Below are 42,388 nucleotides of genomic sequence, written 5' to 3'. Positions count from 1 at the left end.
CGACCCACGTAACGGTCGCCGATGGCTGACCTCTCATTACGTCAGCATTGCTTACTTATCTTGATCATCGGAGTCAAGTTTGACTCCAGCATGGGCGTGATTTTCCTCACGGCCTGCTTGCCTGCGGCACCGGCAGGTGAAACAAAAAGAGGCGGCGTTTCAAAAGCGCCGCCTCTTTCTATACAGTGAAGGTTCTGCCGCGAGATCTCGCGAAAGCCTTCTGGTCAATTTCTAGATCATGCAGCGTCGAGTGGGATATTGCTAAAGTACTGTGCGAAATCCGGCGCTGCTGTAAGCGCCTTGCCATTGGCATCCTTCAGTATTTTCGACTTGAAGAGATAGTCGCCGATCGCCGTCATCTTGGCCGGATCGATGCGGCCGGTGATGCCATCCGGTGTGCGGAAGTAGTGTCCGTCGATCAGCGCCTTCAACGAGGCCTTGACCAACGCGGGATTGGTCAGTGCGTCGCTATTGGCCGCGATCATGAGCTCGACCGCGTCGTCGGGATGATCCACCGCGAACTCGAAGCCCTTGCGCGTCGCCCCCAGGAAGACGCGGGCGAGGTCCGGCTTCTCGTCCAGAAATGCCTGGCTGGAGGCAAGTAGCGTCGTGTGCTCGTCCGGAACGCCATAATCGGAGTAGCGAAAGGCGCGTTGCTTCATCCCCTCGAGTTCCGCCTGCACGCCCTCCCAGGTGTAAACCTCAAGCGTGAAATCGACGCTGCCGTTGGCGAGCGCCTGATAGGCGGAGGTGCCGAGCGTCACGGTCTCGAATTCGCCCTTGCCGCCGTCATGGCGGATGAGCGAGCCGATCAGCGCGTTCTCCCAGGCGCTGCCGAAGCCGCCATAGGTCTTGCCGTCGAGATCTTTGGGGCTGCGAATGTCGTCGCGATCGGCATTGAAGACGAGACGTCCGGTCTCTGTCTGGACGACGGCGTAGGTCGCCACCAGATCGGCGTCTGCCGTGCGCTGGGCCATGAGGCCGATGGTGCCGACAATTCCGAAATCAGCGACATGGTTGGCGACGAGCGTACCTGCCGAAGTGTCCGTGTAGGGTAGGATCTCCACGTCGAGGCCCGCATCGCGGTAAAATCCCTTGTCGCGGGCCACGAAGAGGCCGATGTGGTTGGTATTCGGTGTCCAGTCCAGGGCGACCTTGACAGGGCGCTTCTCCTCGCTGCGGGCCGGCTTCGACAGAAGCGGCGATATTGGCAGCGTCAGAGCAAGCCCTGCGGCCGAAGCCAAGGCTGCGCGGCGGGTCAGCATCGCGTTTTTCATCGTGGTTCCTCCAAGTTGGTCCTTGTGGCGTCGTTCGGGGCATTGAAGAGCGTGTTGAGAATGTCGGCCTCGATCTCGGTCGCGCGCGCACGCGTCGCGCCGTCCAGTATGCGCGGGCGTGGGAGATCGACGGTGATCTCGCGGATAACGCAGGCCGGGCGGGGCGAAAAGATATAGATGCGGTCGGAGAGATAGACCGCTTCGCGCACATCATGGGTGACGAGCATCGCGGTCCAGTCATGCTGCGACCACATCTCTTCCAGCCAGCGCTGCATGCCCGCGCGTGTCAATGCGTCGAGCGCGCCGAATGGTTCGTCGAGCAACAGCATCGGCTTGTCCTGGACCACGGTGCGCAGCAGTGCCGCGCGCTGCCGCATGCCGCCGGACAACTCCGCCGGATAATGCTGCTCGAAGCCGTCGAGGCCGAACTCGGAAAACAGCGGCAGCACCCGCCGGCGCGCCTCGGCGCGGTGCATGCCTTTAACCTCGAGACCGAGCGTGGTGTTGTCGACTATGCGTCGCCACGGCATCAGAGCGTCGCGCTGTGGCATGAAGGCAAAGGGGCGGATTGTTCCGTTTAGCATATGGCCGTCGAAGCGCATGCTGCCGCCATCGGGTTTGCGAGCGCCGGTGAGCAGTTTGAACAGCGTGGATTTTCCAGAGCCCGAGGGCCCGAGAATGGAGACGAATTCGCCGGGTTTGACTGTCAGAGAGATGTCCGACAGCACTGGGGTTTCGTCGTAGCGGCAGGTGATGTGATCGAGTTCCAAGCGCAGCACGGTCATCGGCCGCTTCCCTTTCCGCGTCTCGCCCATGGCATGGCTAGGTGTTCGGCGATGACGGTGAGGGAAAACAGCGTGAGGGTCAGCGCGGCGCTGACGAACACTGCGGCCAGTACTAGGTCGGGTCGGAAATTGTTCTTGGCGTTCAGCATGTAGATGCCGAGCCCTTTGGCAGCACCCGCGTATTCCGCGAAGATCGCGCCGACGACGGCGTAGGTGATGGATATACGCAGCCCAGCGAAGAAAAAGGGCAGGGCGGACGGCAGGCGGGTAAGCAGGAACTGCTTCCAGCGCGGCGCGCCCATCGAGGCAACCAGTTGCTGCAGCTCGTCCTCGGTCGATTGATAGCCCTGGCAAAGCGCCACCAGAATCGGGAAGAAGGTAACGAGCGCGACCAGCAGGATCTTCGGCATCAGGCCGAAGCCGAACCACAGAACGATCAACGGCGCGATGGCGACCAGCGGCAGCGTCTGGCTGATGATGAAGAGCGGAAACAGTGCGCGACGCAGGGACTTGCAGAAGTCGATCAGCACCGACAGGGTGAAGGCGCCCGCAAGCGAGCAGCCGAAACCGGCAAGCGTGGCCCTCAATGTCGGGAGCGTATTGTCGAACAGGGCCTGCCGGGACTGGAAGGTCTGCGCAAGCACGCGGGACGGCGCGGGCAAGGTCGTGGGCGAGATGCCTGACAGGCGGACATAGGCCTCCCAAGCTGCCACCAAAAGGCAGACGGCCGCGATTGCCGGCAGGGCCCGGCTCAGAGCGGAGCGGATGTTGTGTTGCAGGCCGTGAAAGACCTGCCGTGAAGGCGGGCGTGATATCGACATGGAGCAACCGTTTGGGCGAGCCTGGGTCGGCGCTTAGCGCTTGGACGGGCTGTTTGCCGAGACGGTAAGGTCGATCGTCACATGGCCCGCCGGCGGGCCAAAGCGCACCAGCGCCTCATGCACGGTCGCGAAAACCGCGCCGGTGTCGCCGCGCAGCTTCGTGCAGAAGTTCTTCGATTTCTCGAAGACACCGGAATTCTTCAGGAAGTCGATGCAGCCGTAAATCTCGTCCATGTGGCCGTCGATCCCGAGCGTATAGAGCGAAAACTGCGCGGCCGTTTCCTGGCCGATAACAGGCGCGTCCTTGACCGCCTGGTGTGCGCGGGCCTTGCGCTCATCAAGCGGCGCCATGGGGCCGGTCAGTTCGGGCGTCTGGCAGATCGGATCGTCAGGCTCGCCGGGGCAGCCGCGCGAAATGGTCGCGTGCAGGACGCAATGCTTGCCGCTGCTGGCGGCTGCCGCAAACAGATCGCGCATGGCGGCGAAGACGACGTCGGGCGTGCCGATGATCAGCGTCGAAATGTCGTCCGTCTCGATCCGCAGTCTGTCACGATGGGGATCGAGCGCAGAAAGCGCATGGGTGATGACACCGACGAAATCGTCGGTCATGGGATATAGTGAAATCTGCGCGCCGGAAAACATCGCTCTACCTCGCTCCGCTGGCATTATCCAGATCAGCTTGAGGGTCCACGATCATGCGACCGTATCTCAGCCCCGGCATTACGGAGCACCCCTGTGATGCCGGGGTGATACGCCAAAGCCTGACCGAGCGCAAGGGCTATGTATTGGGCCGTTGAGCCATGCCCCCCCGCCGATCGTCATGCGGCAGGCTCAAGTGCCCGATACTCGAAAAGCGTTTTATTGGCAGAGGCTTAGGAAAACGTCGCGAGAAGGGCGGAACGTCGATGAAGTAAAACCGACGCGAAATATGGCGAAAAAAGGACAGAATTTCTAAGCCGGTCCGCAACCGGGGGCGGTGGTTCCTCGCGATCAGGACGCCTTGCGATTAGTTTCACCGCACAGCAAAACACCGGAGCGATAGATGAAACGCCTTCTCATTCTCGGCACAGCGCTTGCCGCCCTCTTTTCCGTTCAGGTCCGTGCCGAAGAGCCTACGAAGCTTCTGAACGCATCCTATGACGTCTCGCGCGAGCTTTTCGCCTCCGAGAACGAAGCCTTCATCAAGCAGCATCCCGGTGTGACCATCGATCAATCGCATGCCGGCACTTCCAAGCAGGCGCGCTCGATCATTGAAGGGCTGGAAGCCGACGTCGTCACCTTCAACCAGTCGACGGACATCGATTTCCTGGCAAAGAACGGTTTCGTCTCCAAGGATTGGACCAAGGCTTTCCCGAACAACGCTTCGCCATTCTACTCCTTTCCATCCTTTCTGGTGCGCGCCGGCAACCCGAAGAACATCAAGGACTGGGACGATCTAGCGCGTGACGACGTGCATGCGGTCTTCCCGAACCCCAAGACATCGGGCAATGCGCGCTACACCTATCTCGCCGCCTATGCCTGGGCCAAGGAAGCCTACAAGGGCGACGAAGGTAAGATCGAAGCCTACATCACCAAGATCTTCGACAACGTGCCGGTCTTCGACACCGGCGGCCGCGCCTCCACGACGACCTTCGTCGAGCGCGAGACCGGCGATGTCTTGATCACCTTCGAAGCGGAGACGCGCGGCATCGAGAAGCAGTACGGTTCCGACAAGGTTCAGGGCGTGATCCCGTCCGTCAGCCTGCTTGCCGAGTTTCCTGTCGCTGTGGTCGACAAGGTCGCCGCCAAGCATGGCACCGAGACGCTTGCGAAGTCCTATCTCGACTTCCTCTACACCGAGGAAGGCCAGCGGATTGCCGCGCAGTTCGGCCATCGCGTTCGCGATGAGAAGGTGATCGGCGAGTTCAAAGATCAGTTTCCAGCGATCCGTCTAGTAAATGTCGACGATACGTTCGGCGGCTGGGAAAAGATCCAGAAGGAACACTTCGCCTCCGGCGGAATTCTCGACAAGCTTTATGGCAGCCGGTAAGCACTAACTGGATATCACATCGCTTGGCCCGGCTGGCCTTTGCCTGCCGGGCCACTTTCGTCATCGTGCTTATAGAGCAGGACTTATGAAACAGGGAATGACCGCTTGAGACGCAATGTCCTGCCCGGATTACGCCTGTCGCTGGGTGTGACCCTTCTCTATGTCGGCCTTATCGTCGTCTTGCCTCTGGCTGCCCTGGTGTTCAAGGCCGCAAGCCTTGGGCCAGAGGACTACTGGCGCATCGTGTCATCCTCGCGCGCGCTGGCCAGCTACCGGGTGACGGTGTTTTCCGCGCTCGGCGCCACGATCTTCAACTTGTTTTTCGGCTTCGCGCTTGCCTGGGTGCTGACGCGCTATCGCTTTCCCGGCTGGCGGCTTGTCGATGCGATGGTCGATCTGCCATTCGCACTGCCGACCGCAGTGGCCGGTATCGCGTTGACAACGCTGTTTGCGGCGAACGGCTGGTTCGGATCCGTGCTTGAAGGCATCGGCATCAAGGTTGCCTATACGCCGATCGGCATCATGGTCGCCATGTGCTTTACCAGCCTTCCTTTCATCGTCCGTACCGTGCAGCCGGTTCTGGAAGATCTCGACCCCGCTTACGAAGAGGCTGCGCAGTCGCTGGGTGGTTCGGACTGGACGATCTTCCGCAAGGTCATGCTGCCGCTGTTGACGCCGGCGCTGCTCGCCGGAGTGTCCTTGTCCTTCGCCCGCTCGCTCGGCGAATTTGGCGCCATCATCTTCATCGCCGGCAACCAGCCGATGTCCACGGAGATCACCGCACTTCTCGTCTTCATCCGGCTCGAGGAGTACGACTATCAGGCGGCCGCGGCGATCGCCTCCGTCCTGTTGCTGACGGCCTTCGTCATGCTGGCGCTGACCAACTGGATGCAGGCGCGGGCGCTGCGATATACGGTGAGGAACTGATCATGAGCATTCCCACCCGCCGCAAACCGCCGCGCGTCGGCGATCAGCCGATCGTCAGGCGCACCTTGATCAGCCTTGTGCTGATCATCGGCGCGTTCCTCATCCTGGCGCCGCTCGTCATCATCGGCGTCGAAGCCTTCGCCAAGGGCTGGCAGGTCTACAGCGCCACAATCAGTCATCCCGATACGCTGCATGCGATCATGCTGACGGTGCTGACCGCGCTGATCGCGGTGCCCATCAACACGGCGTTCGGCGTCGCGGCCGCATGGTCGATCACCAAATTCGATTTCTGGGGCAAGCGCTTCCTGCTCGTGCTGATCGAGGTGCCGTTCTCCGTATCGCCCATCGTCGCCGGCGTTGCCTATCTCTTCGTCTACGGGCTGCAGGGCATCTTCGGGCCGACGCTTGAGGCCTATGACATCAAGATCCTGTTCGCGATCCCAGGCATCGTGCTCGCCTCGATGTTCGTGACCGCGCCATTCGTCGCGCGCGAACTCATACCGCTGATGCAGGCGCAAGGGCGCGATCTCGAAGAAGCGGCGACGTCACTCGGTGCGTCCGGTTGGCGCACGTTCTTCTCGGTCACGCTGCCGAATATCAAATGGGCGATGCTCTACGGTGTGGTGCTTTGCAATGCGCGCGTGATGGGCGAGTTCGGCGCCGTCTCGGTGGTCTCGGGCAATATCCGCGGCCAGACGAATACGCTGCCGCTGCACATTGAGCTGCTTTATCACGATTATCAGGCAACCGGCGCCTTCGCCGCCGCCTCGATCCTGGCGGTTATCGCCATCTTCACCATCATCGCCAAGGTGGCGCTCGAGCGCCAGGGAGCCGGCCGCCGCTCCAGCAGCGCCAAGCCCGCCGCGCGTCCTGTCCTCGTTGCCCAGCCAGCAGAGAAAAACTCATGAAGATCCGCCTCGACCACGTCGTCAAAACCTTCGACACGTTCCGCGCCGTGCGCGACGTCTCGCTGGATATTCGCAGCGGCGAACTTCTCGCGTTGCTGGGGCCATCGGGTTCCGGCAAGACCACGATCCTGCGCATGGTCGCCGGCCTCGAATATTCGGATGGCGGCCAGATATTCTTCGGCGATCAGGATGCGACCGACATTCCGGTGCGCGATCGCGGCGTCGGCTTCGTCTTCCAGCACTATGCGCTTTTCCCGCACATGACGGTCGCCGAAAACATTGCCTTCGGCATGAAGGTGTCGAAGGTCAAGCGCGACAAGGCCGCGATCGTAGCGCGCGTCACCGAACTGCTCCGCCTCGTGCGGCTTGAGGGGCTGGGCGACCGGTTCCCGGCGCAGATATCGGGCGGTCAACGCCAGCGCGTGGCGCTGGCCCGTGCGCTCTCGGTCGATCCGAAAGTGCTGCTTCTGGACGAGCCGTTCGGTGCGCTTGACGCCAATGTGCGTCACGACCTGCGCCGCTGGCTGCGCGAGATCCACCACGAGCTCGGCATCACCACCATCTTCGTGACCCACGACCAGGAAGAGGCGCTCGATCTTGCAGACCGCGTCGTCATCCTGAAGGACGGCAAGATCGTTCAGGAGGGCACGCCCGAGCAGGTCTGCCGTGATCCGCAATCGGCCTTCGTGATGAAGTTTCTGGGTGATGCCAACGTGTTGCCGGCCGAAATCCGCTCCGGCGTCGCCTATACCGGTGGCGCTTCGGTCGCGGCACCCGGTATTGCCGATGGCACCGGCGAGATCTATGCGCGCCCGGCCGATCTCGATTGGTCAGGGGACGGTCCCGGCATCGGCGCCAGCGTCGACCGTGTGCTCGACCGGCCGGATGGTCGCCGCATTCTGGCGAGCACTGAAAGTGGCGCTCAGCTCGAATTCAATGTCGAGCCCGAGCGTGCCGTCAAGGCGGGTGACCGCGGTTTCGTCACCGTCCGTCGCGCCAAGGTCTTTGGCGCAGCGAAGGCTGCAGTCTAGACAGAGCTAACCGATCAGATCGCGCCGTCGACGATGACCAGTGGCGTTCCCTGCGAGCAGTGTTCGATCCGAGCGTCGATCTTGTAGATATCGCGCAGCATGGTCTTGGTGATCACGTCGCTGGTCTTGCCGCTCGCCGCCATCTTGCCGTTGCTGATGACGACGGTGTTCTCGCAATAGCGCAGCGCGTGATTTAGATCGTGAAGCGCGATGAGGATGATCATGCCATCGCGCTTGGCGGTGGCGGAGATGAAGTCCAGAACCTCTACCTGCCGGTGGAGATCGAGCGCCGAGGTCGGCTCGTCCATGAGCAGGACTTCCGGATTGCGAATGAGCGCCTGGGCAAGCGAGACCAGCTGGCGCTGGCCGCCGGAAAGTTCGCCAAGCCCACGAAACGCGAGTTCGTCGATGCGCAGCGCCTTCAATAGCCGGTCGATTGCCGCCAGCTCCTCGTCGGCAACCCTCCAACCGCTGCCCTGCTTTGCCGACAGCAAGACCGACTCGTAGACTGTCAGAACCGCATTGGCGCCGGTGTCCTGCGGCATGTAACAGATCGTTCGCGGACCGGCCTCGGTATCGGAAAGCTCGACCAGCCCCGGCCCCTTGATCAGCGAGGCGATGCGCTTGAAGAGCGTGGACTTGCCGGCCGCGTTGGGCCCGATGATCGCGGTCACGCTGCCGCCGCGAAGATCGTCGATCCCGACATCCTGGAGAACCTTGACCCGACCATAGGTCGCGCCGACACCTTTTAGCGCGAGCGCTACCATGCGCGTCTCCTGTTGCTAAAAATGAGGACGAAGAAGAACGGCACGCCCACCAGCGCCGTGATCACGCCGATCGGCAGGATGGCGCCTGGAATGAGCATTTTGCTCACTACCGATGTTACGGACAGAAGAAGCGCGCCGCAGATAACGGCCCCCGGCAAGAAGAAGCGCTGATCCTCGCCGACGACCATGCGCGCGATATGCGGACCGACCAGCCCAACGAAGCCGATCGTGCCGACAAAAGAAACGGGGATGGCGGCGAGCAGGCTGACAATCATCATTGTCTGCAGCCGCAGGCGCCGCACATTGACGCCCATGCTGGCCGCCTTGTCGTCGCCGAGCCGTAGTGCGGTCAGTGCCCAGGCATCCTTCATGAACAAGGGGACGGTCACTACGAGGATGCTCGCCGTGAACCAGACCTTCGGCCATGTCGCCTTGGTCAGACTGCCCATGGTCCAGAACACCACCGCTGCGAGCGCCTGCTCGGAGGCCAGATACTCGAGCAGCGACAAGGCTGCGTTGAAGGTGAAGACCAGCGCGATGCCGAGCAGCACGATGGTCTCGACGCTCACACCTCGCATTGTCGAGGCGAAATGAATGAAGAGCGCCGCGGCCATCGCCATCAGGAAGGCGTTGAGCGGCACCATGTACTGGATGGCGCCGGGAAACAGCGAGACGCCGCCGACCAGCGCGAGCGCCGCGCCGAAACTCGCTGCGGCCGAGATTCCCAACGTGAACGGGCTTGCGAGCGGGTTTGAGAGGATGGTCTGCATCTGCGCGCCGGCAACCGACAGCGATGCGCCGACCGTGACCGCCATCAGGGCGATCGGCATGCGGATATCCCAGATGATCACCCGAAGTTGCGCGGCCACCGCACTCGGATTAGCAAGTGCTGCAAGCACGTCCGATAGCGAATAGTTGGCCGGACCGAGCGCCATATCGAGCGCGATGCTGACACATAGCGCGATAGTGAGCGCAAGCAGGATCAGGATGCGGCGCAAAGCAAGGGCGCGATATTGCACGCGCCCCGTTGCCGATGTCTCGATGGCACTCACAGCCATTCTCACATCTCCTTCAGAGAGACGAAGTAACCCTGCTTGTAATCCAGCGGCAGGAAGCGGGCGTGAAGTTCCTTGAAAGTCGCTTCAGGATCGAGGTCTGTGAAGAGATCGGGATGCAGCCACTTCGCCATCTCCTGTATCGCGACGAACTGGTAGGGGTTGTTGTAGAACTGATGCCAGATGGCATGCACATTGCCGTCGGCAACGGCCTTGACGCCGGTGAAGGCCGGACGCTTTGTCAGAGCCTCAAGCTTGCGGCGGGCTTCCTTGAGATCCGCGCCGTAACCGACACCAACCCAGGCGCCGCCCGGGACGTATTTATCCCAATTGCCGCCGGTCACGATGATCTGATCCGGGTTGGAGGCGATGACCTGCTCGGGATTGACCGTTCCGAATGTGCCGGGGATGATATCCTTCGCCATGTTGATGCCGCCGGCGATTTCGACCATCTTGCCGAAGTTCTCGTTGCCGAAAGACATGCAGCAATCATCAGAATAGCCGCCGGCACGTTCCACGAAGACCACAGGCTTCTTCGGATTGTTCTTCTCGATCACATCTGTCACGCGCTTGATGCTGTCGGCGCGGAACTTGATGAAATCTTCGGCGACCGCCTCCTTGCCCATCAACTGGCCCATGACGCGCATGCTTGGCTCGGTGTTTTCCATCGGCTTCTCGCGGAAATCCACGTAGACGAGGGGAATGCCGACCTTGCCGAGCTTTTCGATATAGCCTGCTTCTTCCGTCGCAGTCTTGGCGTCGATGTTCATCAAGATGACGTCGGGCTTCAGCGCCACGGCCTGCTCGATATCGAAAGTGCCATCCTTCATGCCACCGAATGTCGGCAGCTTGGCGATTTCGGGATACTTGGCTAGATAGGCGTCATAGGATTCTGGATCCGCCTTCGGTAGATCGTCGCGCCAACCGACGACGTGTTCGAAAGGGTTCTCCTTGTCGAGCGCGGCGAGGAAGTAGATCTGCCGGCCTTCGCCGAGAATCATGTGCTTTACGGGCGTGTTCACCTCGACGCTTCGCCCTGTCACATCCTTGATGGTGACGGTATCGGCCAGGGCCGGCAAGGCGGTCGACATGAAGAGGGCTGCTGCTAGTGCGTGGATTTTGCCAGCGAGGCGCATTTTTGGGTCACTCCCTTGGAATTGACCCCGTTTATTATTTTATGAGTTTATTAGTCAAGTTACATCTCGCGGCTAGCCTGAAATTGAGCGTCCTCCGGTGTCAATCTCTGCAACCATCTTCGAAGGCGCTTGATCAGCAGGCCTCACGTTGCAGGTCCAGCTTCTGCTGATTGCCATTCTGGTTCGCCATTTCACGTGCCGCGAGTGTCGATCCGACGGCGATCAGCACCGGCTGATCGTAACCGATGATGGCAATGCCCTCGCGGAGTTCCTCAAGCGGACCGCGCCAGTCACGCTGCGTGACCCGGCTGACATCGCTCATGACGATAACCGGCGTCGAAGGCGAAAGCCCTTCTGCGATAAGCCGCTCGGCAATCAACGTCGCCGTCCTGCCGCCCATGTAAAACACGGTGGTGGTACGCGGATCGGCGACGCTTGCCCAACTCACATCCTCCGGCAGGCCGCCATGGCGGGAGTGGCCGGTGATGAAGCGCACGGATTGGGCGTGATCGCGGTGGGTGAGCGAAATGCCGAGACGGGACGCCATCGCGCTTGCCGACGTGATGCCGGGGACGACATCGACGGGGATACCCTCTCGGTCCAGATGCGCGATCTCCTCGCCGGCGCGGCCGAAGATCATCGGATCGCCGGATTTCAGACGGACGACGCGCTTGCCCGCCTTGGCGAGCTTGACCATCATGTCGTTGATATCTTCCTGGCTGCAGCTTGTGCGGCCGCCGCGCTTGCCGACGAGCATGCGCTTTGCCTCCCGGCGGGCAAGCTCCAGCACCTCAGTGGAGACCAGATCATCGAACAGGATCACATCGGCTGCCTGCAAGGCCCGCACCGCCTTCAGTGTCAGCAGTTCTGCGTCTCCGGGACCGGCGCCGACAAGCGTAACCCGGCCTTGAAATGTGAGGGCGGGCGCTCCGCGAAGCCTCTCGGCTTCCTTAAGAAGCAGCCCGCCGACGACCTCCTCCGGCGTATCCGAACTCGAGAAGGCGCGATCGACGAATTTCTCCCAGAACGCGCGGCGCAAGGGCCCCGGCGCCAGCCGTTCGTTAATCTGATCTCGCAACGCCTGCGCCAATCCCGCCCAACCCTTCAGCGCCTGCGGTAGCAAGGTTTCGATCCGGCGACGGATCGCCTGGGCGAGGATCGGGGCTGCGCCATCCGTCGAAATGGCGACGACGACCGGCGAGCGGTTTACGATCGAGCCGAACTGAAACTGGCAGTAATCCGGCTTGTCGATGACGTTGACGGGGACCCCCGTCGCGCGCGCGGCGTCGAAGAAGCGCTGGGCTTCGTCGCCATCTTCGCAATCGCCGATCGCCAGAGCGGCGTGTTCGAGGTCCGCTTCCCGCCATTCGCGCTGGTGGTGGTAGACGCTTGCGGATGGATGCTCCGGCTTGTGTGCGGCGAGAGCGGCGCATGCGTCACTGAGGTCTGAGGCGAATATCTCGACACAAGCCCCGCAGGCTGCCAGCAACTCGGCCTTCCATGCTGCCGCATCCGTGCCGCCCGCCACCACGACGCGCCTGCCTTCCAGCGCCCAGAAGACCGGAAGTTTGGAGAGCGGCTCCATGCGGGCCGGGCTGTCATTCCGCCGCTGCTGCAAGACATCCATCGATGATCCCCCTGATTTCCGCGCGGCAGGAGCCGCAATTGGTTCCGGCCTTGGTTTGCGCGCCGACCGCCTCGACGCTATGGCAACCGCCGCCCACAGCGGCGATGATCTGGTTGACGCCGACGCCGAGGCAAGAGCAAACGGTGGCGCCGGGATCCGGCATGTCGGCGCCAGGGCGACCGGCGACCAGCGCGAAGCGCTTGCGCGGTTGGTCGTGCGACGCGACGAGTTGCGCGATTGCCCAGTTGCGCGCGACGGCAACCGGTTGCCGGGCGATGAAGAGGGCGGCGAGAAGCCGGTCGCCTTCAAAGAAGGCAAGTCTGACGTCCCCGGATTGCCGATCCACGTAGCCAAGCGGCTCTATCTCCTCGGCAATGGCAAATGTTCGGCGACACCAGAGCGACCAATCATCCACCTGTTGATCGACAGCCAATTCGAGCCGCCAGCCGCCGTCGGCCTTCGCCAGCGCCCAATATCGGGTATCAAGTCCCTCAGGCTTGGCTGCCGAAACGGCGAAGCCATAGGATACAACGGTGAAAGGCCCTGCCGTGACCGCAACGTTCTTCGAGGCCGGCTGGCCGGATACCGGATCGGTGATCGGCGCGACGACGGCATCGATCCGGGCTTTGGCAGCGAACTGATCGTTCCAGTGCATGGGCGCGAAGATGCTGCCGCGAGCCTGCCGCTCGGTGATCAGCGCTCGCACGATTGCCTTGCCGTGAGGGCTTTCGATCTCGACCAGCGTGGCATTGCCGACGCCGATCTCGATCGCGTCGCGCGGATGCAGTTCGGCGAAGGGCTCGGCGATGTGCGACGAAAGCCGGGCGCTTTTGCCCGTCCGCGTCATCGTGTGCCACTGGTCGCGAATGCGGCCGGTGTTGAGCGTGAAGGGAAATTCGGGATTGGTTCGATCGCAGATGGTGGGCTCGACGGGGATAAAACGCGCGCGTCCATCAGGATGGTAGAAGTGTCCATCGGCGAAGAAGCGCTTGCTGCTACCGATTATGGGGGCAATTCCCCGCTTGGCAGGCCATTGGAATGGCGACATCAGGCGGTAACTTTGCTCATCGATCCCCGCATAGGATCCGATGTCGAAATCCCGGCTGCCGTCATTTTCGAACGCGGAGAGGGCCGCGTGCTCGGCAAAGATGTCCGCCGGCGAGCCGTAGCCAAAGCCGTCAAAGCCCATGCGGCGTCCGACGTCGGTCAACTGCCACCAGTCGGCGCGGGCCTCGCCAGGCGTGTCGAGGAAATCGCGCTGGCGCGAGATGCGGCGTTCGGAGTTAGTGACCGTGCCGTTTTTCTCGCCCCAGCCGAGGGAGGGCAAGAGGACATGGGCATGGCGCGTGGTGTCGGTGTCGCGCAGGATATCGGAGACGACGACGAAGGGGCAGGCTTTGATCGCTCTTTCGACGGCATCGGCGTCGGGCATGGAGACCACTGGGTTGGTCGCCATGATCCAAAGCGCCTTGATGCGCCCGTCCGCGACAGCACTGAACATGTCGACCGCTTTCAGGCCGGGCTTTTGCGCGATGACAGATGACTGCCAGAAGCGCTGGACCCGATCGCGGTCATCGGCGTTTTCGATCGCCATATGGGCGGCAAGCATATTGGCGAGGCCGCCGACCTCGCGACCGCCCATGGCGTTCGGCTGACCGGTGAGAGAGAAGGGTCCCATGCCAGGCCGGCCAATGCGGCCGGTGGCAAGATGACAGTTTATGATTGCATTGACCTTGTCGGTGCCGGATGAGGATTGGTTGACACCCTGGCTGTAGCATGTGACGACTTTCTCGGTCGCCGTAAACAGGCGGTAGAATTCGCGCAGCTGCATGGCCGGCAGGCCGGTCTGCTCCAATACATCGCTGGACGAAAGCATCGAGGCCTTTGCGAAGGCTTCGTTGAAGCCGCTGGTATGCTCCGCCACATAGTTTTCATCGATTGCGCCGGCCGAAATGACGTGCGCGAAAAGGCCCGTGAACAGCGCAACGTCGCTATCGGGACGAATGGCCAGATGCAGGTCGGCGATGTCAGATGTCATTGTTCGGCGCGGGTCGATGACCACGACCTTCATGCCCGGGCGCACTGCCTTGGCTGCCGCAATACGTTGATAGATGACAGGATGACACCAGGCAAGATTGGAGCCGGTGAGGATGACGAGGTCGGCCAGTTCGAGATCTTCGTAGACGCCGGGAACCGTATCGGCGCCGAAAGCGCGTCGATGGCCGGCTACGGAGGACGACATGCAAAGGCGGGAGTTGGTGTCGATATTGCCGGAGCCGATGAAGCCCTTCATCAGCTTGTTGGCGACGTAATAGTCTTCTGTGAGCAGCTGGCCGGAAACGTAAAGTGCCACGGAATCCGGCCCGTGTTCGGCAATCGTTTTTGAGAAGCGGTCGGCGACGAGATCAAGGGCGGTGTCCCAATCCGTTCGTTGGTCGGCGATTTCGGGATAGAGCAGGCGTCCGTCTAGATCGATGGTTTCGGCGAGCGCGGACCCCTTGGAGCACAGGCGTCCGAAGTTCGCCGGATGGTCGGGATCGCCTTTGACGGAGACTGCGCCATCATCGCCGACCGTTGCGATGACACCGCAGCCGACGCCGCAATAGGGACAGGTGGTTTTGGTTTCACTGGGCATGGGGGTGCCCTCTCCGGGTGTCGAGGGGGGTGCCATTTCCACCATGAGCCAATCACTCCGCCGCCATCATCAAGCTCTCGAACGCGATAGACAGCGTCCCATTCTCGTTCCTCACGGGAATGGTCCGCACCTCACCCTCATCCGCCCCCAGAGCCTTGCCGGTTTCCAGCGAGATCACCCAATTGTGCAAGGGGCAGGTGACCGCCTTGGCATGCACGATCCCCTGCGACAGCGGCCCGCCCTTGTGCGGGCAGTGGTCTTCGATCGCGAAGACTTCGTTCTCCGCCGTGCGGAAAACGGCGATCTTGCCCTGAGGGGTTTTCACGCAGCGCGCGCCACGCAGCGGAATGTCGGAGATGTCGCCAATCGAGATCCAGTTCATATCCATCGCCTCACTCCGCTGCCTGGGGGAAGCCGATCGTCGCCATCGGCTTGAATTCGTGCTTGTCTTTGCCGGAGACGCGCTCCGACCAGGGATCGACCTGAGCGAATGTCTGCGAGAAGACGAAGCGGTCGTAATAGGCCTTGCGCTTGTCGGCATCGCCGATGATCTGGCGGCGGATTTCCTCCAGCCCGACGCGCTTTGCCCATTTGTAGATGCGCTCGAGATAGCGGGCCTGCTCGCGGTACATCTGCGTCAGCGCCACGATGTGCTCCAGCGCCTCGTCCTCGGTCTTCACCAGGCCGAGAACCTCGGTGCCCTTGATGTCGAGACCGGCAGCGCCCGCGAAGTGGATCTCGAAGCCACTATCCACGCAGATGACGCCGATATCTTTGCATGTCGCTTCCGCGCAGTTGCGCGGGCAGCCGGAAACGGCGAGCTTAAGCTTGGCCGGCGTCCAGGAGCCCCACATGAACTTCTCGATGCGGATGCCGAGGCCGGTGGAATCCTGCGTGCCGAAGCGGCACCAATCTGACCCGACACAGGTCTTCACCGTTCGCAGGCCCTTCGCATAGGCCTGTCCGGAAACGAATCCGGCCTTGCCGAGATCGGCCCAGACCGCCGGCAGGTCTTCCTTCTCGATCCCAAGCAGGTCGATGCGCTGGCCGCCGGTGACCTTCACCATTGGGATCTCGAACTTGTCGACGACATCGGCGATGGCGCGCAATTCGTTTGCGTTCGTCACGCCGCCCCACATGCGCGGGACCACCGAATATGTGCCGTCCTTTTGAATGTTGGCGTGGACGCGCTCGTTGATGTAGCGCGACTGGTAGTCATCGGCGTATTCGTCCGGCCAATCGCAGACGAGGTAGTAATTAAGCGCCGGGCGACACTTGGCGCAGCCGCAGGAGGTCTTCCATTCGAGCTCCTGCATGACGGCGGGGATCGTTTTCAAACCCTTGGCCTTGATCAGGCGGCGCACGTCGTCATGGCCGAGTTCGGTGCAGGTACACATCGGCGTCACGGCGGCCGGGTTGTAGCTGTCGCCGAGCGTCAGCGACATCAGCTGTTCGACCAGCCCGGTGCAGGAACCGCAGGAGGCGGACGCCTTGGTGTGGGCGCGGACGTCGTCGAGCGACGTCAGCCCCTTGGCCGATATGGTCGAGGTGATTTTCCCCTTGCATACGCCGTTGCAGCCGCAGATTTCCGCATCATCCGGCAAGGCTGCAACGGCCGCCATAGGGTCCAGCGGCGATCCTCCCTGGTAAGCCTGTCCGAAGATCAGCGTGTCGCGCATCTCGGTGATGTCGGTCTGCTTCTTCTTCAGATCGTTGAACCATGCGCCATCGGCCGTCTCGCCGTAAAGAACAGTGCCGATGATACGGTTGTCCTTCAGCACCAGGCGCTTGTAGACGCCGGCGGTGGCATCGCGCAGCACGATCTCCTCGCGGTCGTCGCCGTCGGCGAAGTCGCCAAGCGAATAGAGATCGATGCCGGTGACTTTCAGTTTTGTGGGCGTGTCCGAGTGGACGAAGGCCGGCGAGGTATCGCCCGCGAGGTGCGAGGCGGCGATGCGGGCCATCTCATAGAGCGGCGCGACGAGGCCATAAACCATGCCGCCGACCTCGGCGCATTCGCCGAGCGAGAGAATATCGCCATCCGACGTGCGCATGCCGTCATCGACGACGATGCCGCGATTGACCGCAAGGCCGGCCTCTTTCGCCAAGCCAACATTCGGGCGGATGCCGACGGCCATGACGATAAGGCTTGCCGGAATGATGCGACCATCGTCGAGCTCTATCCCCTCGACCTTGCCGTTGCCGATAATCGCCTTGGTGTTGGCCTTCGTGATGACCTTGATGCCGCGTTCCTCGACGGCCTTCTGCAGTAGATAGCCGGCGGCGGGGTCGAGCTGGCGCTCCATCAGCGTTGGCATCACATGCAGCACGGTCACATCCATACCGCGCTGCGCGAGACCAGCAGCCGCCTCCAGACCAAGCAGGCCGCCGCCGATAACGATCGCTTTCTCGCGTGATTGCGCCGCCAGAAGCATGGCCTGCACGTCGTCGAGATCGCGATAGGTGATGACCCCTGGCAGGTCCTTGCCGGGGACGGGGATGATGAAGGGTACGGAGCCGGTGGCGATCACCAGCTTGTCATAACTCTCCGTCACGCCGTGGTCCGAGGTCACCGTCTTTGCATCGCGATCGATGGCGACGATCTTGTGGCCCTTGTAGAGCGTTATGCCGTGATCGATGTACCAGCCGTCGCCATGGATGACGATCTGCTCGTAGCTCTTTTCACCAGATAGAACCGGCGACAGCATAATGCGGTCATAATTGACGCGCGGCTCGGCGTTGAAGATCGTGACCTGATATTGGCCCGGCGCCTTTTCGAATAAGTGCTCGAGCATGCGCCCGGGCGCCATGCCGTTGCCGATGATCACGAGTTTTTCGATGCGCGTTTCTGACATGGGGTTACTCCGCGGCTTCGACAAAGCGGTGGCGTTCGTAGAGGAACTTCAGCACGGCTTCGCGGCATTTGAGGTAGGTTCGGTCGGAGGCAAGCTCGATGCGGTTGCGCGGGCGCGCGATCGGCACGTCGAGGACTTCGCCGATCTTGGCTGCCGGACCGTTGGTCATCATCACGATGCGGTCCGAAAGCAGAACGGCCTCGTCAACGTCGTGGGTGATCATCACCATCGTGTTGCCAAGGCGAGCATGGATCTCCATGACTGCATCCTGCAGATGGGCGCGCGTCAGCGCGTCGAGCGCGCCGAATGGCTCGTCGAGCAGCAGGATTTTAGGCTCCATGGAGAGCGCCCGGGCGATGCCGACACGCTGCTTCATGCCGCCGGATATCTCGGAGGGACGCTTGTCCTTGGCGTGGGCCATCTGCACGAGATCGAGGTTTGTCATCACCCAGTCGTGGCGCTCGGCCTTGCTCTTGGAGTTGCTGAATACCTTGGAGACGGCGAGATTGACGTTTTCGTAGACGGTGAGCCAGGGAAGCAGGCTGTGGTTTTGGAAGACGACGGCGCGCTCGGGGCCGGGAGCATTCACCTCGCGGTTTTCGAGCAGCACGGCACCTGAGGACACGGGCGTCAAGCCGGCGATGAGGTTAAGCAGGGTGGACTTGCCGCAGCCGGAATGGCCGATGATCGAGACGAACTCACGTTTGGAGATGGTCAGGTTGATGCCCTTGAGCACCTCGGCGCGCACGCCGGCCCGGTCGAAATGCTTGTCGATATGGTCGAGCTTGAGATAGGCGGTCATGGTCGTTCCCTTCAATTGGCCGAAGCGCCGCGGGTGATCAGCTTGCCGACTGCCGCCACCAGCTTGTCGAGCGCGAAGCCGACGACGCCGATGTAGGCAAGCGCGACGATGATGTCGGGCAGGCGGGACGAGTTCCACGCATCCCAGATGAAGAACCCGATGCCGACGCCGCCGGTGAGCATTTCGGCAGCGACGATCGCTAGCCAGGAGAGGCCGACACCGATGCGAAGGCCGGTGAAGATGTATGGGGCGGCCGAAGGCAGCATGATCTTGAAGAAGAACTCGATCTGGTTCAGCCGCAGCACCTGAGCGACGTTGCGGTAGTCCTGCGGGATGTTGCGCACACCGACGGCGGTGTTGATGATGACGGGCCAGATCGAGGTGATGAAGATCACGAAGATCGCCGAAGGGTTGGCGTTCTGGAAAGCGGCGAGAGAGAGCGGCAGCCAGGCAAGGGGTGGCACCGTGCGCAGCACCTGAAAGATCGGATCTAGGCCGCGCATCGCCCAGACCGACTGGCCGATGACGGCGCCGACAATCACGCCGACGACTGCGGCCAAGCCGAAGCCGTAAGCCACGCGCTGCAGCGAGATCAGCACGCGCCAGCCAAGCCCGATATCCTGCGAGCCATAGTTGAAGAAGGGGTAAGCGATCAGGTCGAAGCTCTCCTGCCACACCTGATGTGGGGAGGGCAGCGAGGCCGTTGGCGACGAACAGAGCACCTGCCACACGCCAAGCAGGATGGCGAGCACGACGAGCGGCGGCAGGACGTTACGGGCAAGCACGGCCGCGATTTTCGTGATGTTGATCTTTGCCGCCGGGCGCCTTGCGAGCGGCAGGATAGTTGCGGTGTTCGTTGCGGTTGCCGATGTCGCGATTGTTTGTTTCTTGGCCAAAGCGGGCATTCTACGCTCCTCTGCGGGATGGAAGAGCCGGCGCGGTCCACGCCGGCGGCACGGATCAGGACGCGACCTTGATCGTCAGGCTGTCGAGATAGGCGGAGGGGTTTTCGGGATCGAAGACCTTGCCGTCGAAGAAGGTTTCCTTGCCGCGCGAGGACGATGCCGGGATGTCGGCGGCGGCGACGCCGAGGTCCTTGGCAGCGGCGCGCCAGATGTCCTCGCGGTTTACCTCGTCAACCAGCTTCTTGATGTCGGTATCCGGCGCGAACTTGCCCCAGCGAATATTCTCGGCGAGGAACCAGGTGTCATGGCTCTTGAAGGGATAGGAAACGCCGCCGGCCCAGAACTTCATGTAGAGATCGGTGCCGGTGGCGACGCGGCCGTTGCCGTAGTTGATGTCGCCCTTGAGGCGGCCGAGCACGTCCTTCGGCGGCACGTTGAACCACTGGCGCTTGCCGAGCAGCGCCGACATCTCTTCCTTATTTTCCATGCTGTCGCACCATTGCTGGGCTTCCATCACGGCCATCAGCAGCGCCTTGGCGGCATTCGGGTTCTTCTCGACCCAATCCGACCGCATGCCGAGCGCCTTTTCCGGGTGCCCCTTCCAGAGTTCCCCGGTCGTTGCCGCCGTGAAGCCGATACCCTGGTTGACCAACTGTTCGTTCCAGGGCTCGCCGACACAGAAGACGTCCATGTTGCCGACCTTCATGTTCGCCACCATCTGCGGCGGCGGTACCACGATCGTGGATACATCCTTGTCCGGATCGATGCCGCCGGCGGCGAGCCAGTAACGGATCCACAGGTCGTGCGTGCCGCCGGGGAAGGTCATGGCCGCCTTAACCTCCTTGCCCTCGGCCTTCTTCTTGTCGAAAGCGGCCTTCAGCTTTGAGGCGTCCAGCTGCACGCCTGTATCGGCATATTCCTTGGCGACCGAGATGCCCTGGCTGTCGTAGTTGAGCCGCGCGAGAATGGTCATCGGCACCGGCAGATTGTTCTGCGTCACCTTGCCGGTGTGCATGAGATAGGGGAGCGGCGAGAGGATGTGCGCGCCGTCGATGCCGTTGGCGGCTCCGCCGAGAACAAGGTTGTCACGCGTGGCACCCCAGGACGCCTGCTTGGCGACCTCGACATCGGGCATGCCATGCTTGGCGAACAGGCCTTTCTCCTGCGCGACAACGAGCGGCGCGGCATCGGTGAGCGCGATGAAGCCGAGCTTGGCGCCCGTCACCTCGGGGCCTGCACCGGCGGCGAAGGCGCCTGACGGGAAGGCGCTACGCACCGCCGTGATCAGGGCTGCGGTTGCCGCGGTCTTCAATATGCCGCGACGTGTGATGCCGGTCGTGATTATCTTGCTCATTGCGCAGGTTCCCTCTGCTTGGTGCTGGCCGGAGTTTGGGGAATAAAAAAACGCCGCTCGGCAGATGCGTCATCGGGAGGGAAGATCCCGGACTACAAAGGCCTTGCGACGTCGATGTCTTTTGCGAGCGCTTATCGCGCGCTCATCTCGCCCCGATCGCCGTTGACCGGTGCGGTTTTAGCAAAGCAAACGGTGTGCCAGTTCTAAAGTGCGATTTTATGCAATTGAAAATAAAGCATAAAATCGGCAGATGCTTATCTGCTCAATTTTTCGTCTCGATTTTCTGATGGCAATGTTTTGTGCGAATGCCATCGTGACGGCATTCCGGTGTGCAAGCTATTTGTGCACAGCAACAAACAATCAGTGGTCGTCCGGGCCCTTCGGTGGCGATTGAACGCTACGGACCGCGAAGCCCGAAACGTAGTCGGCGAACCGCGACGGATCGAAGACGTGACCGTCCATAAACCGGTCTCCGTCTATGCCTCCCTCGATGCGGATGTCGGCATCGGCAGGGGCGCTATCCGGGCCGAGTGCCGCCCGGTAGAGATCGGGACGAAACGCGGAGGCCGCTGCCCTGGCATTGTTCAGCGACATCTCGGCCTGCCCCCAGCGCACCATCTGGCTGTAGATCCAGAGCGCCTGGCTGGGGCGGGGATAGTTGGCAAAGCGGCCGTGAAAAAGGAAGTAATCGTCGATCACGCGACGATTGCCCTTGGCGTCAAGGCTGAACTCGCCGGCCAGCACATGGCGGATTATCTCGACCGGGGCGGCTATGTAGCGCGGATCGGCGAGCGCCTGCGCCAGCGCATCGTGGTTTTCGACGCGGTCGCACCAGTGGGCGGCGGCATCAAGCGCAACGATTAGCCTGGAAACGGTGTCGCGATGGGCCTCCGCCCAGTCCGGACGCATGCCGATCACCTTTTCCGGCGCTGACGGCCAGATATCCTGCTTGGCGGCGACAATTCGCCCAACGCCGCGCTCGGAGGCGATCATGTTCCATGGCGCACCGACGCAGAAGCCATCGATGGCGCCGGCAGCAAGCGCGTCCGAAGTCAGCGGTGGCGGGACCACGACCAGCCGCACGTCATTGTCGGGATCGATGCCGCCGGCCGCGAGCCAATAGCGGAATTCGTAATTGTGCGAGGAAAAGGGATAGGTCATGCCCAGCGTCGGCATCGGCTCGCCGTCCGCATTCATCTCGCGCACGACCATTGCCAGCGCCTGCGCGCTTTCGAGCGCGGTCGGTGTTTCGGAAAGCCCCGCCGCCTGCTGCATCCGCTCGAAGAGCGCCGTCGACAAGGTTATCGCATTGCCTCCGCGCCCGAGCGAGAAGGGTGTGATCGTCGGCGACGGGTTGGAGCCGAGCGCCAGCGCCGAGGCGACCGGCATGGGCGACAGCATATGGGCGATATCGAATTGGCGAAACGCCAGGCGGTCGCGGACGTTGGCCCAGGAAACGTCCTTGACGAGGTCGAGCGTCAACCCCTCCTTGGCGGCAAAGCCAAATTCCGCGGCTGCGATCAGGACCGAGGCATCGACAAGTGGGATGAAGCCGGCGCGCAGCGTTCTCGAGCCTTCGGTCGCCGTGCTTGTCGGTGCGGCAAGGCTGCCGCTGCTGGCATTGTCGGTCATGATCTTGTCCATCCCGGTTTCCTCCGGACATCAAGCATATGATAGGCGCCAACACTCACATCAATAGCCCGGCGGCCGTGATGACGCTTTGGGCGATATCGGCAATCTTCTTCTTCTCGTTCATGGCGGTCTGGCGCAGAAGCACGAAGGCCTCGTCTTCCGACAGGCCGCGCATCTTCATCAGGATGCCCTTAGCGCGATCGATAACCTTGCGCTCCTCAAGCGCCGACTTCGCGTCCGCCAGCTCGCGCTGCAGGCGGTTGAAGGCGTTGAAACGGCTGACGGCCATCTCGAGGATCGGCTTCACCCGCTCCTTTTTCAGGCCGTCAACGATATAGGCGGACACACCGGCATCAACTGCGGCAATGATGGAATCCTCATCGGACTTGTCGACGAACATGGCGATTGGACGTGCCACGGCCCGGGAAATCTGAAAGATGCTCTCAAGCATGTCGCGATTAGGGTTTTCGATATCGATGACGATGACATCGGGATTAACCTCCTCGATGCGCCGCGCCAGACCATTCATGTCGTCGACGACCGTCACCCGCTGATATCCGGCCTCGCGCAGCCCCAGTTCGATGATGGAGGCCCGAATGCTGTTCTCATCGATAACCAGCACATTGAGGCTGGGCTTGGCAGGTTGAGGCGTTGCCACTGGCAGTCAGCATTCCGTTCACGAGGGTGTCAATCTTGCTGGTCTGGAATGCGTGAGATCGGCCGAAAAATCAAGCAAATATTGAATTGCGCAAAATATAGGCATTCAGTCTCGAGGCTGGGGCCATCAAGCACTGCCCCAGTGTTGCGCATTGCCGCAGTCGTCATGCGCCACAGCCAGGTCCCGTCCCGTGTCACGCCGGGGCGTTACCGTAAAAAGATGAAATCTTTAAAGCTTTCGTAAGCTAAAGGGACGACAAATTTGCATCGGCAGTCTGGGAGGAGCTATTCGCCATGAGGGTGGGAGTTTCGCTGCCATGATCCTTCGTCTAACGGCAAATGCTTATGTCACGCCTCGGCTGCGGTATCGCGGCTTTGTGCGCTTCGATGACAGACGGCGATGCCGGCGTCCCCTCAGGCCTCCCAATGAGTCTTCTCCAAAACACTAGAATTCGCACGAAAATTGTCGCCGTGATTGCCTTGATGGGTGTCACCGCCATCGCCGGACTTGCCTATGTCAGCATGCAGTTCAAAAATGCCGACAGCCGCTACGCGAGCTTCCTGTCGCACGAGAGCATGGCTGCGACCCTCAATGCCCGAGCTACTGGTGGACTGTTGCAGCTTGGCTTCCAGCTAGGGCTGATGATGATCAACGATCCCGCGTCGCCGGAATTCGCATCATCGATCAAGATCTATAATGACAATCTCGTCTTGATGAAGGAGCGCGTCGCAACGACCGGTCGTCTGGTGGAATCGCGCGCAGAGCCTGCCGCGAAGATGTTGACCGCGATCTCTGCATTCGATGAACTCGCACAGCAAGCCATCACTCTGGTCAAAGCGGGAAAACGCGACGAAGCCGTTGTGGTCATGCGCGAAGCCGGCACTCGGTTGACGGCTATTCTCCCATTGTTTGCCGGTGGCAATGACCAGCTGATCAAGATGATGGAAGAGGGCACGGCTGATCTCCAGGCGACGACAAACCACACGATCGTAACCGGTCTGTCGGCACTGGGTGTCGCGCTGGTCGCGATCGTCTTTCTCGGCCTCTTCGTTGCCGCGCGCGGCATAACAGTGCCGATCGATCACCTGCGGGAACGCATGAAGGCACTGGCAGCTGGTGACACGGCAAGCGAGACGCCCGGGCTGGATCGCAAGGACGAGGTTGGCCAGATGGCTGCTGCGGTTGCCGTATTCCGCGACAATGCACTGGAGCGCTCGCGCCTTGAACGCGAGGCAGATGAAGGACGTTCGCTTTCGGAACAGGAGCGTCGTGCACGTGAGGCCGCCAAGGAGCAGGATGCAGCCAACACCAGGCAGGCCGTCGAAGCACTTGCACTTGGTCTGAGCCGCCTTGCCAACGGTGACGTCTCGTACCGCATTTCCGAGCCGTTCGTGGATCACCTTGATGCGCTTCGCAACAGCTACAACGTGTCGCTCGACAAGTTGCAGGCAGCACTTCAGGAGGTGGGCAAGAACGCGGGCGTGATCAACTCCGGTGCCGCCGAAATTCGCTCCGCCGCCGACGATCTCGCTCGCCGCACCGAACAGCAGGCCGCGTCACTGGAAGAGACCGCTGCGGCACTGGAACAGATCACCACGACCGTGCGCGATTCCACCAAGCGGGCGGAAGAGGCAAGCGTGCTTGTCGAGCGCACACGCTCTGGCGCCGAGAAGTCGGGCGGCATCGTTCGCAATGCCGTTGCCGCCATGAACGAGATCGCCAAGTCGTCGAGCGAAATCAGCAACATTATCGGCGTAATCGATGATATCGCGTTCCAGACCAACCTGCTTGCGCTGAACGCAGGGGTTGAAGCGGCGCGCGCGGGCGAAGCCGGCAAGGGTTTCGCAGTCGTCGCCCAGGAGGTTCGTGAACTTGCGCAGCGATCTGCCAAGGCCGCCAAGGAGATCAAACTCCTGATCACGACCTCCGAGAACCAGGTCAACACCGGCGTCAATCTCGTTGGTGAAACCGGTACGGCGCTCGTGCAGATCGAAGCAGAGGTGACCGAGATCACCAGGCACGTCAGGGCCATCGTCGAAGCGGCGCGCGAGCAGTCAACAGGCATTCAGGAGATCAACACCGCGGTCAACACCATGGACCAGGGCACGCAGCAGAACGCAGCCATGGTTGAAGAGACGAATGCGGCCAGCCACAGCCTGGCGAAGGAGGCCAGTGCGCTGAACACATTGCTCGGTCAGTTCACACTTGATCAGCACAGCCGCCGACCCATACAGGCGTCGCTTGGTTCCGTGACCGAAGCTTCGCGGCCCGTGGCGTCGCCGGCGCGGGTTTTGACCCAGCGCTTGACGTCCAGCTTCAGGAGCGGGAACGCCTCTGTCGCCGCAGCGCAAAATGACTGGGAAGAATTCTGATCACGCTGTCGCCCTAATGCAGCAAGACGTCGCGAAAAACTTGGATCGGCCAGCGAAGTGGCCGATCCAACAATCGTGTGCTGGCCGGAAAAGGCGCTGAGTAACCACGCCGAAATGACGGTCTTGCGTGGTCGGCAATCAGGCGCGCTTCGGTTCAGCTTGCGGTGCTTGCTGCTGTGGTACCAGCAGGCATGCCGGCACGATCAGGATGGCAATAAGCATCATCACCATGAAAGTCGCGTGCAGCGCCTGTTGCAATGCCAGGCGGATCTCATCGCCGCCGCCAAGCACCGTGCCGGAACCGTTTAGCAAAGCCCGCAATTGCTCAGGCGTGATCGCCTGCCCATTGTTGGCGTGCGCCAGGCCATAGGTCAAAACCGCACCTAGGACCGCGGCGCCAAGCGTGCTGCCGAGATTGCGCGAAAACACGTTGGAAGCAGTAGCGCTACCGCGATCGGACGCGCCGACGCTCTCCTGCGTGAGGATGAGGGCGCCAATGTTCATCAAGCCCATTCCAAAGCCCATGATCAGGGAGCCGGCAGCAGCAAGCACCGGGGAACTCGACGGCGCCAATAGCACGAGCAAGCAGGTTCCGACTGGTATGAACAGGCTCCCGACGATCATGATCGGTCGCAGACCGAAGCGGGAGAACTGACGTGATGCGATCGTTGCGCCACAGGGCCAGCCAAGAAGCAACATGGTCAAGGCGAAGCCGGCGACAAGCGGCGAGCGGTCGAGCACCGTTTGCACGTACATCGGCAGAAAAGTTGTGAGACCCATGATCGACATGCTGGCGAAGAAAACTGCCAAGTTGGCGAAGGCGATCGGGCGTCTCAGCCATAAATCGGGGGCGACCATCGGCGCTTCTGCGCGGCGCTCCTGCCAGATGAAGGCTACCAGGGCGAACAGAAAGATGACGAAGGCTCCAATGGTATAGCTGGAGAGGCCGTTCTCCACCTCGGTGAGCGCGATCATCAGCGCGGAAATCGACACTGCGAAAAGCGCGGCACCGACAACGTCAATGGAGACGACACGCGGACGCTTTTCTTCATGCAGGAACAAAATGAAGCACAGCGCCGCCAGAAGACCCACGGGTATGTTGATCCAGAAGATCCAGGCCCATGGTAGGTTGTGAATGATGATACTTCCAAGAAGCGGCCCGACGACGGCAGACAGCGCCCAGACGCTTGCCAGATATCCCTGTACCTTGCCACGCTGATTGCCCGGGAAAAGATCGGCCACCACGGTCATTGCGACTGGTTGAAGGGCGCCGGCACCGATCCCCTGCAGCAGGCGAAACGCGATCATCGAAGGCATCGACCACGCGAAACCGGCGAGTATGGATGCCAGCATAAACAGCGCGATGCCGACCAGCAGCATCGGCTTGCGGCCGTAGATATCGGCGAGCTTGCCGAAGATCACGGTCGTCGCGGTCTGTGTCAGAAGGAAGGACGAAAAGACCCAGGAGTAGAGATTGATTTGGCCGAGCTGGGCTGCGATCTGCGGCATTGCCGTCGAGACGATCGTCGCTTCGATGGCGATCATCGCCATGCTTGCCATGATCGCGACAACGACCAGTCCGCGGTGCGAAGTTCTTTGTGTCATAGGAGGCTTTCGAGGCAAACGTCGGCGTAGGCGAAGAAGCGCGCGGCGCCGACGGTTATTGGGTAGTGCCCTTACTATTCCTCGCAGCCGCCGCGTCAAGGGGATTTGGCTGTGAACTTGTCGTGAGTGGTTAGATGAACGGGAGAGGGGAGCGCGTTGTCGTAGCGCTCCCCTCCATCGTCTTTCGCGTCCGGATGACTGACTAAGACCTGGAGCTTACCTCAAAGCCGCGTGTGCGGCGGCTTCGATCACGGCCGCGACCTTGTCTGGCTGAGAGGCGAAGACCGCGTGGCTTGCCTTGATCTCCGTCACCGTACTTCCCGCGCGCTTTGCCATGTCACGCTCGAGTTCGGGATTGATCGAGCGGTCGTCTGTCGCAACAACGGACCAGCTCTTCTTCGACTTCCAGGCCGGATCATCGCCGATCTTCGCGGCAAAGGCCTGCTTTGCTGCGAAGACCTGTGATTTTGCCAGGAACGCAGCTTCGCTTTTCGGCAAGTCGGCGGCGAAGTCGTTGGCGAAGGCAGTGGGGTCAAGGTAGAGATATTGCCCGTCCTTCGTCTCGCGGATGTTCATGCCGCCAGCCGGCTTGGAGCTTGCCAGCGACAGCAGGCTTTCGCCCTTGTCCGGCTGGAAGGCCGCCACATAGACGAGGCCCGCGACATGTGCGTTGCGACCGGCCTCGGTGATGACCATGCCGCCATAGCTGTGGCCGACGAGCAGCGTCGGGCCGTCCTGGAGGTCGAGCACGCGGTTGGTCGCGGCAACGTCATCGGCAAGCGAGGTGATCGGCTCCTGCACGATCGTGACGTTGAAGCCGCGATTCTCCAGGATATCGGTTGCCTTGCGCCATCCGGAACCATCGGCAAGCGCGCCGTGGACGATGACGATGTTCTTCACCTCGGCGGCCTCGGCCGCGTAGGCGACAACGCTGGTGGCGAATGCAAGGGCGAGGGTGGCGATAATACGGCGGTTCATGAGTTAGTCTCCTTTGGATCGATATTTAAGATCGGGTAGGGGTAGGTTCAGCCGAAGGTGAAGGCGTAGGCTTCGACGCCGGGATCGAGAAAGCGGATCTGGAAGTTGTGCGCCTCGACGTCGCCCGCCTGGCGGACGAGTTGATAGAGCCTGGTTGACGTCACCGTGCCGTTGCCATCGGCGTCGGTATCCGCCCCGTGGTCGACACCAGGCGCCTTTCCGTCGATCGTCACCTGGAAGCGCACAGGCTTTCCCGATGCATCCGGACCGAGGACAAGGTGGAGATCACGGGCACTGAACCGGTAGGCAATGCCGCCATCCGACTGCTCGAGCGTTGCCTGCTCGCGGCCGATCGTCCATGCGCCCGACAGCCCCCATTCGTTGAGGCTAAGATCGCCGACCGAGTAGGTTCTGTTGGCGTCTTCGTGCAGACCCTCCGGCGAGGCGAAGTTGGTGGCCTGCTCGTAGCCGATGTAGGTCTCGCCGGAACGAATATCCTTGAGATCAGGGCTTGCTTCCGCGCCCTTGGCATTCGGAGTTACCGTGCTCGCGGCCTCTTTCGCGCTGCCGGTTTCGTGGATCAAGTCCTGGATCGCTTGCTCAGTCTGGCGATAATTGCCTTCGCCGAAGTGGTGGTATCGGATCTGGCCCTTGGCATCGATCAGGTAGTGGGCGGGCCAATAGTTGTTCTCGAAGGCGCGCCAGATCTTGTAGTCGTTGTCGATCGCGACGGGGTAGGTGATCTTGGCGTCGGCGACGGCCTTGCGGACGTTGTCGATCTTCTTCTCGAAGGCGAACTCCGGGGCGTGCACGCCGATCACGACGAGGCCCTGATCCTTGTACTTCTCGGCCCAGGCGCGAACGAACGGCGTGGTGCGGATGCAGTTGATGCACGAGTAGGTCCAGAAATCGACAAGAACGACCTTGCCGCGGAGCTGTTCGGCGCTCAGCGGTGGCGAGTTCAGCCACTCCACGGCACCGTCAAGCGATGGCGCAATACCTTCGACCGGCAGGTTGGCCTGAAACGCCAGATTGCCGGCGGCGGCGGTCATTGCACCGTTGCTGGCGACCTCGGTGGGGGCGGGCAGATCGCGCTTTGCGTTGAAGCGGTCGAGGACTGCCTGTTCGAAGGAGGTGGTGCTGGCGTAGGAGAGCCGTGCAAGTAGTCCGGTATCGGCACCGAGCGCGATTGCGGCGACGCCAGCAAGAACGGCTGCGCCGAGAATTTGGCGAACGCGCTCGCTGACACCGAGCGACTGCTTCATGCCGGCAAACACCTTGCCTCCGATAAGCAATGCAACGGCAAGCGAGGTCGCGGCACCGGCTGCGTAAGCGATGAGCAGCAAGGTCGTTTCGAGATTTGCGCCCTGAAGTGCTGCACCCGTCAGAACGAGCCCGAGGATCGGACCTGCGCAAGGTGCCCACAAGAGACCGGTCGCGATACCAAGGATCAGCGAGCTCAATGCCGTCGGCGCTGCGCCCGGCTTGCCCGAGGCCTTCACCAGCCGGTTGCCGAAATCCACGACCGGCTGCGTGATCGTGCTTGCGACACGCGGCGAGAGCAGGCTAACGCCGAAGACGGCGAGCAGAGTGAGTGCCGTGAGCCGACCGTATTCATTGGCGTGGATCGCCCAGCTGCCACCCACAGCCGCAAGCGACGCCACAACCGCGAAGGTGGCGGCCATGCCGATCAGCATCGGCAATGTGCTGCGGACAAACGGCTGGCCGGCGCGAGCGAAGACGAAGGGGAGAATGGGCAGGATGCAGGGGCTGAGAATGGTCAGCGCCCCTCCGAGATAGGCAATGATAAGAAGCGTCATCGTCGTTTCCTTTGAAACCAGGTGCGATGCTGAACGGACACTGGTTCGATCAGCAGTGACAGCAATCTGTTGTGACGACGTATCCGGGATGTGTCTGGCCTCTAGGAGAAGTGTGTCTAACTGTAGCGATCGCGGGCCGAGCTACAGAGCGAAACAATCGGCGGCGGAAGGGCTTGGCGATTGTATCTTAATGTATCCAGACGGGCCGCCGCTACAGTCGCATTCAATAACGGTCCGCTGGCGACACATCGGGGATACACGGCGCCGGCTTTATCGTGAGCATAGTCAGCACGGACAGGAGAGAGATCCATGACCAATTTAATCAACCTCGATCGCCGCCGCTTCTTCGGCATCGCCGCAATGACCGTCGCCGCCGTCGAATTCGGCGCCACAACGCTGGCAAACGCGCAGACCGCGGCCACCTCGTCCGCAAAGAAGGTTGGTGGGCACCAGTCGTTCGAAGCGCTGAAGCAGATCAACGCAGGTGTGCTTGATATCGGCTACGCCGAGGCCGGCCCGGCAAACGGTCCGGCCGTTCTGCTCCTGCATGGCTGGCCTTACGATATCTACAGCTATGTCGACGTCGCGCCGATCCTCGCCAAGGCTGGATACCGCGTCATCGTCCTTTACCTTCGCGGCTACGGCACCACCACATTCCTCTCCAAGGATACGCCACGTAACGGCCAGCAGTCCGCGCTTGCAGCAGACATGATCGCGCTGATGGATGCGCTCAAGATCGAGAGCGCGATTGTGGCAGGCTACGATTGGGGGGCGCGTACCGCCGACATCATGGCAGTCCTCTGGCCGGAGCGTTGCAAGGCGCTGGTTTCGGTGAGCGGCTATCTGATCGGCAGTCAGGAGATCAACAAAAAGCCGCTCGCGCCCAAGGCCGAACTTGCCTGGTGGTATCAGTTTTATTTCGCCACCGAGCGTGGCCGCGCCGGCTATGCGGCCAATACCCGCGATTTCGCGCGGCTGATCTGGCAAACTGCGTCCCCCACCTGGAAGTTCGACGACGCGACCTTCGACCGTTCGGCTCCCGCATTCGACAATCCCGACCACGTCGACATTACCATCCATAACTATCGCTGGCGTCTCGGCATCGTCGAAGGCGAAGCGAAGTATGATGCCTATGAAAAGAAGCTGGCCATGGGGCCCGTCATCACCGTGCCTGCTATCACCATGGAAGGTGACGCCAATGGCGCGCCTCATCCCGACCCGTCCGCCTATAAGGCCAAGTTCTCCGGCCATTACGAGCATCGCAACGTAACCGGTGGCATCGGGCACAATCTGCCGCAGGAAGCACCCGAGGCGTTTGCCAAGGCTGTGATCGACGTGGCCTCGTTCTAAAGCGATCGGCCACCTGCGAGAAATCTCCTTTACTCGCGGTGGCCGACGCGAAACTAATAGCTGACTTTAAGGCCGCGAATCGTGTGAAAGACGAGACATGGAGCACATCGACCATATTTTGATCGTGGATGACGATCGTGAGATTCGCGAGCTCGTATCGAGCTACCTGAAGAAGAATGGCTTGCGCACGACCGTCGCAGCCGATGGCCGCCAGATGCGCAGCTTTCTGGAAGGCAACTCCGTCGATCTGATCGTGCTCGACGTGATGATGCCGGGTGACGACGGTTTGGTGCTGTGTCGCGAACTCAGGGCCGGAAAGCACAAGGCCATACCCGTTTTGATGCTAACGGCGCGCGACGACGAAATGGACCGGATTATCGGCCTTGAGATGGGCGCAGACGACTATCTGCCGAAGCCCTTCGCAGCACGTGAGCTTCTGGCGCGCATCAAGGCGGTGTTGCGCCGGACGCGCATGCTGCCGCCCAATCTCCAAATCACCGAGGCCGGTCAGCTCTTGTCCTTTGGCGACTGGCGTCTCGATACCGTCGGCCGCCATCTGCTCGACAAGGAGGGGACAGAGATCGCCTTGAGCGGCGCCGAATACCGGCTGCTCCGGGTCTTCATCGATCACCCTCAACGCGTCCTCAACCGCGACCAGCTGCTCAATCTCACGCAGGGCCGCGATGCGGAGCTGTTCGACCGCTCGATCGATCTTCTGGTGAGCCGCGTGCGCCAGCGGCTGGGCGACGATGCGCGCGAGCCGACTTATATCAAGACGGTGCGCGCCGAAGGCTATGTCTTCTCCGTTCCGGTTGAAATATCGGAGCCGAGGACATGAGCGAGGCGCGCGCTCGCATCGGCTGGTGGCCGGGCTCGTTGCGCTCCCGGCTCTTTCTCATCCTGTTTGCCGGTCTGGCAATCGCCTATGGCCTGTCGTTCAGCATCCTGTTTGCCGAACGCTATATGTCGGCCAAGGCCGTCATGCTGGGCACGCTGGAAAGCGATCTCGCGACCTCGATCGCCGTTATCGACCGTCTGCCTGCCAATGAGCGGGCCGATTGGGTCGATCGCCTTAGCCGCGGCAATTATCGCCTCGTTCTTGGTCCCGGCTTGCCTGGCGTTTCCGACATGTCCGGCCGGGGCGCCGAGATCGCGGAACGGGTAGAGGAAGCGGCGGGTCGCAAGTTTCCCCTCAAGGTCGAATCCATCCCAGGTGACGGCAAGAGACTCCAGGCCCATCTGACGTTGTCTGATGGTGCGCCGCTGACGATTGACGTCACGCCGCGTGGCGTCATGCCGCTGGCCGAATGGCTTCCCTATGTCTTCGCCGCGCAGATGGCGCTTCTCGTCATATGCACCTGGTTTGCCGTGCGCCTGGCCATCCGCCCGCTAAGCGCGCTTGCCGCCGCCGCCGATACGCTTGATCCGGCCCAAAAGGGCGAGCCGATGAGCGAGCGGGGGCCGAGCGAAGTCGCGCACGCTGCCCGCGCCTTCAACGCGATGCGCGACCGTATCGGGCATTATCTGGAGGAGCGCGTACAGATCCTCGCGGCGATCTCGCACGACCTGCAGACGCCCATCACACGCATGAGGCTGCGCGCCGATATGGCCGACGACACGCCGGAGAGAGACAAGCTCGTCAACGACCTGCGCGAAATTGAGCGACTGGTGCAGGACGGCATAGCCTATGCGAGAAGCTCGCATGGCAATGGCGAAAAGAGTTCGCGCATTGATCTCTCTTCCTTCATCGACAGCATTGCCTACGACTATCAGGATACGGGAAAGGCCGTAACCGTGCTCGGCGTCGTTCAAGGTACAGTGTCGACGAAGCCGCATGCTCTGCGACGAATTCTCACGAACTTTATCGACAATGCCATCAAGTTCGCTGGCAGCGCCGACATCGCTGTCGAGCGGAGCGGAGAGGGCGATGTCGTCGTCACCATTTTGGATCGCGGGCCGGGCATCCCCGACGATATGCTTGAGAGCGCCATGCAGCCCTTCTTCCGTGTCGAGACGTCGCGCAACCGCGACACAGGCGGGACAGGGCTTGGACTGGCGATCGCCCAGCAGCTTGCCGGAACGATCGGCGGCTCGGTTCGGCTCTACAACCGCACGGACGGCGGTTTGGCGGCGGAGATCCGGCTCCGCTAAAACCGATCGCTTCGCCGATCATCGGGCGCTTTTTGTAAGGCTGAATGTCTGCGAAGCCGCTGCGTACGTTCTGATACACTTCCGGCATTTTCCGAAACATGCCGGATACGCGGATCCATCAAAACACTCCCTGTCAGCCAACGTCGCCCAAGCGATGAAAAAAGGCGACGCAACATAAGGAGTGTTCCATGACCAAGATCGATACCGTTCTCTACACCGGCAAGACCCACACCACAGGCGGCCGCGAAGGATTTGCCCGCAGCGACGACGCACAGCTCGACATTCGCCTGTCGCCTCCCGGCAGCGGCAAGCCGGGCACGAATCCCGAGCAGCTGTTCGCGGCCGGCTGGTCGGCTTGCTTCATCGGCGCGATGACCAAGGCCGCCGGCAAGCGCCAGCTCAGGCTCCCGGCCGAGACGGCGGTCAACGCGGAGGTTGATCTCGGAACCACCGACGGCGCCTATTTCCTGCAAGCGCGTCTGGCGATCAGCCTGCCGGGAATCGATCCCGAACTCGCCCGCGCGATTGTCGACGATGCGCACCAGACATGCCCCTATTCGAAGGCAACGCGCGGCAATATCGCCGTCGAGCTGACATTGGTCTAAGTGGACGGCAAGGGAGACATTACAATGAAGATAGCTGTCTTTGCGGTCATGATCGCGGCGGTCCTCGCATCGCCCTGTATCTACGATGTCATGTCGAACGAGCCATCCCCCTTGCTGTGGTCATCGGTTCGCCTCTCCATGGAGCAGAGGCGAACCGGCCAGGGTGACGACCATGTGCTCTATAAAGGCCCGGACGCGGTGGGGCAGCGGGCCGCCGCCCACGTAGACCGCGTGAACCAATTCCAGGTCTCCTGGATTGTGTTCCTCGAGCAGCGGCACCAGGCGTCCGGACCTGATGTCGTCCGCCACATGAAACAGACCAATGCGGGCGATGCCAGCGCCCGCGAGCACCATCTGTTTCATCGTCTCGCCGTTGTTGACCACGATACTGCCCTTTACCGGCTGGCCGACCTCGCGTCCCGCGACGCGAAACGGCCATGACGGTCGCGCGCGCCGGAAATTGAATGTCAGGCAGTCGTGCTGTTCGAGATCCCCCGGCGTTGCCGGATATCCGCGCCGTTCGAGATAGCTTGGCGCGGCACAGACCACGCGTCGGCTTTGTCCCAGTTTGCGGGCGATCAATCCGCTGTCTGGCAGATTGCCCATCCGGATGGCGACGTCGGTCTGTTCGGCCACCATGTCGACGATGCTGTCGGTCAGGCTGAGATCGACGATCAGATCGGGATTGCGGGCAATGAAATCCGGTATGGCCGGCACCACGAACATCGTACCGAAGGGAATGGTCGCATTGATCCTGAGCCGCCCCCTCATCGCACCGCCCGCGGCCTCCTGATCCGCATCGTCAAGCTCCTGCAGAATTTTCAGCGCTGCATGGTGATAGGCTTCGCCTTCCTCGGTCAGGGTCAAGGCGCGGGTCGTGCGCAACAGGAGCCGCGTGCCGAGCCTGGCCTCCAGACGCGCGATCAACTTGCTGACCGCCGATGGGGTGAGATCGAGATTGCGGGCAGCGGCGGAGAAGCCGCCATCGCTCACAACGCGCGCAAACACTTCCATTTCACCGGAGCGCTCCATCAGGACGCGTGGCATTGATGATCCTTGTTCACAGGTGCATGTTCTCGCAAAGCAATAGTTCATTCGGCGGCAAAGTCATAGATTGTGTTCACCAACACAACACATGGAGCCCCGCAATGGACCTGCAACTTACCGGAAAGTCCGCACTCGTGACCGGCGCCACCGCCGGCATCGGTCTTGAAATCGCCCGTGCTCTCGCGGCGGAAGGTGCGCGCGTCATCATCACCGGGCGCGACGGCGCCAAGCTCGACGCGGCGGTCGCCGCCATTAGGGCAACCGGAAAATCGGACGTGAGCGGATTGCTCGCCGATGCCAGCAGCGCCGAAGGTGCTCAAATCATCGCCAATGCGGCGCCTGCGGTCGATATTCTTGTCAACAATCTCGGCATCTACGAGAGCAAGGCCTTCGGCGATATCACCGACGCCGATTGGAGCCACCTCTTCGACGTCAACGTCATGAGCGGTGTACGTCTGTCGCGGGCATATCTTCCCGGCATGCTGGAGCGCAACTGGGGGCGTATCATCTTCATCTCGAGCGAATCCGGCCTCGCCATTCCGCAAGACATGATCCACTACGCAACGACCAAAACTGCCCAGCTGTCGATCTCGCGCGGATTGGCGCAGCTGACGCGCGGCAGCAACGTCACGGTCAACTCGGTCCTGCCGGGGCCGACGCGTTCAGAAGGCATCGAGTCGTTTCTGCGCAGCCAGGCCAGCGATCCGTCTGCACCGATCAAGCAAATCGAGGCCGAATTCTTCGCAACCGCGCGTGCCGCTTCGATCCTGCAGCGCATGGTGGATGCCGAAGAGGTGGCCAACCTCGTCGCCTATCTCGCCAGCCCTCGCTCATCGGCCACGAACGGCGCTGCGCTGCGTGCCGAAGGCGGCCTCGTGAACACCATCGCCTGAGGACGATCGATGGCCAACGAACCATTGACCATTATCGCCATCACCACCGCCAAAGCGGGCAAGGAGGCGCTTCTTGGTGAAGCCCAGGAAAAGCTTGTTACCGAGACGTTGGTCGAGGACGGCTGCCTAAGATACGAACTGCACCAGTCGCTCGATGACGGACGCGTTCGCATTTTTGTGGAGAGCTGGGAGAGCGAAGAAACGTGGCGCGCTCATATGCAGGGCGCCGCGATGCGGCGTTTCCGGTCGTTTGGCGCTGGCGACTACTTCGCTGATTTCGCGCTTCACCGAATGACCAAGATTGCCGGCTGAAGTCGGTTGCCCAGCATGCAGGGCCACAAACCCACAGCGCCGCGCAATTGTGCGGCGCTCAGGAGCAGGAGGTACGCGATAGCAGGACAAAGAGCATTCTCTTGCCCGATGTCAGTCTATCGTCACGTCACTCTATAGGCCCAAACCGCTGCTCGGCGGTGTGATGCCGTTGAGATGATATTGGCCGAGGGCGGCGTGATATCTTCTGTGCGCGGGATCTAGCTGTGCGCGGATGCCGGTCTCCTGACGGAGCCGAGTGAGGCCGGCATCGGCGGCTGACGCTGCGGCGAGTTCGACCAAGGCTTCAGCGGCGTCTATGGCAATCTCCGACGTGAGAATCTTGGCGGCGCCCGCAGCGAGCGCGGCAGCCGTCACGTTTTCCTCGGTCGTCTCGATCTGTGCGATATCGACCTTCAGGCCTGCGCTCTCGATCAGGGCAGTTACGGCCTCCAGCCGGACCGCCAGCGCTCCGATGCGGGTGATGGACCGAGCGTCTCCCGAACTCTCATGGGTGCCGCCATGAACCGATGATCGGGAGTGCATTTTGGTGCTCTCAATGACCTGCGAGAAGCTCCTTCGAGCGATACCGAGATCGACGCTAGCCTCAAGGACCTGACCCAATGCGCCCAACGTCGTTGGCCGCTCAAAACTCTTGTAGTGCGCGATGACGGCGTCCGCATGGATGTAGACATGGTCCAAAACCGCCGCGCCGCTGGCAGTGCTCGTTTCTTCTGTTCCATGTTGGACGAACGATATGGTCAACCTGTCCTCTTCGTTCAGCGCGACGATAGCAATCCAATCCGCAAACGCCGCGCTTGCGTCCTCGCCTCCGCAACCGTTGACGCGATAGCCCAACCCATCTCGGGTAATTCTGATATCTTCATTGGCGAGGGTCTTTGAACCGCGCTCCGACGGGACACTGGCGAACCTGTCACCGGCAAGGGCACGTGCGAAGAAGTAGCGCTTCTGTTCCTGCGTCCCGTCGGTTCTCAGCGTCTCAAGAATGTAAAAATGGTTCTCCACGATCCGGCCAATCCGCCCATCAGCTTGCGAGAGGATCGAGGTGATCTTCGCGAGAACCGCGTTGGATATATCGATGCCGCCATATTCCGGAGGAACGGTAATTCCTAGCAGGCCGGATTGCGATATCGCGTCGGATTCACTGCCGCTCGGACGCCGACACTTATCGGGCGCCGACGCCATTTCCCGATAGCGGCAGGCGAACTGGTTTGCTGTTGCGATCGCTTCTTCTTCGCTTGCCAGTCGGGCAGTCAGCTGGCTAATTCGACCCGTTGCATGAGGTATTCTGTCCATCTCGTGCTCTCCCAGGCTGAGATCACTATGGATGAAAGATCGGCGAGCGAAAGAAAAGAACATTAAATCCATAAACTATCCGAGGCGAGAAAAGTCATTTCTTTGGCGTCGCTGATTGTGCGCCGCTAAGGACTGGGAAACCGCCCTGCGCCCGTTGCCGCATTTGCCCCAATCGCGGCCTCTCAAAAAGAGCTTGCCTTCACAATCATAATTTCTATGCTTTTGGTAGACGATATGCCCTAGCCCGATCCGAGCCGGTGCATGCTGCCGGACCAATGCAGGAAAGGAACTGACGCATGACACAGCTCCCCTCCAGTTTTTCGGGACAAACGCGAAATCTGCAGACACGTTCGCTGTTCAAGGTCGCGATCGTCGGCCGCGGCTTCACCGGCATTTTGACGGCCATTGCGCTGCTGAGGACGGTCAAAAGGCCATTCCATCTTGTCATGTATGACCCGCAACAGACGGTTGATCTCAGCAGGGGCGTAAGCCAATCGGCAACGACGTTACTCAACAGCCGGGTTCGCGACCTGTCCGTCGATCCGGTGGTTCGCGACGACTTCAGTAGATGGCTCGAGGCCGAGCAGACGCTTGGAGATGGCGCCGACGATGAGGGGGCGGGACTGGATCAATCCTTCGTGCCTGGGGAGCTGTTTTCCCTGTATGTGCATCAGCGCTTCTCCGAAGTGCTGCAAAATAGGACCGACGTCGTCGTGCAGATCTGTCCCGAGATCGTGACGAGCTTGGATCATAGCGTGGAACAGGGATTTTCGCTTTCGTTTGGCGACCGGCAGAGCGCCCGTTTCGATGCGGTCTTTCTCGCTACGGGCTATGGGTTGCGTGAGAATCCGACGGGAGGGCAGGTAGACCCCAGTGGTGATAATGTCGTCGTGATCGGTGCCGGTGTCCGTGCGGTCGATCGGGCCCTTCGCCTGTTGGCAGACGGTCAGGCAGGACACGTAACGTTGATATCGGCTTCAGGTTTCCTGCCGCAATCACATGCCCGCTCGGCCGTGGTGCCGATCGTGTCCGATGAGCCGTTTCCCCGCACGCTTCGCGGTGCCTTCAGGCACCTGCGTCGGGCGGCGGAGGCTGCCAATGCCGATGGAACTGGCTGGCAGGGCATCATGAATGGCTTCAGGCTGCGGGCTCATGATCTGTGGCAAGAGCTTAGCGAGGAGGAGCGCGGCCGCTTCAAGCGCCATGTGCGCGCAATATATGATAGCCATCGTAACCGTCTGCCGCCTGAGCATTTTGAGCGACTTCATCAGGCCATCGCAGATGGTGCTATCACTCTGCGCAAGGGCAAGGTCGAACGCATCGCGACGAATGGGGTGCTTTTTTCAGGACCGGCTGGCCTCGAGGTGCTCTACGCCAGCAGGGCTGTCGATTGCCGGTCGCGGCCAACGGATCTTGATTCTCCGCTCTATCGTTCCGTGTTGCGCGCCGGCCTTGCAAAACGTGACGAGGTCGATCTTGGTATTCTCGTCGATCGCTGCGGCCGCGCGGCCTCGGGACCGCAGCGCTTTCATGGGTTGTTTGCCATGGGCCCGCTCGGCCTGGGTAGTCTGCCCGATATTGACTTGGTGCCGGAGATCGTTACCCAAGGACATGTTGCCGCTGCCGCGCTCGACAGCTGGATCCAAGAACTCTCGCTTGCCGAGCAAGGCAGGGTGGATGAATAGAGCAGGAGCTTTTTGCCACCTGCGGAGTGTGTGATATCTACCGAGCGACGCTCCCGCTTCAGCAGGAGTTACGATAACGCACCACGCCTTTGCAGCGCGCAAGATGAGGGATGCTCCTTGCCCCGGGCCGGGCGTCCCAGATCGTCAGCGCGTCCAGGCGAACAAGGCGCTCCGGTAGGAACTGCGTTTCATCTTTGGGCGAGAAGCAGTCGATTTCGAGCTCGTCGCCGGATAAGGCGGCCTCGAGGTCGCGCCTGCGTAACATGTGGTTGGTAATACCGACCACATGTTTTTTGCCCTGCCATAGCTAACCCGGTTCCGGCTATGCCTTGATATCTCGAAGAAGTGCACCGCCAAATGCGATAGCTGTCGACTATTCCGCGGCGATTGCCGTGGGCGCCGAGCGCGTGCGCACCAGCGCCGCGGCTTGGACCAGCGCCTGTTCGACGCGGCCAGTGATCGCAGGCGAGGGGGCGCCATCGGTGAAGTCACGGCTCGACGCGTAGACGGCGGTTGGCACGACAAAAGCCTCGAAGAAGGCAAACAGCGGACGGAGCTGGTGTTCGACCATCAGCGCATGCCGGTCGCCGCCACCGGTTGCGGTCAGAATGATCGGCTTGCCGCGCAGATCGGCCGGATCGAGCAGATCGATTACATGCTTGAACAGGCCGGTATAGCTTCCCTTATAGGTCGGTGAGCCGATGACGAGGGCGTCAGCCTCGATGATCGCGCGGATCACCCCCTGCGCCTTCGTGTCGAGGTCCGCGATCGAACGCGCTGTGGCCAGCGCCGGACCGAAATCCTCGATATCGAAGACCACATGCTCCAGACCTGCGCGCTCAGCTAGTGAGGCCGTTACGTTTTCGACGAAGCGCTTCGTGCTGGAGGGTCGGGTGATGTTGCCCGAGAAGCCGACAATAAGATCGTTGCTCATCAAAGTTCCTTTCGCGGGCTTTCCCGCTTATTCGAGGGGTGCGGCTGGCCTGAAGGCCTGTCCGCGCATGCGGATGTTTCAGTGCAAGAATGTATTGCCTCGCCCAAAAATTATTCTCTGTTGCGTAGCAATGGTATGTCTGTTGTCCGGTGTTTCCGATCAGTCACCCCGGTGAGCCAGCTCTGATAGGACGTGTTCCAGCATCGAAATCGGCGTATCCTCTTGTCGCGCATTTTCTTGGAAGTTAAGCAGTGCCGAAGGGATAATGAAGGCAGGTGTTTCTATTTCTATAGAAAAGATAGAATAATTTGCTGCCTTGCGGTTTTGAGTGAAGTTGGAGATCGAACCGAGAGCTTGGCGTGCCCGAAAGCGAGATCCCAGCCCCGTCAAGGACTTTGCCAAGACTGTCGCCAAGTGGCCTGACGTTGTCGGCAAAGCCGAAGGCAGGACGCGGGTACAGCACCACCTCGCTGGCTGACGCAGTACCAAGGTCGGCGAGTGCGACGCAGTTCAAGTCGTCGGGCGAGCCAAGGCCTACCGATGGAGTCTTCAGATTCTGGGCTAGGTTAGCGGGACGAGTGCGCCGTCGGGCGCAATGGCGCAATGCCTTGGATGTGCCGGTTGAGTTCGTAGGCGACGTTTATTCGCTTAGCTGCTGCCGAAAGGAGATGATCATCTCGTATATTCTCGCGAGGTTATCGGTAGACGGTGGTTCTCCTCGTCCGAGGATGCTTTATCATCTGCGCCACTGCAACGAGATTGTTGCCGTTGGCGTAGAAAATGCCTCCCGTACGGATTTGGTCTCGCATGAGACTTGAGTGGCCCACAGCTTAAATTGGTCGTCAGGCAGGCAAGCTTGAGGTTGTTGCTTGGGACAGTCAATAACAACGTCCTGTCAAACGCGGTTGCGGCTGCGCGAAGTCGAATGTGCGATAACAATTCCAGTGGCCGCGGCGCGTCCCGCGCTTGCGCGCACGACCGCTATCGATACGCAAGCCGAGTGTGTCTCATTACAACAATGACGAGGGTTCGCCGGGTTGGCACCGCAACCGGCGTATCGCCTCACTGAATGTGATTGGAACTAGTTGCTATCAAATCCTTCGACAAGCCAAGGGTGCAGCGTGTTGTTGGCCGCGAGGATGTCGCCGTTCGACGTCACGGGGCCGCCCTTGAATGCCGATATCGTGCCGCCGGCTTCCGTTACCAACAGTGCAGCCGCCCCATAGTCATGTGGCGACAAGCCATCTTCAAAGAAACCGTCCAGACGGCCGCTTGCAACATATGCGATCGACAGTGCCGCCGAGCCCGCTCGCCGTACGCCGGCTGTGCTGCCCATCAATCTTTTCAGCGCGTCGAAATAGACGTCCGTTGAAACCGCCTTGACCTGACCGGGAACGGGCAGGCCGGCGCCCACGACGACGTTTTCGATATCGGAGTTGTCGATGCAGGAAATGCGCTCGCCGTTGAGATAGGCGCCACCACCAAGTTCGGCACTGAACAGCTCGTCAAGCATCGGATCATAGACCACGCCAGCACCGATCTGTCCGCTTTCGGCGATCGCAATCGTCATGCCGAAATGCGGGATACCCCAGGCGAAGTTGGTCGTCCCGTCGATCGGGTCGATGTAGATGATCGGCGCATCCGTTCCGACCACCCGGTTGCCGACATCCTCTTCGCCCTTGATCGAGTAGGTGGGGAATGCCGCGATCATGTCCGCCACGATGATCCGCTCGACGGCAACGTCGATCTCCGTCTGGTAATCGCGCGGCCCCTTTGACACCACATCACTAATACGCCGGCGCTGCAGCGACCGTCTGGCCGTTTCGCCGGCCTTTACCACCGTCGATGCGAGAGTGATCAGGCGAGGGGAGGCGTTTGGCGAAAGGCGCGCGGCTATTGGAGAGGATGTCATTAGGAACCCGGGTAATGAAACTACAATACAGCCGGAACGCATGGCAGAGCCGCGTGACGTTTTCGTGACGTGCGCCGCGCTTTCCAGGCATGATTTTGACGCCGGAGGCCACACCTCCAACCGGCTTGCGTGCGAATTGCTCCGGAGGCGACGGGGCAAATGCCGTGTGGCCCTGCGCGCACCGAAGGTTGCCTGGAGCGCGCTCG

At 61.3% G+C, this 42,388-nt stretch carries 38 protein-coding genes; 12 read left to right on the top strand and 26 right to left on the bottom strand.

Going from position 1 to position 42,388, the window contains the following annotated elements; translation table 11 throughout:
- Positions 1-236: 236 nt before the first annotated feature.
- Genes B3605_RS14200 through B3605_RS14185 form a run of 4 tightly spaced genes read right to left on the bottom strand, consistent with a single transcriptional unit; the run spans position 237 to position 3,525 of the window.
- The gene (locus B3605_RS14200) at positions 237-1,277 is read right to left on the bottom strand and encodes an ABC transporter substrate-binding protein (RefSeq protein ID WP_296434573.1); all 1,041 of its coding nucleotides are present in this window, start codon (positions 1,275-1,277) and stop codon (positions 237-239) included.
- Positions 1,274-2,062, bottom strand: coding sequence for an ABC transporter ATP-binding protein (locus B3605_RS14195; protein ID WP_296434571.1), 789 nt, complete (start codon positions 2,060-2,062; stop codon positions 1,274-1,276). The genes B3605_RS14200 and B3605_RS14195 overlap by 4 nt, the downstream gene beginning before the upstream one ends.
- On the bottom strand, positions 2,059-2,883 hold the full coding sequence (locus B3605_RS14190; protein ID WP_112943254.1) for an ABC transporter permease: 825 nt from the start codon (positions 2,881-2,883) through the stop codon (positions 2,059-2,061). The genes B3605_RS14195 and B3605_RS14190 overlap by 4 nt, the downstream gene beginning before the upstream one ends.
- Before the next feature lie 33 nt (positions 2,884-2,916).
- On the bottom strand, positions 2,917-3,525 hold the full coding sequence (locus B3605_RS14185; protein WP_113168159.1) for a YkoF family thiamine/hydroxymethylpyrimidine-binding protein: 609 nt from the start codon (positions 3,523-3,525) through the stop codon (positions 2,917-2,919).
- Between the two features lie 400 nt (positions 3,526-3,925).
- On the opposite strand from B3605_RS14185, the gene cysP reads away from it, so the two are divergent.
- The 4 genes from cysP (at position 3,926) to B3605_RS14165 (ending at position 7,778) form a co-directional block, all read left to right on the top strand.
- The gene (cysP, locus tag B3605_RS14180; protein ID WP_112943252.1) at positions 3,926-4,912 is read left to right on the top strand and encodes a thiosulfate ABC transporter substrate-binding protein CysP; all 987 of its coding nucleotides are present in this window, start codon (positions 3,926-3,928) and stop codon (positions 4,910-4,912) included.
- Positions 4,913-5,017: 105 nt separating this feature from the next.
- Complete coding sequence (gene cysT / locus B3605_RS14175) at positions 5,018-5,839, top strand: sulfate ABC transporter permease subunit CysT (RefSeq protein ID WP_112943251.1); 822 nt, start codon at positions 5,018-5,020, stop codon at positions 5,837-5,839.
- Positions 5,840-5,841: 2 nt separating this feature from the next.
- Positions 5,842-6,747, top strand: coding sequence for a sulfate ABC transporter permease subunit CysW (gene cysW / locus B3605_RS14170; protein ID WP_113198626.1), 906 nt, complete (start codon positions 5,842-5,844; stop codon positions 6,745-6,747).
- On the top strand, positions 6,744-7,778 hold the full coding sequence (locus B3605_RS14165; protein WP_113168157.1) for a sulfate/molybdate ABC transporter ATP-binding protein: 1,035 nt from the start codon (positions 6,744-6,746) through the stop codon (positions 7,776-7,778). The genes cysW and B3605_RS14165 overlap by 4 nt, the downstream gene beginning before the upstream one ends.
- A 14-nt stretch (positions 7,779-7,792) precedes the next feature.
- On the opposite strand, the gene B3605_RS14160 is transcribed toward B3605_RS14165, so the two are convergent.
- The 12 genes from B3605_RS14160 to B3605_RS14105 form a co-directional block, all read right to left on the bottom strand.
- On the bottom strand, positions 7,793-8,545 hold the full coding sequence (locus tag B3605_RS14160) for an ABC transporter ATP-binding protein (RefSeq protein WP_112943248.1): 753 nt from the start codon (positions 8,543-8,545) through the stop codon (positions 7,793-7,795).
- A complete protein-coding gene (locus B3605_RS14155) occupies positions 8,539-9,603 on the bottom strand; it encodes a FecCD family ABC transporter permease (protein WP_162725051.1) in 1,065 nt (354 codons plus the stop codon). Before B3605_RS14155 ends, B3605_RS14160 begins: the two co-directional genes overlap by 7 nt.
- A 2-nt stretch (positions 9,604-9,605) precedes the next feature.
- Positions 9,606-10,736 (bottom strand): ABC transporter substrate-binding protein, encoded by a 1,131-nt coding sequence (locus B3605_RS14150; protein WP_113168156.1) that lies wholly within the window; start codon positions 10,734-10,736, stop codon positions 9,606-9,608.
- Between the two features lie 133 nt (positions 10,737-10,869).
- Positions 10,870-12,363 (bottom strand): siroheme synthase CysG, encoded by a 1,494-nt coding sequence (cysG, locus tag B3605_RS14145; protein WP_296434567.1) that lies wholly within the window; start codon positions 12,361-12,363, stop codon positions 10,870-10,872.
- A complete protein-coding gene (locus tag B3605_RS14140) occupies positions 12,335-14,998 on the bottom strand; it encodes a nitrate reductase (RefSeq protein ID WP_112943245.1) in 2,664 nt (887 codons plus the stop codon). The genes cysG and B3605_RS14140 overlap by 29 nt, the downstream gene beginning before the upstream one ends.
- Positions 14,999-15,050: 52 nt before the next feature.
- A complete protein-coding gene (gene nirD, locus B3605_RS14135; protein ID WP_113168153.1) occupies positions 15,051-15,386 on the bottom strand; it encodes a nitrite reductase small subunit NirD in 336 nt (111 codons plus the stop codon).
- 4 nt (positions 15,387-15,390) lie between these two features.
- Positions 15,391-17,853: a nitrite reductase large subunit NirB gene (gene nirB / locus B3605_RS14130; RefSeq protein WP_112943243.1), complete on the bottom strand. Its 2,463-nt coding sequence runs from the start codon at positions 17,851-17,853 to the stop codon at positions 15,391-15,393.
- 4 nt (positions 17,854-17,857) lie between these two features.
- Positions 17,858-18,655 (bottom strand): ABC transporter ATP-binding protein, encoded by a 798-nt coding sequence (locus B3605_RS14125; protein ID WP_113168152.1) that lies wholly within the window; start codon positions 18,653-18,655, stop codon positions 17,858-17,860.
- An 11-nt stretch (positions 18,656-18,666) separates the two neighbouring features.
- Complete coding sequence (gene ntrB, locus B3605_RS14120; protein ID WP_112819797.1) at positions 18,667-19,560, bottom strand: nitrate ABC transporter permease; 894 nt, start codon at positions 19,558-19,560, stop codon at positions 18,667-18,669.
- A 55-nt stretch (positions 19,561-19,615) separates the two neighbouring features.
- Entirely contained in the window at positions 19,616-20,914 is a 1,299-nt protein-coding gene (locus tag B3605_RS14115) for a CmpA/NrtA family ABC transporter substrate-binding protein (protein ID WP_296434558.1), read from the bottom strand.
- A 360-nt stretch (positions 20,915-21,274) separates the two neighbouring features.
- Positions 21,275-22,546: a CmpA/NrtA family ABC transporter substrate-binding protein gene (locus B3605_RS14110; protein ID WP_296434586.1), complete on the bottom strand. Its 1,272-nt coding sequence runs from the start codon at positions 22,544-22,546 to the stop codon at positions 21,275-21,277.
- A gap of 55 nt (positions 22,547-22,601) precedes the next feature.
- Positions 22,602-23,204 (bottom strand): ANTAR domain-containing response regulator, encoded by a 603-nt coding sequence (locus B3605_RS14105; protein ID WP_112943240.1) that lies wholly within the window; start codon positions 23,202-23,204, stop codon positions 22,602-22,604.
- A 425-nt stretch (positions 23,205-23,629) separates the two neighbouring features.
- Here B3605_RS14105 and B3605_RS14100 point away from each other — a divergent pair, with 425 nt between their 5' ends.
- Positions 23,630-25,576, top strand: coding sequence for a methyl-accepting chemotaxis protein (locus B3605_RS14100; protein WP_296434557.1), 1,947 nt, complete (start codon positions 23,630-23,632; stop codon positions 25,574-25,576).
- A 138-nt stretch (positions 25,577-25,714) separates the two neighbouring features.
- On the opposite strand, the gene B3605_RS14095 is transcribed toward B3605_RS14100, so the two are convergent.
- From B3605_RS14095 to B3605_RS14085, 3 genes are all read right to left on the bottom strand, one after another.
- Positions 25,715-27,181, bottom strand: coding sequence for an MDR family MFS transporter (locus tag B3605_RS14095; protein WP_296434555.1), 1,467 nt, complete (start codon positions 27,179-27,181; stop codon positions 25,715-25,717).
- Positions 27,182-27,397: 216 nt separating this feature from the next.
- Positions 27,398-28,159 carry an alpha/beta fold hydrolase gene (locus B3605_RS14090; RefSeq protein WP_296434554.1) on the bottom strand — a complete coding sequence of 254 codons (762 nt, stop codon included), beginning with the start codon at positions 28,157-28,159 and terminating at the stop codon, positions 27,398-27,400.
- Between the two features lie 47 nt (positions 28,160-28,206).
- Positions 28,207-29,979, bottom strand: a complete 1,773-nt coding sequence (locus B3605_RS14085) for a cytochrome c biogenesis protein DipZ (RefSeq protein WP_296434551.1) — start codon at positions 29,977-29,979, stop codon at positions 28,207-28,209.
- 309 nt (positions 29,980-30,288) lie between these two features.
- On the opposite strand from B3605_RS14085, the gene B3605_RS14080 reads away from it, so the two are divergent.
- From B3605_RS14080 to B3605_RS14065, 4 genes are all read left to right on the top strand, one after another.
- The gene (locus B3605_RS14080) at positions 30,289-31,329 is read left to right on the top strand and encodes an alpha/beta fold hydrolase (RefSeq protein ID WP_296434549.1); all 1,041 of its coding nucleotides are present in this window, start codon (positions 30,289-30,291) and stop codon (positions 31,327-31,329) included.
- A gap of 97 nt (positions 31,330-31,426) precedes the next feature.
- Positions 31,427-32,167: a response regulator gene (locus B3605_RS14075; protein WP_112943234.1), complete on the top strand. Its 741-nt coding sequence runs from the start codon at positions 31,427-31,429 to the stop codon at positions 32,165-32,167.
- On the top strand, positions 32,164-33,480 hold the full coding sequence (locus tag B3605_RS14070) for an ATP-binding protein (RefSeq protein ID WP_112819777.1): 1,317 nt from the start codon (positions 32,164-32,166) through the stop codon (positions 33,478-33,480). Before B3605_RS14075 ends, B3605_RS14070 begins: the two co-directional genes overlap by 4 nt.
- Before the next feature lie 188 nt (positions 33,481-33,668).
- A complete protein-coding gene (locus B3605_RS14065; protein WP_112819775.1) occupies positions 33,669-34,085 on the top strand; it encodes an organic hydroperoxide resistance protein in 417 nt (138 codons plus the stop codon).
- 120 nt (positions 34,086-34,205) lie between these two features.
- Here the strand turns inward: B3605_RS14065 and B3605_RS14060 are convergent, their stop codons facing one another.
- Positions 34,206-35,132, bottom strand: a complete 927-nt coding sequence (locus B3605_RS14060; RefSeq protein WP_296434546.1) for a LysR substrate-binding domain-containing protein — start codon at positions 35,130-35,132, stop codon at positions 34,206-34,208.
- A gap of 101 nt (positions 35,133-35,233) precedes the next feature.
- Here B3605_RS14060 and B3605_RS14055 point away from each other — a divergent pair, with 101 nt between their 5' ends.
- Positions 35,234-36,025, top strand: a complete 792-nt coding sequence (locus B3605_RS14055) for an SDR family NAD(P)-dependent oxidoreductase (RefSeq protein ID WP_296434544.1) — start codon at positions 35,234-35,236, stop codon at positions 36,023-36,025.
- Between the two features lie 9 nt (positions 36,026-36,034).
- Positions 36,035-36,337 (top strand): putative quinol monooxygenase, encoded by a 303-nt coding sequence (locus B3605_RS14050; RefSeq protein WP_296434542.1) that lies wholly within the window; start codon positions 36,035-36,037, stop codon positions 36,335-36,337.
- 132 nt (positions 36,338-36,469) lie between these two features.
- On the opposite strand, the gene B3605_RS14045 is transcribed toward B3605_RS14050, so the two are convergent.
- Positions 36,470-37,651, bottom strand: coding sequence for an acyl-CoA dehydrogenase family protein (locus tag B3605_RS14045; protein WP_296434540.1), 1,182 nt, complete (start codon positions 37,649-37,651; stop codon positions 36,470-36,472).
- Positions 37,652-37,947: 296 nt separating this feature from the next.
- Here B3605_RS14045 and B3605_RS14040 point away from each other — a divergent pair, with 296 nt between their 5' ends.
- Positions 37,948-39,336 carry an FAD/NAD(P)-binding protein gene (locus tag B3605_RS14040; RefSeq protein ID WP_296434538.1) on the top strand — a complete coding sequence of 463 codons (1,389 nt, stop codon included), beginning with the start codon at positions 37,948-37,950 and terminating at the stop codon, positions 39,334-39,336.
- Between the two features lie 58 nt (positions 39,337-39,394).
- Here B3605_RS14040 and B3605_RS14035 read toward each other — a convergent pair whose 3' ends face one another.
- The 5 genes from B3605_RS14035 to B3605_RS14015 all read right to left on the bottom strand — a co-directional run.
- Positions 39,395-39,622: a hypothetical protein gene (locus B3605_RS14035; RefSeq protein ID WP_296434536.1), complete on the bottom strand. Its 228-nt coding sequence runs from the start codon at positions 39,620-39,622 to the stop codon at positions 39,395-39,397.
- An 87-nt stretch (positions 39,623-39,709) separates the two neighbouring features.
- Entirely contained in the window at positions 39,710-40,270 is a 561-nt protein-coding gene (msuE, locus tag B3605_RS14030) for an FMN reductase (RefSeq protein ID WP_112943228.1), read from the bottom strand.
- Positions 40,271-40,429: 159 nt separating this feature from the next.
- Complete coding sequence (locus B3605_RS14025; protein WP_296434534.1) at positions 40,430-40,672, bottom strand: hypothetical protein; 243 nt, start codon at positions 40,670-40,672, stop codon at positions 40,430-40,432.
- Between the two features lie 679 nt (positions 40,673-41,351).
- Complete coding sequence (locus B3605_RS14020) at positions 41,352-42,128, bottom strand: inositol monophosphatase family protein (protein ID WP_296434585.1); 777 nt, start codon at positions 42,126-42,128, stop codon at positions 41,352-41,354.
- The coding region (locus B3605_RS14015) for a hypothetical protein (protein WP_296434589.1) at positions 42,058-42,388 on the bottom strand (331 nt) is incomplete at its 5' end. The genes B3605_RS14020 and B3605_RS14015, both read right to left, overlap by 71 nt.

The organism is Rhizobium sp. UBA1881 (genome assembly GCF_002338015.1).
Lineage (GTDB): Bacteria > Pseudomonadota > Alphaproteobacteria > Rhizobiales > Rhizobiaceae > Rhizobium.
This window is presented reverse-complemented; position numbering and strand designations above follow the sequence as displayed.

Bases quoted from the DNA above. Each gene is read 5' to 3' on its own strand.
- B3605_RS14045 (WP_296434540.1), bottom strand. From the start codon at position 37,651: ATGGACAGAATACCTCATGCAACGGGTCGAATTAGCCAGCTGACTGCC.
- B3605_RS14165 (WP_113168157.1), top strand. From the start codon at position 6,744: ATGAAGATCCGCCTCGACCACGTCGTCAAAACCTTCGACACGTTCCGC.
- B3605_RS14155 (WP_162725051.1), bottom strand. From the start codon at position 9,603: ATGGCTGTGAGTGCCATCGAGACATCGGCAACGGGGCGCGTGCAATAT.
- B3605_RS14080 (WP_296434549.1), top strand. From the start codon at position 30,289: ATGACCAATTTAATCAACCTCGATCGCCGCCGCTTCTTCGGCATCGCC.
- B3605_RS14075 (WP_112943234.1), top strand. From the start codon at position 31,427: ATGGAGCACATCGACCATATTTTGATCGTGGATGACGATCGTGAGATT.
- B3605_RS14190 (WP_112943254.1), bottom strand. From the start codon at position 2,883: ATGTCGATATCACGCCCGCCTTCACGGCAGGTCTTTCACGGCCTGCAA.
- B3605_RS14150 (WP_113168156.1), bottom strand. From the start codon at position 10,736: ATGCGCCTCGCTGGCAAAATCCACGCACTAGCAGCAGCCCTCTTCATG.
- B3605_RS14140 (WP_112943245.1), bottom strand. From the start codon at position 14,998: ATGCCCAGTGAAACCAAAACCACCTGTCCCTATTGCGGCGTCGGCTGC.
- B3605_RS14090 (WP_296434554.1), bottom strand. From the start codon at position 28,159: ATGAACCGCCGTATTATCGCCACCCTCGCCCTTGCATTCGCCACCAGC.
- B3605_RS14200 (WP_296434573.1), bottom strand. From the start codon at position 1,277: ATGAAAAACGCGATGCTGACCCGCCGCGCAGCCTTGGCTTCGGCCGCA.
- B3605_RS14160 (WP_112943248.1), bottom strand. From the start codon at position 8,545: ATGGTAGCGCTCGCGCTAAAAGGTGTCGGCGCGACCTATGGTCGGGTC.
- B3605_RS14110 (WP_296434586.1), bottom strand. From the start codon at position 22,546: ATGACCGACAATGCCAGCAGCGGCAGCCTTGCCGCACCGACAAGCACG.
- B3605_RS14115 (WP_296434558.1), bottom strand. From the start codon at position 20,914: ATGAGCAAGATAATCACGACCGGCATCACACGTCGCGGCATATTGAAG.
- B3605_RS14070 (WP_112819777.1), top strand. From the start codon at position 32,164: ATGAGCGAGGCGCGCGCTCGCATCGGCTGGTGGCCGGGCTCGTTGCGC.
- B3605_RS14055 (WP_296434544.1), top strand. From the start codon at position 35,234: ATGGACCTGCAACTTACCGGAAAGTCCGCACTCGTGACCGGCGCCACC.
- B3605_RS14195 (WP_296434571.1), bottom strand. From the start codon at position 2,062: ATGACCGTGCTGCGCTTGGAACTCGATCACATCACCTGCCGCTACGAC.
- cysW (WP_113198626.1), top strand. From the start codon at position 5,842: ATGAGCATTCCCACCCGCCGCAAACCGCCGCGCGTCGGCGATCAGCCG.
- B3605_RS14095 (WP_296434555.1), bottom strand. From the start codon at position 27,181: ATGACACAAAGAACTTCGCACCGCGGACTGGTCGTTGTCGCGATCATG.
- B3605_RS14100 (WP_296434557.1), top strand. From the start codon at position 23,630: ATGAGTCTTCTCCAAAACACTAGAATTCGCACGAAAATTGTCGCCGTG.
- cysP (WP_112943252.1), top strand. From the start codon at position 3,926: ATGAAACGCCTTCTCATTCTCGGCACAGCGCTTGCCGCCCTCTTTTCC.
- nirB (WP_112943243.1), bottom strand. From the start codon at position 17,853: ATGTCAGAAACGCGCATCGAAAAACTCGTGATCATCGGCAACGGCATG.
- B3605_RS14050 (WP_296434542.1), top strand. From the start codon at position 36,035: ATGGCCAACGAACCATTGACCATTATCGCCATCACCACCGCCAAAGCG.
- B3605_RS14060 (WP_296434546.1), bottom strand. From the start codon at position 35,132: ATGCCACGCGTCCTGATGGAGCGCTCCGGTGAAATGGAAGTGTTTGCG.
- B3605_RS14040 (WP_296434538.1), top strand. From the start codon at position 37,948: ATGACACAGCTCCCCTCCAGTTTTTCGGGACAAACGCGAAATCTGCAG.
- msuE (WP_112943228.1), bottom strand. From the start codon at position 40,270: ATGAGCAACGATCTTATTGTCGGCTTCTCGGGCAACATCACCCGACCC.
- B3605_RS14185 (WP_113168159.1), bottom strand. From the start codon at position 3,525: ATGTTTTCCGGCGCGCAGATTTCACTATATCCCATGACCGACGATTTC.
- B3605_RS14125 (WP_113168152.1), bottom strand. From the start codon at position 18,655: ATGACCGCCTATCTCAAGCTCGACCATATCGACAAGCATTTCGACCGG.
- nirD (WP_113168153.1), bottom strand. From the start codon at position 15,386: ATGGATATGAACTGGATCTCGATTGGCGACATCTCCGACATTCCGCTG.
- B3605_RS14065 (WP_112819775.1), top strand. From the start codon at position 33,669: ATGACCAAGATCGATACCGTTCTCTACACCGGCAAGACCCACACCACA.
- B3605_RS14085 (WP_296434551.1), bottom strand. From the start codon at position 29,979: ATGACGCTTCTTATCATTGCCTATCTCGGAGGGGCGCTGACCATTCTC.
- ntrB (WP_112819797.1), bottom strand. From the start codon at position 19,560: ATGCCCGCTTTGGCCAAGAAACAAACAATCGCGACATCGGCAACCGCA.
- cysG (WP_296434567.1), bottom strand. From the start codon at position 12,363: ATGGATGTCTTGCAGCAGCGGCGGAATGACAGCCCGGCCCGCATGGAG.